Origin of the sequence: Staphylococcus sp. CWZ226, from assembly GCF_018986355.1 — a bacterium.
In the GTDB taxonomy this organism is placed as follows: domain Bacteria; phylum Bacillota; class Bacilli; order Staphylococcales; family Staphylococcaceae; genus Staphylococcus; species Staphylococcus simulans.
The window spans coordinates 173,015-230,685 of record NZ_JAHMSB010000002.1; the positions used below are offsets into that span (position 1 = coordinate 173,015).

Annotated in this window: 63 protein-coding genes and 1 pseudogene (1 of these 64 cut by a window edge); 41 read left to right on the forward strand and 23 right to left on the reverse strand. The window is 36.5% G+C overall.

The window, feature by feature from the left end; all coding sequences use genetic code 11:
- Positions 1-226 precede the first annotated feature (226 nt).
- Complete coding sequence (locus KRR19_RS02480) at positions 227-1,618, forward strand: amino acid permease (protein ID WP_057509923.1); 1,392 nt, start codon at positions 227-229, stop codon at positions 1,616-1,618.
- Positions 1,619-1,663: 45 nt separating this feature from the next.
- On the opposite strand, the gene KRR19_RS02485 is transcribed toward KRR19_RS02480, so the two are convergent.
- Both KRR19_RS02485 and KRR19_RS02490 read right to left on the reverse strand, forming a co-directional pair.
- A complete protein-coding gene (locus KRR19_RS02485; protein ID WP_002479651.1) occupies positions 1,664-2,536 on the reverse strand; it encodes a MurR/RpiR family transcriptional regulator in 873 nt (290 codons plus the stop codon).
- Between the two features lie 298 nt (positions 2,537-2,834).
- Positions 2,835-3,179 (reverse strand): hypothetical protein, encoded by a 345-nt coding sequence (locus KRR19_RS02490; protein WP_002479650.1) that lies wholly within the window; start codon positions 3,177-3,179, stop codon positions 2,835-2,837.
- Between the two features lie 100 nt (positions 3,180-3,279).
- Between KRR19_RS02490 and KRR19_RS02495 the strand changes: the two genes are divergently transcribed.
- Positions 3,280-3,996 (forward strand): CPBP family intramembrane glutamic endopeptidase, encoded by a 717-nt coding sequence (locus tag KRR19_RS02495; protein ID WP_002479649.1) that lies wholly within the window; start codon positions 3,280-3,282, stop codon positions 3,994-3,996.
- Positions 3,997-4,023: 27 nt separating this feature from the next.
- On the opposite strand, the pseudogene KRR19_RS02500 reads toward KRR19_RS02495, so the two are convergent.
- Positions 4,024-4,710, reverse strand: a pseudogene (locus tag KRR19_RS02500) (helix-turn-helix transcriptional regulator).
- A gap of 400 nt (positions 4,711-5,110) precedes the next feature.
- Here KRR19_RS02500 and KRR19_RS02505 point away from each other — a divergent pair.
- The 8 genes from KRR19_RS02505 (at position 5,111) to KRR19_RS02540 (ending at position 13,753) form a co-directional block, all read left to right on the forward strand.
- A complete protein-coding gene (locus tag KRR19_RS02505) occupies positions 5,111-5,920 on the forward strand; it encodes an inositol monophosphatase family protein (protein ID WP_156666515.1) in 810 nt (269 codons plus the stop codon).
- A 64-nt stretch (positions 5,921-5,984) separates the two neighbouring features.
- Positions 5,985-6,941, forward strand: a complete 957-nt coding sequence (locus KRR19_RS02510; protein ID WP_207021221.1) for an LCP family glycopolymer transferase — start codon at positions 5,985-5,987, stop codon at positions 6,939-6,941.
- A gap of 117 nt (positions 6,942-7,058) precedes the next feature.
- Positions 7,059-7,361, forward strand: a complete 303-nt coding sequence (locus tag KRR19_RS02515) for a hypothetical protein (protein WP_070863866.1) — start codon at positions 7,059-7,061, stop codon at positions 7,359-7,361.
- A 561-nt stretch (positions 7,362-7,922) separates the two neighbouring features.
- On the forward strand, positions 7,923-10,880 hold the full coding sequence (gene fdhF, locus KRR19_RS02520; protein WP_002479644.1) for a formate dehydrogenase subunit alpha: 2,958 nt from the start codon (positions 7,923-7,925) through the stop codon (positions 10,878-10,880).
- Complete coding sequence (locus KRR19_RS02525; protein WP_002479643.1) at positions 10,873-11,343, forward strand: helical membrane plugin domain-containing protein; 471 nt, start codon at positions 10,873-10,875, stop codon at positions 11,341-11,343. The genes fdhF and KRR19_RS02525 overlap by 8 nt, the downstream gene beginning before the upstream one ends.
- A gap of 124 nt (positions 11,344-11,467) precedes the next feature.
- On the forward strand, positions 11,468-11,719 hold the full coding sequence (locus KRR19_RS02530; protein ID WP_037556062.1) for a hypothetical protein: 252 nt from the start codon (positions 11,468-11,470) through the stop codon (positions 11,717-11,719).
- Between the two features lie 25 nt (positions 11,720-11,744).
- The gene (locus KRR19_RS02535; protein ID WP_216733417.1) at positions 11,745-12,521 is read left to right on the forward strand and encodes an N-acetylglucosaminidase; all 777 of its coding nucleotides are present in this window, start codon (positions 11,745-11,747) and stop codon (positions 12,519-12,521) included.
- A gap of 107 nt (positions 12,522-12,628) precedes the next feature.
- Positions 12,629-13,753: an FAD-dependent monooxygenase gene (locus tag KRR19_RS02540; RefSeq protein WP_156666517.1), complete on the forward strand. Its 1,125-nt coding sequence runs from the start codon at positions 12,629-12,631 to the stop codon at positions 13,751-13,753.
- Between the two features lie 93 nt (positions 13,754-13,846).
- On the opposite strand, the gene KRR19_RS02545 is transcribed toward KRR19_RS02540, so the two are convergent.
- The 4 genes from KRR19_RS02545 to KRR19_RS02560 form a co-directional block, all read right to left on the reverse strand.
- Entirely contained in the window at positions 13,847-14,815 is a 969-nt protein-coding gene (locus KRR19_RS02545; protein ID WP_002479640.1) for a 2-hydroxyacid dehydrogenase family protein, read from the reverse strand.
- Between the two features lie 87 nt (positions 14,816-14,902).
- A complete protein-coding gene (locus tag KRR19_RS02550; RefSeq protein WP_002479639.1) occupies positions 14,903-15,217 on the reverse strand; it encodes a DMT family transporter in 315 nt (104 codons plus the stop codon).
- Complete coding sequence (locus tag KRR19_RS02555) at positions 15,217-15,549, reverse strand: DMT family transporter (protein WP_002479638.1); 333 nt, start codon at positions 15,547-15,549, stop codon at positions 15,217-15,219. Before KRR19_RS02555 ends, KRR19_RS02550 begins: the two co-directional genes overlap by 1 nt.
- 121 nt (positions 15,550-15,670) lie before the next feature.
- Positions 15,671-16,051, reverse strand: a complete 381-nt coding sequence (locus KRR19_RS02560; protein ID WP_023015020.1) for a DUF4870 domain-containing protein — start codon at positions 16,049-16,051, stop codon at positions 15,671-15,673.
- 431 nt (positions 16,052-16,482) lie between these two features.
- Here KRR19_RS02560 and KRR19_RS02565 point away from each other — a divergent pair, with 431 nt between their 5' ends.
- The 3 genes from KRR19_RS02565 (at position 16,483) to KRR19_RS02575 (ending at position 19,730) form a co-directional block, all read left to right on the forward strand.
- A complete protein-coding gene (locus KRR19_RS02565; protein WP_002479636.1) occupies positions 16,483-17,553 on the forward strand; it encodes an NAD/NADP-dependent octopine/nopaline dehydrogenase family protein in 1,071 nt (356 codons plus the stop codon).
- Between the two features lie 24 nt (positions 17,554-17,577).
- On the forward strand, positions 17,578-18,996 hold the full coding sequence (gene nhaC / locus KRR19_RS02570; RefSeq protein ID WP_156666518.1) for a Na+/H+ antiporter NhaC: 1,419 nt from the start codon (positions 17,578-17,580) through the stop codon (positions 18,994-18,996).
- A 395-nt stretch (positions 18,997-19,391) separates the two neighbouring features.
- Positions 19,392-19,730, forward strand: coding sequence for a hypothetical protein (locus KRR19_RS02575; protein ID WP_234016222.1), 339 nt, complete (start codon positions 19,392-19,394; stop codon positions 19,728-19,730).
- A gap of 170 nt (positions 19,731-19,900) precedes the next feature.
- Here the strand turns inward: KRR19_RS02575 and KRR19_RS02580 are convergent, their stop codons facing one another.
- Entirely contained in the window at positions 19,901-20,635 is a 735-nt protein-coding gene (locus KRR19_RS02580) for a CHAP domain-containing protein (RefSeq protein WP_023015016.1), read from the reverse strand.
- A gap of 572 nt (positions 20,636-21,207) precedes the next feature.
- Between KRR19_RS02580 and KRR19_RS02585 the strand changes: the two genes are divergently transcribed.
- Both KRR19_RS02585 and KRR19_RS02590 read left to right on the forward strand, forming a co-directional pair.
- Positions 21,208-22,260 carry an LLM class flavin-dependent oxidoreductase gene (locus tag KRR19_RS02585; protein ID WP_156666519.1) on the forward strand — a complete coding sequence of 351 codons (1,053 nt, stop codon included), beginning with the start codon at positions 21,208-21,210 and terminating at the stop codon, positions 22,258-22,260.
- Positions 22,261-22,273: 13 nt separating this feature from the next.
- A complete protein-coding gene (locus KRR19_RS02590; RefSeq protein ID WP_023015013.1) occupies positions 22,274-22,630 on the forward strand; it encodes a DoxX family protein in 357 nt (118 codons plus the stop codon).
- A gap of 60 nt (positions 22,631-22,690) precedes the next feature.
- Here the strand turns inward: KRR19_RS02590 and KRR19_RS02595 are convergent, their stop codons facing one another.
- On the reverse strand, positions 22,691-24,952 hold the full coding sequence (locus KRR19_RS02595; RefSeq protein WP_060803648.1) for an ATP-binding cassette domain-containing protein: 2,262 nt from the start codon (positions 24,950-24,952) through the stop codon (positions 22,691-22,693).
- A gap of 334 nt (positions 24,953-25,286) precedes the next feature.
- Here KRR19_RS02595 and KRR19_RS02600 point away from each other — a divergent pair, with 334 nt between their 5' ends.
- On the forward strand, positions 25,287-25,643 hold the full coding sequence (locus tag KRR19_RS02600; RefSeq protein ID WP_002479629.1) for a transcriptional regulator, SarA/Rot family: 357 nt from the start codon (positions 25,287-25,289) through the stop codon (positions 25,641-25,643).
- A gap of 93 nt (positions 25,644-25,736) precedes the next feature.
- On the opposite strand, the gene KRR19_RS02605 is transcribed toward KRR19_RS02600, so the two are convergent.
- Positions 25,737-26,162, reverse strand: coding sequence for a very short patch repair endonuclease (locus KRR19_RS02605; protein ID WP_156666520.1), 426 nt, complete (start codon positions 26,160-26,162; stop codon positions 25,737-25,739).
- Positions 26,163-26,340: 178 nt separating this feature from the next.
- Between KRR19_RS02605 and KRR19_RS02610 the strand changes: the two genes are divergently transcribed.
- On the forward strand, positions 26,341-26,817 hold the full coding sequence (locus KRR19_RS02610; RefSeq protein ID WP_216733419.1) for a TspO/MBR family protein: 477 nt from the start codon (positions 26,341-26,343) through the stop codon (positions 26,815-26,817).
- Positions 26,818-26,853: 36 nt separating this feature from the next.
- Entirely contained in the window at positions 26,854-27,714 is an 861-nt protein-coding gene (locus KRR19_RS02615; protein WP_216733420.1) for a patatin-like phospholipase family protein, read from the forward strand.
- Positions 27,715-27,803: 89 nt separating this feature from the next.
- On the opposite strand, the gene KRR19_RS02620 is transcribed toward KRR19_RS02615, so the two are convergent.
- From KRR19_RS02620 to KRR19_RS02650, 7 genes are read right to left on the reverse strand one after another with little or no spacing between them, the layout of a single operon-like run.
- A complete protein-coding gene (locus KRR19_RS02620) occupies positions 27,804-28,643 on the reverse strand; it encodes an urease accessory protein UreD (RefSeq protein ID WP_105978578.1) in 840 nt (279 codons plus the stop codon).
- Positions 28,643-29,257 (reverse strand): urease accessory protein UreG, encoded by a 615-nt coding sequence (gene ureG / locus KRR19_RS02625; protein WP_002479624.1) that lies wholly within the window; start codon positions 29,255-29,257, stop codon positions 28,643-28,645. The genes KRR19_RS02620 and ureG overlap by 1 nt, the downstream gene beginning before the upstream one ends.
- A gap of 12 nt (positions 29,258-29,269) precedes the next feature.
- A complete protein-coding gene (locus KRR19_RS02630) occupies positions 29,270-29,959 on the reverse strand; it encodes an urease accessory protein UreF (RefSeq protein WP_002479623.1) in 690 nt (229 codons plus the stop codon).
- The gene (gene ureE / locus KRR19_RS02635) at positions 29,952-30,404 is read right to left on the reverse strand and encodes an urease accessory protein UreE (RefSeq protein ID WP_060803651.1); all 453 of its coding nucleotides are present in this window, start codon (positions 30,402-30,404) and stop codon (positions 29,952-29,954) included. The genes KRR19_RS02630 and ureE overlap by 8 nt, the downstream gene beginning before the upstream one ends.
- A gap of 13 nt (positions 30,405-30,417) precedes the next feature.
- Complete coding sequence (ureC, locus tag KRR19_RS02640) at positions 30,418-32,133, reverse strand: urease subunit alpha (RefSeq protein WP_216733421.1); 1,716 nt, start codon at positions 32,131-32,133, stop codon at positions 30,418-30,420.
- Positions 32,130-32,543 (reverse strand): urease subunit beta, encoded by a 414-nt coding sequence (locus KRR19_RS02645; protein ID WP_057509904.1) that lies wholly within the window; start codon positions 32,541-32,543, stop codon positions 32,130-32,132. Before KRR19_RS02645 ends, ureC begins: the two co-directional genes overlap by 4 nt.
- Positions 32,544-32,559: 16 nt before the next feature.
- Entirely contained in the window at positions 32,560-32,862 is a 303-nt protein-coding gene (locus KRR19_RS02650) for an urease subunit gamma (protein WP_002479619.1), read from the reverse strand.
- 296 nt (positions 32,863-33,158) lie between these two features.
- On the opposite strand from KRR19_RS02650, the gene yut reads away from it, so the two are divergent.
- Positions 33,159-34,088, forward strand: coding sequence for an urea transporter (gene yut, locus KRR19_RS02655; RefSeq protein ID WP_002479618.1), 930 nt, complete (start codon positions 33,159-33,161; stop codon positions 34,086-34,088).
- A gap of 55 nt (positions 34,089-34,143) precedes the next feature.
- Here yut and KRR19_RS02660 read toward each other — a convergent pair whose 3' ends face one another.
- Together KRR19_RS02660 and KRR19_RS02665 are read right to left on the reverse strand one after the other, a co-directional pair.
- Positions 34,144-35,070 (reverse strand): iron-hydroxamate ABC transporter substrate-binding protein, encoded by a 927-nt coding sequence (locus tag KRR19_RS02660; RefSeq protein ID WP_002479617.1) that lies wholly within the window; start codon positions 35,068-35,070, stop codon positions 34,144-34,146.
- A 164-nt stretch (positions 35,071-35,234) separates the two neighbouring features.
- Complete coding sequence (locus KRR19_RS02665; protein ID WP_216733422.1) at positions 35,235-36,380, reverse strand: acyl-CoA dehydrogenase family protein; 1,146 nt, start codon at positions 36,378-36,380, stop codon at positions 35,235-35,237.
- A 200-nt stretch (positions 36,381-36,580) separates the two neighbouring features.
- Here KRR19_RS02665 and KRR19_RS02670 point away from each other — a divergent pair, with 200 nt between their 5' ends.
- The 3 genes from KRR19_RS02670 to KRR19_RS02680 all read left to right on the forward strand — a co-directional run bounded on the left by KRR19_RS02670 (position 36,581) and on the right by KRR19_RS02680 (position 38,951).
- Positions 36,581-37,525, forward strand: coding sequence for a nucleoside hydrolase (locus KRR19_RS02670; protein WP_002479615.1), 945 nt, complete (start codon positions 36,581-36,583; stop codon positions 37,523-37,525).
- A gap of 96 nt (positions 37,526-37,621) precedes the next feature.
- A complete protein-coding gene (locus tag KRR19_RS02675) occupies positions 37,622-38,173 on the forward strand; it encodes a biotin transporter BioY (RefSeq protein WP_002479614.1) in 552 nt (183 codons plus the stop codon).
- A 22-nt stretch (positions 38,174-38,195) separates the two neighbouring features.
- Positions 38,196-38,951 (forward strand): GNAT family N-acetyltransferase, encoded by a 756-nt coding sequence (locus KRR19_RS02680; RefSeq protein WP_216733423.1) that lies wholly within the window; start codon positions 38,196-38,198, stop codon positions 38,949-38,951.
- 27 nt (positions 38,952-38,978) lie between these two features.
- Here the strand turns inward: KRR19_RS02680 and fdhD are convergent, their stop codons facing one another.
- Positions 38,979-39,788 carry a formate dehydrogenase accessory sulfurtransferase FdhD gene (gene fdhD / locus KRR19_RS02685; RefSeq protein ID WP_023014998.1) on the reverse strand — a complete coding sequence of 270 codons (810 nt, stop codon included), beginning with the start codon at positions 39,786-39,788 and terminating at the stop codon, positions 38,979-38,981.
- Positions 39,789-39,935: 147 nt separating this feature from the next.
- Here fdhD and KRR19_RS02690 point away from each other — a divergent pair, with 147 nt between their 5' ends.
- The 9 genes from KRR19_RS02690 (at position 39,936) to KRR19_RS02730 (ending at position 48,580) form a co-directional block, all read left to right on the forward strand.
- Positions 39,936-40,937, forward strand: coding sequence for a LacI family DNA-binding transcriptional regulator (locus KRR19_RS02690; protein WP_216733424.1), 1,002 nt, complete (start codon positions 39,936-39,938; stop codon positions 40,935-40,937).
- An 81-nt stretch (positions 40,938-41,018) separates the two neighbouring features.
- Positions 41,019-42,185, forward strand: a complete 1,167-nt coding sequence (locus KRR19_RS02695; RefSeq protein WP_156666525.1) for a galactokinase — start codon at positions 41,019-41,021, stop codon at positions 42,183-42,185.
- 11 nt (positions 42,186-42,196) lie between these two features.
- Positions 42,197-43,189, forward strand: coding sequence for a UDP-glucose 4-epimerase GalE (galE, locus tag KRR19_RS02700; protein WP_156666526.1), 993 nt, complete (start codon positions 42,197-42,199; stop codon positions 43,187-43,189).
- A gap of 16 nt (positions 43,190-43,205) precedes the next feature.
- Complete coding sequence (galT, locus tag KRR19_RS02705; protein ID WP_156666527.1) at positions 43,206-44,699, forward strand: UDP-glucose--hexose-1-phosphate uridylyltransferase; 1,494 nt, start codon at positions 43,206-43,208, stop codon at positions 44,697-44,699.
- Between the two features lie 140 nt (positions 44,700-44,839).
- Positions 44,840-45,604: a molybdate ABC transporter substrate-binding protein gene (modA, locus tag KRR19_RS02710; protein WP_216733425.1), complete on the forward strand. Its 765-nt coding sequence runs from the start codon at positions 44,840-44,842 to the stop codon at positions 45,602-45,604.
- Positions 45,605-45,615: 11 nt separating this feature from the next.
- Positions 45,616-46,287: a molybdate ABC transporter permease subunit gene (modB, locus tag KRR19_RS02715; RefSeq protein WP_111440573.1), complete on the forward strand. Its 672-nt coding sequence runs from the start codon at positions 45,616-45,618 to the stop codon at positions 46,285-46,287.
- Between the two features lies 1 nt (position 46,288).
- Complete coding sequence (locus KRR19_RS02720; protein WP_060803661.1) at positions 46,289-46,909, forward strand: ATP-binding cassette domain-containing protein; 621 nt, start codon at positions 46,289-46,291, stop codon at positions 46,907-46,909.
- A 134-nt stretch (positions 46,910-47,043) separates the two neighbouring features.
- Positions 47,044-48,045, forward strand: a complete 1,002-nt coding sequence (locus tag KRR19_RS02725; protein WP_002479604.1) for a ThiF family adenylyltransferase — start codon at positions 47,044-47,046, stop codon at positions 48,043-48,045.
- Positions 48,046-48,070: 25 nt separating this feature from the next.
- Positions 48,071-48,580, forward strand: coding sequence for a MogA/MoaB family molybdenum cofactor biosynthesis protein (locus tag KRR19_RS02730; RefSeq protein ID WP_216733426.1), 510 nt, complete (start codon positions 48,071-48,073; stop codon positions 48,578-48,580).
- Between the two features lie 299 nt (positions 48,581-48,879).
- Here the strand turns inward: KRR19_RS02730 and moaC are convergent, their stop codons facing one another.
- Complete coding sequence (moaC, locus tag KRR19_RS02735; RefSeq protein WP_002479601.1) at positions 48,880-49,359, reverse strand: cyclic pyranopterin monophosphate synthase MoaC; 480 nt, start codon at positions 49,357-49,359, stop codon at positions 48,880-48,882.
- A 63-nt stretch (positions 49,360-49,422) separates the two neighbouring features.
- Here moaC and KRR19_RS02740 point away from each other — a divergent pair, with 63 nt between their 5' ends.
- From KRR19_RS02740 to moaA, 6 genes are read left to right on the forward strand one after another with little or no spacing between them, the layout of a single operon-like run.
- Positions 49,423-50,682 carry a molybdopterin molybdotransferase MoeA gene (locus KRR19_RS02740; protein WP_156666528.1) on the forward strand — a complete coding sequence of 420 codons (1,260 nt, stop codon included), beginning with the start codon at positions 49,423-49,425 and terminating at the stop codon, positions 50,680-50,682.
- Positions 50,679-51,161 (forward strand): molybdopterin-guanine dinucleotide biosynthesis protein B, encoded by a 483-nt coding sequence (gene mobB / locus KRR19_RS02745; protein ID WP_002479599.1) that lies wholly within the window; start codon positions 50,679-50,681, stop codon positions 51,159-51,161. Before KRR19_RS02740 ends, mobB begins: the two co-directional genes overlap by 4 nt.
- On the forward strand, positions 51,158-51,613 hold the full coding sequence (locus KRR19_RS02750) for a molybdenum cofactor biosynthesis protein MoaE (protein ID WP_002479598.1): 456 nt from the start codon (positions 51,158-51,160) through the stop codon (positions 51,611-51,613). The genes mobB and KRR19_RS02750 overlap by 4 nt, the downstream gene beginning before the upstream one ends.
- A complete protein-coding gene (gene moaD / locus KRR19_RS02755) occupies positions 51,610-51,843 on the forward strand; it encodes a molybdopterin converting factor subunit 1 (RefSeq protein WP_002479597.1) in 234 nt (77 codons plus the stop codon). Before KRR19_RS02750 ends, moaD begins: the two co-directional genes overlap by 4 nt.
- A gap of 4 nt (positions 51,844-51,847) precedes the next feature.
- On the forward strand, positions 51,848-52,450 hold the full coding sequence (gene mobA / locus KRR19_RS02760) for a molybdenum cofactor guanylyltransferase MobA (RefSeq protein ID WP_156666529.1): 603 nt from the start codon (positions 51,848-51,850) through the stop codon (positions 52,448-52,450).
- Between the two features lie 45 nt (positions 52,451-52,495).
- Positions 52,496-53,518 (forward strand): GTP 3',8-cyclase MoaA, encoded by a 1,023-nt coding sequence (moaA, locus tag KRR19_RS02765; RefSeq protein ID WP_023014989.1) that lies wholly within the window; start codon positions 52,496-52,498, stop codon positions 53,516-53,518.
- 71 nt (positions 53,519-53,589) lie between these two features.
- Here the strand turns inward: moaA and KRR19_RS02770 are convergent, their stop codons facing one another.
- Entirely contained in the window at positions 53,590-53,934 is a 345-nt protein-coding gene (locus tag KRR19_RS02770) for a transcriptional regulator, SarA/Rot family (RefSeq protein ID WP_002479594.1), read from the reverse strand.
- 305 nt (positions 53,935-54,239) lie between these two features.
- Between KRR19_RS02770 and KRR19_RS02775 the strand changes: the two genes are divergently transcribed.
- The 4 genes from KRR19_RS02775 to KRR19_RS02790 are packed head-to-tail and all read left to right on the forward strand — an operon-like array spanning position 54,240 to position 57,527.
- Complete coding sequence (locus KRR19_RS02775; protein WP_216733427.1) at positions 54,240-55,097, forward strand: ABC transporter ATP-binding protein; 858 nt, start codon at positions 54,240-54,242, stop codon at positions 55,095-55,097.
- A complete protein-coding gene (locus KRR19_RS02780; protein ID WP_105978587.1) occupies positions 55,094-55,825 on the forward strand; it encodes an ABC transporter permease in 732 nt (243 codons plus the stop codon). The genes KRR19_RS02775 and KRR19_RS02780 overlap by 4 nt, the downstream gene beginning before the upstream one ends.
- Complete coding sequence (locus tag KRR19_RS02785) at positions 55,825-56,925, forward strand: sensor histidine kinase (RefSeq protein WP_216733428.1); 1,101 nt, start codon at positions 55,825-55,827, stop codon at positions 56,923-56,925. The genes KRR19_RS02780 and KRR19_RS02785 overlap by 1 nt, the downstream gene beginning before the upstream one ends.
- Positions 56,922-57,527 (forward strand): response regulator transcription factor, encoded by a 606-nt coding sequence (locus tag KRR19_RS02790; RefSeq protein ID WP_105966500.1) that lies wholly within the window; start codon positions 56,922-56,924, stop codon positions 57,525-57,527. Before KRR19_RS02785 ends, KRR19_RS02790 begins: the two co-directional genes overlap by 4 nt.
- Positions 57,528-57,562: 35 nt before the next feature.
- On the opposite strand, the gene KRR19_RS02795 is transcribed toward KRR19_RS02790, so the two are convergent.
- Positions 57,563-57,671 carry the 3' portion of an MFS transporter gene (locus tag KRR19_RS02795; RefSeq protein WP_052032787.1) on the reverse strand. Its footprint extends 1,040 nt past the window's final position, so only the last 109 of its 1,149 coding nucleotides appear in the window; the start codon falls outside the window, past its right edge; it ends in the stop codon at positions 57,563-57,565.

Below are 57,671 nucleotides of genomic sequence, written 5' to 3' on the forward strand. Positions count from 1 at the left end.
TACATAAAAGTGTAATTTTTATGTTTTCATCTAGAAATTTTATAGTATAATAGCCTCAATGGGCTTGAAAAGTTACAAATCGATAGCAAAAAGAAACATTGTTAAATTTTTCGCAATCTTTTAAATTTTAGTAAATTGGGACGCTGAAATAGAAAGAGAGAATGGGGCAGCTATCGATAACTTGTAATAGGGCCTGGAAATCATGAAAGAGAAGGGGTATTTTCTAATGGAAGAAACTCAATTACACAGGGGATTAAGTTCTAGACAGATTCAAATGATCGCACTCGGTGGTACCATCGGCGTTGGTTTATTTATGGGTGCGACAAGTACAATTAAATGGACAGGACCATCTGTTATTTTTGCTTATTTAATTGTTGGACTATTTTTATTTTTAGTAATGCGTGCAATGGGAGAAATGGTTTACTTACATCCTACTACAGGTTCATTTGCGAACTTCGCAAGTGACTATATTCATCCAGTAGCAGGATATTTAACAGCCTGGAGTAACATATTCCAGTGGGTTGTAGTTGGTATGAGTGAAGTTATCGCAGTCGGAGAATACATGAGATATTGGTTCCCAGAACTTCCGGATTGGATTCCTGGTGTTATCGTTATTGTATTATTAGCTTCAGCGAACTTAGTATCAGTTAAAGCGTTCGGTGAATTTGAATTCTGGTTCGCGATGATCAAGATTGTCACTATTGTTTTAATGATTATTGCTGGTTTCGGATTGATTTTCTTCGGACTTGGTAACGGCGGAAATGCCATCGGTTTATCTAACTTATGGTCACACGGCGGTTTCCTTCCTAACGGTTGGCTTGGCTTCTTCTTTGCTTTATCAATCGTTGTAGGTTCTTATCAAGGTGTAGAATTAATCGGTATCACAGCAGGGGAAACTAAAAATCCTCAAAAGAATATTAAAAAAGCAGTTAACGGTGTTATCTGGCGTATTTTAATCTTCTATATCGGAGCTATCTTCGTTATTGTAACTGTTTATCCATGGGATCAACTTGGTACAATCGGTAGTCCATTCGTAGCAACATTCGCGAAAGTCGGTATTACAATTGCAGCTGGTTTAATCAACTTCGTAGTATTAACAGCCGCAATGTCAGGATGTAACTCAGGTATCTTCAGTGCGAGCCGTATGATTTATACATTGGCACAACACAAACAATTACCTAGATTCTTCTTGAAAGTAATGAAAAATGGTGTACCTGTGTACACAGTACTTGCGATTTCAATCGGTATCTTTATCGGTGTTATCTTAAACGTTATCTTACCTTTATTCATTAAAGGTGCAGACAGTATTTTCGTATATGTTTATAGTGCATCAATCTTACCTGGTATGATTCCTTGGTTTATGATTTTAATCAGTCATATCCGCTTCAGACGCCTTCATCCTGAAGAAGTCCAAGGTCATCCATTCAAAATGCCAGGCGGAGCACCAGCAAGCTTTGCGACTATTATTTTCTTAATTATCGTATTAATCGGTATGTTGCTTAATAAAGAAACAGTTGTATCAGTTGTTATCGGATTCTTATTCTTAGGTTTCATGACAGCGTTCTACTTCATCAGAGGATACGACAAATTACCTTATAAAGATCAACATTTAGAATAATATAAGACAAATGAAAAAGAGTTGGGCGTTATGCTCAACTCTTTTTTAATGTTCAAATTTAATTTTAGAAAGATGTTTCTTATAGTTGTTTAAAGCCATTTTAGATTGCGTAATTGTATCTAACGCATTTGAAAAGTCCATAGACAAATAACGGTAATACAGCACATTGATAGTAAAGAGCTGGGCTGTCAGAGAAGTAGTAGCCGCCATACGAAACTCATTTTCTTCTGATTCGCTGTAAATCAAATCAATATCACTATAGCGTGTCATCGGATTATGATGTGTACCCATTAAGGTAATCAGGCACAAATGATAATCCGACGCAACACGTGCAATGGCTTCGAGTTCATTGTGTTCACCGCTATTAGAAATTAAGAATAATGTATCACGAGCATCATGGGTTGCAATTAAACTGATTAACGCGTGTACACTTTCAACGCATTGCGCATTTAAACCAACCTTAGATAGTTTCTGTGTTAAATCTAATGCTGAAACAAAGGAAGCGCCAAAGCCAAATAAGAAGATGGTACGTGAACGTTTCAACCTGATACAGACTTGTTCAATCTTCTGTTCATCAACTTCATCTGAAACTCTACATAATGTTTGAGTACTGCGTGACAACATTTTGCGTTTAATAGAATCAATCGATTCATTCGGTTGTAATTCAATAGGTTGGGGTTTTGTACGTTTGGAAAGGTATTTTGATACTTCTGTTTTTAATTCTTGAAAGCCGCCATCTGTTACTTTGTAACCGAAGCGGACGACCGAAGAAGGACTGGTATTGGTGCTGTTCGCTAAATCTAAAGTTGTCATATCAATGACTTTTTGTGGCCGTTTTAAAATAAAGTCTGCGATTTTTTTCTCGCTTTTAGTTAAAACATTATATTTTGTTTCTAGTTTAAATAGTATGTTTGTCATCATAATCACCTGCTCTATGAAAAAACAAAGCTGCTTTTTCATTTGTTTTGTAAATCATAGATAGCAGTAAACAGAACCCTTAGTTGCTACAGTTTACTTTGATTATTGTTTGTACGCCTATTAAAGCACGACTCAGACAAACCGACAGTCTCCCAATTATCAGTTTATCTTTATAATGGTTTCTAGTGTACTATAGGATGACAGCTAACACAATTGAGAATTTTAAAAACAACACTCACTAGTATTATCATACCTAACTGATAAAGATTTAAACGATTAACGTTAAAATATTAAAAAATTAGTCAATAATTGAGTGTGAGGTTAAAAGAAAAAGCAAGTGATGAATGGGTTTTTGCCACGTTTTGATCATCACATTTGTATTGCCAGTGTTAAGGATTACTAACGGCTGCAAGATTAATTTGGCTAATAAGTCACAGTAGCGTTGTGTAATAAAAGAAGGGTGTGTTTCAACTAAGCTTTGTGCTTTATGATAATATGCTTGTAGATATGTTGTAATATCATTTGCAGTCTGTTCAGCAGGTTTCTGTTGATTTAAAGTTATATAGTGATGATAGGTGTCGCTTAAAGTAATCAAATGAATCAGTTGTGCGTAAATATCTGTTTCAATGGTTTGTTTTGTCATTACTAATCATTCCTTAAAAGATAAATTTAATTTGTGATTTGAAAGCCGATAACTTAAGATAAATGCATGAGAAGTTAAATTTTGTATAGAGGAGCATCTTATGGAGTTAAAAAATAATAAGCCAGCATGGAGAGATTTAACGTTAATTCCGATTGGTTTTGTTTTAATCTTTCTATTTACTTTTTTAGAAACGTTAATAGCAGCCAATTTTAATGTACCGATGACCGTTGAAACATTAATTCCAATTTCAGCTATAGGTCAAATCAATACATATATCGCACTTTTAATTATTTACTATTATTTTCACTATAGTGAAATGCCTATGAAATTGTCGTCTGGATGGCATTATGTTAAGAAACATTGGTTGTTCTTGTTAATTATGCTGCTGATCGCAATGGGAGGAGAAACACTCTACAATTATTTGGTTTCGTTCTTGCCTGAAAATTTACAGTATACAGAAACACAAAATGAACAGGAATTAGAATTATTGTTCAGAAATCCGGCATTTTTACCTTTCACATTTATTTTTGTAGTAATTATAGGTCCTGTTGTTGAAGAATTATTCTTCCGTACCATTTTGATTGGAGAGTTAGGGAAGAAGTTGAATTATATTGTCATGGCGATTATTTCGGTTATCGGCTTTGCGTTGATTCATGTTACAGGAGCCGAATCTCCATTTGAAATCGGGTCCTATTTAATTATGGCAATTGTTATTGTTTATGTATATTTCAAATCAGGTAAAAATACTGCAGCTACTATCGCAATTCACATCGCGAATAATTTTGTTTCTTTTATCATCACAATTTTATATCTATAATAAAAAAATCCAACTGAGGTGTATCCCTTAGTTGGATTTTAAAAATTGTTGATAATTATAGATAGTAATATCGTGAGTCTTTAATGTTTTATGGAATGAATAAGAGATGTCTTAAATCGCTTGAATCGGTATTTCTTTTGTATGTCCATGACCAATATCGAAAATAACGACACGCCATTCAGCTTTGCGACATATCAATCCGATAAAGATGACATTTTCAGTATAGGTCTCACTTTCCAAATCATATTCGACTAACATCACATTACGCTCTGCGCAATAAATTAATAAGTCTGAAAAGATTTGCGGTATTGTCTCGTTTGGATTAGATTCAAATTTAATGTAGCGATCCATGCGTTTTAACAAACGTCTGATATGTGTTGCTGGCTGATTGAGACATTTCTTGATAATTTGTGCAATTTCTTTTTTATAAGGTAAACGAGAATAAGATTGACTCTCGTTTAATGTCATAAATAAAGCTAGCATTTGTGCTTCGTTTAATTCGAGTTGAATCGGTGCAGGATGGCTTTGAATCTGGTATCCGCCGAGCATGCCTTGTTTTGCGATAATTTGGACACCTTGTTTTTCAAGATCTTGGATATCTCTTAATATCGTACGCTTTGAAACTTTAAGTGTTTTCGCAAGTTGTGCTGCAGTGAGTTGATGGTTGGTTTCAATTGCCTGAACAAGTTTATTTTGACGTTCTATTTTATTCAATTAAGCCACCTCCGATATATTACATATTACAATCATTATATCATATCTCTTAAAATTTGATGTTTTTAGGTAATGTACTTGTAGAAAAAATTAAAAAAAGTCGAAAAAATTTCAAGTAAACGCTTACATTTTGTAAAATTATGTGCTAAACTATCATTAGTAACTAGGAGATAGCACTTAGTGAACAAAGGGGTAATGATAAATCATGTCGTGTGATTTATTAGAACGTGCGAATCACTAGTTAATTAACATCTTCAATATTATTACTTACTTTCCTTTCTATGCCGACTAGTTAAGCTAGTCGGTTTTTTTTATTGATTATAAAGTCGTTAACAGTTCATTTGTGTTCCATGCTAGAATGAAAACATACATAAGAAAAATAAAGGATGAGGTGTGTAATTTGAATCGTAATCAACTGCTTCAATTAGACCAAGCAATCAGACACTGGTTGAAAGGGTTGGATGATATTATTCCTAAACTGATTGCGGATATGCATACAGAAACAAAAGCAAATCAGTTTGATTTAGTAACCAATGTAGATCAAATGATTCAAGATCAATTTGACGCGTTTTTAAAAGAACATTACCCAAGTCATGAACTTTTCGCTGAAGAAAAAAACAATGACCTAGTAGATGCGAAACATGGCGATGTTTGGATAATGGATCCGATTGACGGTACTGCGAATTTAGTAAAACAAAAAACAGATTATTGTATTATCTTAAGCTATTTCTCTGAAGGTCAACCGATGCTTGCTTACATTTATGATTATCCGCACCATACACTTTATAAAGCAATCAGAGATGAAGGTGCATTTGAAAATGAAGTACGTATGCCTAAGGTTCCTTCTTTAGATATCAGTGAAATAATTCTGTCGTATAATCCATATGTTTTAAATGATCATACACAAGCAGATTTAAAAGCAGCAGCATTCAGTTATCGATTAATCGGGGCTTGCGGATTAGATTCTTTACGCGTGATGAAAGGTCAATTCGGAGCACACATTAATACAAATGCGAAACCGTGGGATATTTCTGCACAGTTTTTATTTGCGAAAGAACTTGATTTGAAAATGACGAATCTTGATAATGAACCAATTGATTTTGCGGTTGGCGGACCGTTTATTATTAGTAATAAAGGGTGTCATGAAGCGGTTCTAGAAATATTAAATCAAAAAGGCGGTTATCAAGTTAATAAAGTTACTAAGACTTAAGCACCATGTTAGATAAAATCAACTATAATATAATAGATTGAAATGAAAGATGAGGAGTGGTTGGGTGAAGAGAACAGATAAACCTGGTCGTAGAATGGGACTTGTACCAAAAATATTATTATGGGCATTTGGAATTTTAGTAATACTTGCGCTTGTTGCAGCAATCTACTTAGCAATTAAGATTTTTGCGGTTGGCGGAAAGATTCATAACCCTCTAGACAGAGACAAATCAGAATTACGAAAAGAAAAAGTAGATTTAAACAAAGGTGATCCATTCACAATTGCTTTATTTGGTGTGGATAGTAATGAAAAACGTCAAAGTGAAGGGGACGGACAACGTTCTGACTCAATCATGGTGTTATCTATTAATCCAGATAAAAAGACAACTGAAATTGTCAGTATCCCACGTGATACTCAAGCTGAAATTGTCGGACATGATTCAGTAGAGAAAATCAATCATGCTTATGCGTATGGTGGTCCGGATATGGCTGTGAAATCACTTGAGAAATTGCTGGATGTACCGATTGATCATTATGCGACAGTTGATATGGATGGCATCAAAGGTATGGTTGATGAAATCGGCGGTGTAGATGTTATCAGTAATGCGACATTTAGTTATAGTGGTTATAGCTTTGTGAAAGGCGAAAAAACACATTTAGATGGTGACAAAGCTTTAGCGTTTATCCGTTCGCGTAAAGAAGAAGGTGCAGGCGGTGACTTCGGTCGTCAAGAGCGCCAACAATTAGTGTTACGTGGTATTGCGAATGAATTAACAAGTGTGAAGTCACTAACGAACTTTAATGGTGTGACGGATCAAATCAAAGAGAATGTTACAACTGACCTATCTCTAGGTGAATTAAATACAGTCCGTTCTAAATATCAAAAAGCAAATGAAAATATGAACCGTTTAGAACTACAAGGCGGTGGAGGTATTCAAAGTGATGGCGTTTATTACTTTGTACCTGATGAAAGTTCATTGAATAACGTTTCAAATGCGCTAAGACAAAATTTAGAATTATAAATGAAATGCCGAGGCAGGGTTAATCTTTGTCTTGGTATTATTTTACCCTAAAATTTAAAATTGTATATAAATAAAATACATGTTTTGGGGTAATGATAAACAGAGGGGGAATTTTTTATGACAAATAATAATAAAAATCAAAATAAAGTAGATGAAAAAGAAGTACAAGATGTATCTGAAATGGTTGATGAAGGCGGCTTAGGTGCAGATAATTATTATGGCATCAATGAATTCCAACCGAATGGCAACACTGTAGAAGTTGGAATTGATCAATTCAAATTGAAAGTCAGCGAATATAATGATGCTGATTTAGTCAATTCATTAATTGCACATGCAGATGCAAACCATAATGAAGAAAAATTTGATGAAGCTATCAATATTATTAAACAAGAAGTATTAGGTAGATTACACGATAAGTAAGCAAAATACCGGCATGTGATATGTCGGTATTTTTTAAAAGAAAGTTTAAACTAATTCGTCTATGAAATAGAGTAATACATTATGTTAAATCCTTTAAATCGGCACCAAAAAAAGAGATTCATGAATAAAAAGTTTAATATGTCAACTTTAGAGAGAATATATAAGTATGGGACTTAACATTTAACTTTAAAAGTAATAGAATTAGTAATAAGACTATTTTTTATTGCGTGGGGCAAAAAAAGACTAGTCTTCAATATTTACGGAATATATAAAATAAATAGAGGTTTAGGAAATGAGTTGAATCTTTAGAGGCTGAATGTTTCTAAAGGAAGTGAGATGCAACCGCAAACTTCGTTGCATTGTTCATCTAAAGATTGCTTAATTTCAATAGATATTAATGTTGATACATACATTCGTATCTGTGACGTAAGCGTGACATCGGGGATTTCATGCGACTCTTATACTGTTCTTTTGACCCTCATCAATCAGAATGCAGTATACCTGTCGGTATGTCATCAGCTTAAACACATTTGCAAGACCTCAGAATATAGGGGTGATTACATGCAAGAACATCTTGTCCTTACATTAGACGGGAAAGACTATCTTGTGGAACCAGGTACGAATCTTCTCCAGTTTATTAAATCTAGAGATACATTTGTGCCGTCAATCTGTTATAACGAATCATTAGGGCCGATTGAAACTTGTGATACATGTGCAGTAGAAATCGACGGAAAGATTGCACGTGCATGCGGCACAACAATTGATCGACCAATGGTCGTTAATACGACAAACAGCGATGTTAAAGCATCTCAAAAAGAAGCTTTAGATCGTATTTTAGAAAAGCACATTCTGTATTGTACAGTATGTGACTACAACAACGGTGATTGTGAAATCCATAATACAATGGATGAATTCGGTGTTCAGGAACAATCATATGAATATAAAGACAAAGGTTACGAGAAAGACTTCGGTCCTTTCTATCGTTATGACCCAAGTCAATGTATTCTTTGCGGTCGTTGTGTAGAAGTTTGTCAAGACGTTCAAGTCAATGAAACATTATCAATCGACTGGGAACGTGAACAACCACGTGTTATCTGGGATAACGACGTATCAATCAACGAATCATCATGTGTATCTTGCGGACAATGTGCGACTGTATGTCCATGTAACGCAATGATGGAAAACCACATGGTGGGTGAAGCAGGTTACATGACTGATACTGAACCAGGTACATTAGCAGACATGATTGACTTAACTAAGAAAGCAGAACCAGGTTATGGTCCATTATTCGCAATTTCAGATTCAGAATCTGCATTACGCGAAGAACGTATTGAGAAAACGAAAACAGTATGTACATACTGTGGTGTGGGATGCTCATTTGATGTATGGACGAAAGACCGTGAAATTCTTAAAGTTCAACCGCAACATGATTCACCAGCTAACCGTATTTCGTCTTGTGTGAAAGGTAAATTCGGTTGGGACTTCGTCAACTCTGAAGAACGTTTAACGAAACCTTTAGTACGTAAAGGTGACGAATTCGTTGAAGTAGAGTGGGAAGAAGCATTGAACGTAATTAGCGAAAACTTCTTACGTATCAAAGAAGCTAAAGGTTCAGATGCATTATCATTCATCGCATCATCTAAAGGTACAATTGAAGAATCTTACTTGATGCAAAAATTAGCACGTCAAATGGGTACAAATAACGTCGATAACTGTTCACGTTATTGTCAAGCACCCGCAACGAAAGGTTTATTCAGAACTGTAGGTCACGGTGGTGACTCAGGTTCAGCGGATGATTTAATGAAAGCAGGTATGGTGGTATTAGTAGGTACAAACACTGCTGAAGCTCACCCAGTTATTGCTTCTAAAATCAAACGTGGACATAAATTATTCGGTAACAAACTTCATGTATTCGACATTCGTCGTCATGAAATGGCTGAACGTGCAGACAAATTCTATCAACCAAAACCAGGTACTGACTTGGCATGGTTAGCTGCAGTTACTAAATACATTATCGATAACGACCTTCACGATAAAGCATTTATCGATGAGTGGGTAGATCACTTCGATGAGTACTACAAATCATTAGCACCATTCACATTAGAATTTGCGGAAGAAACAACAGGCATTCCTAAAGATGACTTGATTCACTTCGCACATGAAATGGTTGATTCTAATGGCGTATGTATCGCTTGGGCGATGGGTGTTACTCAACAAGACATCGGTAGTGATACAAGTACTGCAATCTCTAACTTGTTATTAGTAACAGGTAACTATAGAAGAGAAGGTACAGGTGCTTATCCATTACGTGGTCACAACAACGTACAAGGTTGTAGTGATGGCGGTAGTATGCCGGATAAATTCCCTGGTTACCAAGATGTAACTGACGATGAAGTACGTGCGAAATTCGAAAAAGCATGGGGTATGGAACTACCAGCTATTGCTGGACGTGATAACCATCAAATGATGGAAGGTATCCATAACGATGAAATCGACGCAATGTACATTTATGGTGAAGACACTGGTATCGTAGATGCGAACATCAACTTTGTACAAGCAGCGCTTGAAAAAGTCGACTTCTTAGTCGTTCAAGATGCATTCTTGACACAAACAGCACGTTTCGCAAACGTTGTTTTACCAGCTAGTCCTTCACTTGAAAAAGAAGGTACTTTCGCAAATACAGAACGTCGTATCCAACGTTTATATCAAGCAATGAAACCATTAGGCGACTCAAAACCTGACTGGGAAATCATTCAATTGATCGCAAACAAAGTTGGATTAGACTGGAACTACTCACATCCAAGTGAAATCATGGATGAAATGGCAAGCTTAACACCATTATTCGCTGGTGTAAGATATGACCGTTTAGAAGGTTACAATTCATTACAATGGCCTGTACATGAAGATGGAACAGATGAACCTACTTTATACTTAGACGGGTTCAACTTCCCTAATAAACGTGCCAAATTATATCCATTAACATTCGACAATTTCTTCAAAGAAGATGAAGAATATGATATCCATGTTAACAATGGTCGTATCCTAGAACACTTCCATGAAGGTAATATGACTTACCAAGTGCCTGGTATCAAATACAAAGTGCCGAATGTTTACGTTGAAATCTCACCAGAACTTGCGGAAGACCGCGGTATTCATGAAGGTGCAGATGTTAGATTAGTTTCTTCAACAGGTCAAGTTGAATTAGTTGTTCACATTACTGACCGTGTTAAAGGTAAAGAAATCTATATTCCGATGAATAATAACGCTGACGAAGATGGTACTGCAGGTGCAGTCAATATGCTGACAAACAGTGATGTTGACAAAGACACAGATACACCATCTTACAAACGTACATCAGCACGTATGGAAGTCATTACACGTAGAGGTAAGTCACCACTTAACCCTTCTAACTTCCGTGTGAATACAGAACGTAACCCGCAATACAGTGTTCAAGTTCAGAAAAAATGGGCACGTCCAGACTACGTGTTCCCAGGAAATCAGGTGAGACACGATGGCTGAAAACATTAGAAAAATCAAACGTATGGAAATTTCACATGAAGAGCAAAAAGCGAAAGATCTTGCAGAAGTAACTGATGCTATTTCAGAAAACAAAGATGTTATCATCAAAGCAATCCGTTTAATGCGTGTCTTAGATGATGCGAAAATCTTAGATGCTGGTATCGGCGCAGTTGAAAAACGTGGCTTCATTACAAACAAGATCACAAAAGAGTTGAATAAAGAGCAATATACTGGCTTATTAAACAACTTAGCACCACTTGTATTCATGCTTGGTAAAGTGGATGTAGCAGGTACAGAAGAAATGTTGCTTAAGTTGAACAAAGGACTTAAAAATGCGAATGCTGCAAGTCCAAATCAACGTACAACAATTTCTAGCTTAGTCGGCTTATTGAAAGACGATGAAGCAAACAGAAGTATTACGTATTTCGTAAACTTATTAAAAGGAATGTCACGCGAAGATTAAGCGTCATTCTATAAGAGCTGTTCTTTTTAGAACGGCTCTTTTTTTACATACAGAATCTATCTGCCGACGCTGTCAGAAATATGATAAACTTTAATAGAATTTAGATGTAGATGATAGAAAGAAGGTGTTGACGATTAACCCGAACATATTAAAAGCTTTAGCACTGATTTCAAATTTATTTGTCGTGCTTGGTTTTATTTTTTTGATTATGATGAAAGCCGTGCTTGCGATTACCATGTTTGCGATCGGTTTAATTATCAGTTTAATGATGTTTAATGTTTTATTCCGTGACAGAACAGGAATGAAGATAATTATCAATCTCTCTTTTACAATTGTGATGATTGTGATCATTGCAGCATACTTTATGTTGAAATAGAAAAAATACATGAGGAGTTCGCATAATGAATCGTAAAGTAAAAACGCGTATTTTCAGGCTGTTTGTCGGCTTAATTCTTTTAACTTTTATTATTCTATTTATCATTAATGAAACGAATTGGTTCAGCAATGATAAGAATTATACATTTGATGAAGCTGTTCAACTTCAAACTTCAAAAGGTGTATTGAATACGAAAGAAGACAATGGTCAATTTGTGAATGCATCTAAAGCAGATGTTGAACAAGCTATGGCAATTAAAAGACAGAATCATAATATCAGTTATATGGATATTTCAGAGCCTATCTCAATGGATGAAAAAGAAGTGAATCAATTATTAAAAGGCAAAGGCGTGCTTGAAAATAAAGGGGACGCATTTTTAAAGGCACAAGATAAATATGATGTGAATGTTATTTATCTCGTCAGTCATGCATTAGTGGAAACAGGACATGGTCGTTCTGAGTTATCGAAAGGCATTAAGTTTAAAGGAAAAACATATTATAATTTTTATGGCATCGGTGCGTTTGATGAAGACGCAATGAAGCATGGCCATAGTTATGCGAAAAAGCAGAAGTGGACGTCACCAGAACGTGCAATTATGGGCGGTGCACGTTTTGTACGAGAAGACTTCTTCGATAAAGGACAAATTTCACTTTATCAAATGCGTTGGAATCCTAGCAATCCTGGTCAGCATCAATATGCGAGTGACATCGGTTGGGATCAAAATATTGCAGGTATGATGGATACGTATTATCAAAAATATGGTATTAAAAAAGATGATATTCGTAAAAACTTCTATGAATAACCAAAGAGGGCAGCAGCCCTCTTTTTTAAGCTATCCAGCTAGATACATAGGAAATAGGGAATATGATAGAATAAATAGGAAGTGTTAAAAAGAGGTGGATTATTGAGATGAAAATAGCAATTGTCGGCGGCGGCATTGGCGGACTCACCGCAGCTGCCTTATTACATGAACAAGATCACGAAATACATGTATTTGAACAACAAGATGAAATCAAAGAAATCGGTGCAGGTATCGGCATCGGTGGTAATGTATTAGACAAACTCGGCAATCATGATATGGCAAAAGGAATTAAAAATGCAGGACAAGTCATCAAAGAAATGGAAATTTTAGATGACAAAGGACATGTATTAAATAAAGCAGTGATGAAAAAAGGAACAGTTAATTTAACACTGCCAAGACAAGCTTTATTAGATGTTATCGCATCTTATGTTCCAAAAGAATTAATCCATACAGGAACTAAAATCGTGAAACTCGTACAAAACAGTTCGAAAGTTACTTTAACAACTGCACAAGGTGATACACATTACTTTGATTTATGTATCGGTGCAGATGGCGTACATTCAATTATTCGTGGACAAGTAAACCCTAAAGCCACTGTTAACTACCAAGGTTATACATGCTTCAGAGGAATGGTCGACGATGTAACTTTGAATGATCCGCATACAGCGAAAGAGTTTTGGGGTGCTAAAGGTCGTGTAGGGATTGTGCCGATGTTAAATAACCAAGCGTATTGGTTTATTGCGGTTAATGCGAAAGAAAACGATCCTAAATTTAAAGAATTCACGAAACCTTATATTCAAGCATATTACAATAACTATCCAAATGAGGTCAGACGTATTCTAGACCAACAAAGTGAAACGGGTATTTTACACCATAATATTTACGATTTAACATCGCTTCAATCCTTCGTCTATGGTCGCACATTATTACTAGGTGATGCAGCTCATGCGACAACACCGAATATGGGACAAGGTGCAGGACAAGCGATGGAAGATGCGATTGTGTTAGCAAATTGCTTAAATACTTATGATTTCAGAGAAGCTTTAGCACGTTATGATGCGTTACGTGTGAAACATACTGCAAAAGTGATTAAACGTTCTCGCAGTATTGGTAAAAAAGCACAATATCAAAATGGCTTGATGATTGGCTTGCGCAACTTTGTGTTGAAACGCACACCGTCTAAATTGATTTCAAATCAAGCGAAATTCTTATACAAAACGAAATCTGTATAAACAACCAACATTGTTTAAAACGATAAATAAAGAAATAAAAAAATGAGGTCTGGGATATTTTCCCAGGCCTCATTTTACTTAAGTGTAAATATCTTATTTAACGTTATTTACAACATATTGTGGTGCTTTGTTGTCTTTTAAGACATCTACTGTGTTGTTTGCGACAATTTCAGCCATGCCGTCACGTGCTTCAAATGTAGCGTTACCGATATGCGGTGTAATCACGACATTATCTAGTGATTTCAAATCTTCAGTGATTTTCGGTTCGAATTCATAAACGTCTAACGCTGCACCTTCGATGACTTTGTCTTTCAATGCATCAGCAAGTGCTTGTTCGTTTACAATCGGACCACGCGCAGCATTAACTAAATAAGCTGTCGGTTTCATTTGTTTGAATTGTTCTGTATCGAACAAGTGGTGCAATTCTGGTTTGTAAGCAGCGTTGATTGTGATAAAGTCTGATTCTTTTAATAATGTGTCAAAATCAACGTATTTCGCACCTAATTCTTTTTCTTTATCTTCTTTACGATGTGGACCTGTATAAAGGATATCCATATCGAATGCTTTCGCACGTTTAGCAACTGCATAACCGATATTTCCTAAACCGAAGATACCGATAGTTTTACCTGATACTTCACGTCCTCTGAAGAATAATGGTGCCCAACCATCGAATCCTTTCGTACGTGATAACTGATCACCTTCAGCAATACGACGTGCCACTGCAAGAACTAACGCAAATGTTAATTCTGCTGTTGAGCGTGTTGAAACGCCAGGTGTGTTTGTCACATAGATGCCTTTAGATTCAGCATATTCAATATCTACATTATTAAAGCCGGCACCGTAGTTTGCGATCACTTTTAAGTTTTCGCCTGCTGCGATGACGTCTTTATCTACGTTTGTAGATAAAATACTGATTAATGCATCCGCATCTTTCACGCCATTTTTTAATGTTTCTTGATCCACAACTCCTGGACCATCGTACATATCGACTTCGATATTATTCTTTTCTAGAATATCAAGTCCTACTTGTGGGATAGGGCCTGCAATATAGACCTTAGCCATACAAAACACTCCCTTTCTTAGTTTATATATCAATTATATTAAAAGGAAGAAGGAGAAACAATGAATACACCGTAAGCGTATGCATGACTATGAAATGAGTTTTAACCCAACAGAAGAAACGACAATTAAGCCGATACAAAGAATACGCCAGATATTTTTGGATTCATTATAAAATATCATACTGATAATTGCACCGCCGCCAGTTCCAATACCTGTCCAAATCGCATAAGCAGTACCCATCGGGATGGAATTCATAGCGAGTGATAAAATACTGAAACTGAAGATAAAGGCGATACCTAATAACACAATATAAAATTTCTTGCCTGTTCGATTTAATTCATTTAAAAGAATCACGCCAAGAATTTCGAAACAGCCTGCGATAAATAAATATAACCATGCCATCAGTGTGAGCCCTCGCTTTCTGTTTCATCTGTTGATAGTTTTAGTCCAAGAATACCAATCAATAATAAGATGATGAAAAAGAGTTTGGTAAAGCTGAAGGGGTCGCCATAGACCACCATATCTAAAATAATGGTACCCACTGTACCGATACCTACGAAAATCGCATAAGCCGTTCCCACAGGCAATGATTTACAAGCATTGATTACTAATGCGAAACTGATCGCAATCATAATTAAAGTCAGTCCCCAACTGAGCACTGAATCTGCATTTTTAATACAATTGACCCAAATAATTTCTACTAAGCCAGCTAAAATGACTTTAAACCAGCGCATACACACGCCTCCTTCTTCTTAATTCAGCACTGTCTATTTTCTCAAATTACACACAGAGAAACAATGAATGTGTTTATGAAAAAAGCATCAAAAAAACACACAACGCTGTGGTTGTGTGTGATTAGTTGAAGAAGCGGATAGATAGCGGGATTAGGTATTCCTCGCCATTATATGCTTTGACAGCCGCTATGACTGAGAATACAATGCTCAATATACCGAGAACCGGTAATATTATCATACCAATTAATACGATGCATAAAACTAATGCTACAATCGTCCATATCGTATAAGAAATAACGAAATTAAAATAGTTTTTAGCGGTCTTATTTACAAAATAAGATTCACTGCCTTTGGTTAACCAAATAATTAAGGGTCCGATAATAGTTGTAAAAAAGCTGAGTATATAAATTAAACACGCGAATAAACGTGCATCTTCTGTTGGAAATTGTTGATAGACTTCAGTGTGCTCGGTGACTTGTTCAGGTGAATGTTCCTTAGTCATAGCGCTCCTCCGATATTTAAGATTACTTTAAATATAGCAATAATTGAGTTTAAATGAAACACAATCGGAAAATCTTCAATATTTTTTACCATTTTGGACACCTAACAATAACAATAAATAAAGAGAAGTAGGGTATGAAATATATAGACGTTATTGTTAATAAGTAGCTAACAAATTTTTATTTTATTATTTGTCTAATCATGTTACGATAACTATAATACACTATTTGATGGTCGCAGAAAGCTGTAACTGTGCGTGTTTTAGCATACACAAGTCTCACAAGTTTTCTGTTTTATTTTTCTTTAAGACGGTTAAATAGAATAAATAATATTTTCACACTTCGAGAGACCGTACATCACTTTATTTCTAGCAATAAAGCTATTGTACGGTCTCTCATAATCATGACTAAACAAAGAAAGAAGGTATGAAGCATGAAAATAGCAATTATTGGTTCAGGTAACGGTGCAGTCACAGCAGCCGTTGATATGACAAGCAAGGGCCACGATGTCAAATTGTATTGCCGTAACGCTTCTATCGAAAAGTTCGATAAAGCGATTGAACAAGGCGGTTTCCACTTCAATAATGAAGGTGAAGAAAGCTTTGTGAAATTTACACAAGTCAGCGATGACATTGAAGAGGTTATACAAGATGCAGAAATTATTCAAATGATTATTCCATCAACATTTATTGAATATTATGCACGTATTATGGCGCCGTTCGTTAAGGATGACCAAATTATATTCTTCAACATGGCAGCTGCTATGGGTTCAGCACGATTCCTTAACATATTAGAAGATGAATATATCGATGTATGCCCACGTTTTTGTGAAGCAAACACATTAACGTATGGTACGCGTGTTGACTTTGAAGAGGGTATTGTTGATCTATCTTTAAATGTACGTAAAGTCTATTTCACTTCTTATATTCAAGAACATTTAAGTGAAGACTTTGAAATTGTTGAAAAGATTTATCCTCAAATTATTAAAGAAGAAAACTTATGGAAAACAAACTTAGAAAATGGTAACCCAGAAGTGCACCCAGGACCAACTTTATTAAACGTTGGACGTATTGATTACTCTGGAGACTTCTCATTATATAAAGAAGGGATTACTAAACATACGGTTCGTTTACTGCATGCGGTAGAGCTTGAGCGTCTGTCACTTGGCCGTCGTTTAGGATTCGAACTGCAAACAGCAAAAGAAGCACGTATTCAACGTGGTTATTTAGAAAGAGATCGTGAAGATGAACCGTTAAATCGTCTGTTTAACGAAAGTCCTGTTTTCTCACAAATTCCAGGTCCAAATCACGTGAAGAATCGTTATTTAACTGAAGATATTGCATTCGGTTTAGTCTTATGGTCTAGCTTAGGGCGTGAAATTGGGGTAGAAACGCCGAATATTGATGCGATTATCGTCATAGCTTCTACAATTTTAGAACGTGATTTCTTTGAAGAGGGTCTGACAATCGACGAGTTAGGCAGAGATAAAGTTGGATTAGATTAACAATTAAATAAAGGGGGACATATTATGAAGAGAATGCCGACATTACTTGAATCCATTTCAACCATCGTTGTAATGATGTTATTAGTTATTGTTGGATTTGTGGTATTTGGAATTCCAGTACAACCATTATTAATTCTTTCAGCGGCTTATGCGTCAGTAATTGCCTGGCGTGTAGGCTTACGTTGGAAAGATTTAGAAGAGGGGATTACACAGCGGCTGAGTACAGCGATGCCTACGATTTATATTATTTTATGCGTAGGGATTGTAGTTGGGACATGGATGTATTCTGGAACCGTACCTGCTCTGATTTATTATGGATTAAAATTGTTGAATCCAAGTTATTTCTTGGTCTCTGCGTTTTTAATTTCAGCGATAACGTCTATGGCCACTGGAACCGCTTGGGGTTCTGCATCAACAGCAGGCATCGCATTAATTGCGATTGCACATCAATTACATATTGATGCGGGTATGGCTGCAGGTGCAATTATTGCAGGTGCAGTTTTCGGTGATAAGTTATCACCACTCTCTGATACAACAAACTTAGCGGCAATGGTCACGAACGTGAACATTTTTGCCCATATTAAAGCGATGTTATGGACGACGATTCCTGCGTCGATTATCGGTATGATAGTTTGGTTCTTTGCGGGATTAAATCATAAATCGAGTGCGGATAAAAGCCAAATCAATGCATTATTACGTCAACTTGAAAATGTATATCATATTAATTTCAGTGTATGGATTCCAGCGATTGTTATCATCGCATGTTTATTATTCCGCTTCTCAACCGTACCGGCTATGTTAGTTTCATGTGTGGCAGCGATCTTTGTCGGAGCACTGAATCATGGCTTTAATTTTACTGATGGTTTTAAAGCGGCCTTTGACGGTTTTAAACCAGATATGATTGTCCATCAAGTCAATTTAAATGATAAAGCGACGACTTTGCTTGAGCAAGGCGGCATGATGAGTATGACACAAGTCATTGTGACAATCTTCTGCGGCTATGCGTTTGCGGGTATTGTCGAAAAATCAGGTTGTTTAACAGTGATGTTGAACACAATTAAAGATAAAGTCACTTCACCAGGTACATTAATTTTAGTTACAGTAATATCTGGTTTGATTATGGTATTAGCAGCAGGAGTAGCATCTGTTGTGATTATCGTAGTAGGTATGTTGTTATATGATATGTATGATGAGATGAAGCTGTCTCGTACAAACTTATCACGTACACTTGAAGACTCAGGTACGATGATTATTCCATTGATCCCTTGGGGCACATCAGGAATTTATTATACGCAACAATTAGGTGTAAACGTCTATTCTTACTTTATTTGGACGGTACCTTGTTATTTATGTGTGATTTTCGCTATATTCTACGCCTTTACTGGCTGGTCAGTGAAAAAGGTGAAATCACTAGACACAACACATTATACGCAGCACGGTTAAAGATGAACTGTCTCGCTTTTTAAAGTGAGGCAGTTTTTCTTTGACTTTTTACAATTTTTCGGATTTTACACATTAAACGCGTGAATCCAGGGTATAACATACTAATGGTGGAACAATTATAGTTATCTAAGAAGGATTAATTGCAATTCCAATCATTTAAAAAATTAATATTTATTAGGTTTAGTTGTGTACTAAAACGGTTATTAAATATATATGAATGAGGTGATTCCATGCTATATGTAGTAATACTTGTAGCGATATTACTATTGTGTCTAGGAATTCATCGATACTTCAATTTAGATAATTTAACTGTAAAATATTCTTCTATTATCTATTTAGTAATCAGCTTTATATTGTATTTTGTAGCGATTTTGCAATATAGAGTTGATTCTTCTATGTCGGAATTTTTAGCACATGAAATGTTAATGACGTCTATCTTCGGGCTATTAATATTTTGGACATTATCCCAAACTAACAAAACAAAAGATACTGTTGTTTATACAGTAATGATATTAATCTTATCTCTTATTGAGGTTATGACTACGAGTCCTCAGCTTGGGATTAATGCCACAGTAGAAATGTTTGTGGTACGTATTGTCCTAACAGCCGGTATGGCCATAGGTTTAGGAGGCTATGTTCTTTATAGACAACTTAAACGACCCGTATCAGAAAGCTTCCCATTATTATATGTGTTAGCTTTCGCATTCTGGATTATGATCGCATATTGGTTATAACGTAGTAAATAGATAGAAAAGCCGGCAGGCTTAGGTGTAAATTCCTAAGTCGCCGGCTTCTTTGTTATGCGTATAAGTTAGCGGCAGGATAAGCAATAGAAATAAAAAAAGGGCATAAAAAAACCAACTGATTGTAGCTGATCAGTTGGTTTATATCGTAAATTTATTAATTAGTGGATGTAGTTGTATCCGCCTGCTTGGCTAGCTGAGATTGTACGTGTAGTTACAACGCCAGGACCTTGACCGTAGTTCATTTCTGAAACGTTTACTGAACCGTCGCTGTTTACACTTTCAACGTATGCAACGTGACCGAAAGCACCTTGGCTAGTTTGTAAGATTGCGCCAGCTGATGGGTTGTTGTTTACAGTGTAACCTGAAGCTGCTGCTGCGTTAGCCCAGTTGTTAGCGTTGCCCCAAGTTGAACCGATTTTACCGCCAACTTTGTCGAATACGTAGTAAGTACATTGACCTACAGTGTATAAGTTAGCACCTGATGATGAACGGTTAGCGAATGTGTTAGTGCTTGTTTTTGGTGCTGAAGTAGTTGTTACTTTAACGTTGTTGTCTGATGTTGAGTATGAAGCACCTAAACCGCCAGTACGTGGAGCAGTTGCTTGTGTATTGTAGCTAGTGTAGTTTGTATAGTTATTGTTAGCTGTGTTGTTGTTATTGTATTGAGCGTAAGTGCCATAGTAGTTATTGAATTGATTAGATTTGTTCCAGTTACCTTCCCAAGTGTAGTGGTAGTTACCATCTTGATCAATTGTATATGAGTAGCTGTAAGAATAAGGATCGTTTGAGTTGTATCCGTTATTTTGTGCAGCGTCTGCATCGTGATTAGATAAAGTTAAAGCAGCGATTCCTAAACCTGCTGTAGCGATTGTAGTAGTAGCGATTTTATTCATGATAAAATATCCTCCTAAAGATAATAAGCTAAATTATTTTTTAAGTCTCGTGACTGGATTAACATTTACTAAATTTCATAATTTGTTTTATTTGTTTCGTTCTCTTAACGACAAGACTTACTCTACCAAAAAAAATTGCACTTGTGTGGTTTGTTATCGTTTTGTAATTTAGTTCTAATAATTATGTATTTGGATGTAATAAGCATGAAAGTAGGACTATAGTCTTAGAATGTTGATGTTATCGCATTTTTAACATTTTTAATTATTTGTAAAGGATTTTCATATTACAGTCTTGTAATATAACAGAAAACTTTGAAACATAATTTCTAATGAATAAATGTTGTTTTGTAGTTAATATGACGGAGATTTATTTTTAAAATTCTGTCGAATAGATAGTCATCTAATTAAACATAATAGGTGGATGTTAACTATTAACTTAATGTAAAGTTAGGCTTTTCTTCATTAAATGGAAGTTTTTATCTCTTTGTTCAGCTCGAGTTGAAAGTATTGACTTAAGGAAAGAACAGATGTATTATTTAAGTATAAAAATTATACCTAAAGAGGTGAAAAAAGTGAAACTCGAAATTGGAATGACATCCTTTGCAGACAACACTGATATTTATACAGAAAACGGCATTCAAGAAAAATTAACAGCAGCAGAACGTATTAGAAACATCGTAGAAGAAATCCAACTTGCTGATGAAGTAGGGCTGGATGTATATGGATTAGGTGAACATCATCGTTCAGATTATGCAGTTTCAGATCCTGTGACTGTACTTGCGGCAGCAGCGACAACAACGAAACGTATTAAACTTTCATCGGCAGTAACGGTTTTATCATCAGATGATCCAGTACGTGTCTATGAACGTTTTGCGACATTGGATGCAGTATCTAACGGACGTGCTGAAATTATGGTAGGGCGCGGTTCGTTTATCGAATCTTTCCCATTATTCGGTTACAACCTTGATGATTACGATCAATTGTTTATTGAAAAGTTGGAATTATTGAAACGTATCAATCAACATGAGATTGTTAAATGGGAAGGCGGTTTGCGTCCAGCAATTAACAACTTAGGTGTATATCCTAGAGCAGTGCAAAAGGAAATTCCAATTTGGCTCGCAACAGGAGGCACACCAGAGTCTTCTATGAGAGCTGCAGAGTTCGGTTTACCGATTACCTACGCGATTATCGGTGGTAATCCTAGACGTTTCAAACGTAATATTGCAGTGTATCGTGCAGTTGCTGAAAACAGAGGTTATCGCGCAGAAGATATGCCGGTTGCAGTACATTCTTGGGGTTATATCGCAGAGACTGATGAAGCGGCACAACGTGAGTTTTACGCGCCGACTAAAGTCACACATGATATCATCGCCAGAGAACGTAATTGGCCGCCATACGATCAAGCGCATTTCCAACGTGAAATCAGCGATGAAGGCGCAATGTTTGTAGGAAGTCCAGAAACAGTCGCAAAGAAAATGATTAAAGTAATCGAAGAATTGAACTTGAATCGTTTCATGATTCACCTGCCAGTAGGGTCTATGCCACATGACCGTGTAATGCATGCAATTAAATTATACGGAGAAAGGGTAAAACCTATTGTAGAGGAATATTTTAATAATAAATAAAGGAGATTGTATTATGTTATTACGTTATTTAAACAATATTAAAATCGCTAAGGAATTATTACAGGCTTCAGAGCCAAAATTAAAAGGTGACGCAGGTATGAAAGATACTTTCGCAAATGTGTTCGGCCTTGATTCTAAATGGGTAACAGTTGCAGGTACTTTAGAAGCAGCAAGTGGTTTAATCTATTTACTAAGCTTCGGCAACAAAAAAATGACAAATGTTGCTTCATTATTAGCAGTAGGTGTATTAGGTGTTGCAGCTTACAAACACTACGAAGCAGGTCATGGTAAAGAAGGCGCTAAACACGCAACTGACTTATTGAAATTAGCTGCATTATCTTCAGCTGATACAATTTGCAGTAAAAAATAATAAATAATCAGTGTATATATGAATAAGGCTCAATCACAAAACTGTGGTTGAGCCTTTTTATTATGCTTGAGTATAACGTTTTAAATGTTTGGCAGTTAAGGTATCTGTTTGTAGGAAGTCTTTAGGCAAGCCGCTGAATAAGATTTGTCCTCCTTCTAAACCTGGACCTGGTCCGACATCAATGAGCCAATCCGCTTCACACATCATGGATAAGTTATGTTCAATCAGAATCACTGTATTCCCAGCTTCAATTAAATCATTGAAGCGATTCAATAGTAGAGGAATGTCTTCTTCATGTAAACCTGTTGTCGGCTCATCAAAGATATAAACATAATCAGTTGTCGGTTCGACTAAATGCTGACTTAATTTAACGCGCTGAATCTCACCGCCAGATAAGGTGTCTAGCGGTTGACCGAGTGCCATATAATTTAATCCAGTTTGGCTTAATGACTCTAATGCATCTTCAATTTCTTGATGCCCTTTAAAGAATTCTAAACCTTCATCTACAGTTAAGTTTAAAACATCCGCAATATTATAACCGTTAACTGTTGCTTCTAATACTTCAGGTTTATAGCGTTTACCATGACACACTTCACAAGTCTGAGAAAAATCAGCCATAAAGGCTAGTTCAGTTTTAATATAACCTTTACCGCCGCAATTGGGGCATGCACCTTTAGAATTATAGCTGAACATCGCTTTGCTTAATCCGGTTTGTTGGCTGAAGAATTTTCGTACTTGATCAAAGACACCTAAATAAGTCAGTAGATTAGAACGGCTTGAACCTTGAACTGCTTTTTGATCAACAAAGATAGTGTGTTCATTATCTTCAAATCCTTTTTTGACCAAAGTACTCTTACCAGAACCTGCGACACCTGTCATAACCGTCATGACTTGTTTAGGTAAATCAACCGTGACATCTTTTAAATTATTTTCTGTAATTGGTCCGAGATGGAAATATCCTGCAGGTTGACGCACGTCATTTTTAAGGTGATGTGGTTTTCTTAACGCATGACCTGTCGCTGTATCAGATTCTAATAATGCTGGATAATCTCCTTCAAATGTAATTTCTCCACCATTCTTACCAGAACCTGGTCCCATATCAATGACATAATCCGCTTCTTTAATAACATCAGGATCATGTTCAACAATTAAAACAGTATTGCCTTTTTCTTTAAGTGATTGTAAAATAATATTGATTTTTTGTATATCTTCAGGATGCAAACCAACACTGGGTTCATCAATAATATAAACTAAATCAGATAAAGGACTATTCAAATGACGGATTAATTTAAGACGTTGTGCTTCTCCACCAGAAAGTGTTGTTGTGACACGGTCGAGTGTTAGATAGCTTAATCCTATGAAATCTAGAGCTTCAAGTTGTTTTCGAAGCGGCGCAATAATAAATTCTGCAGTTGGTTGATTCAATTGATCTAAAAAAGCCAAGTTCTCTTTAATTGTCATTTTAGTAAAATCAGAAATATTATAGCCATTGATTTTACAACTTAATACCTTTTGATTTAGTCTTTGTCCTTCACAAACAGGACATGTTTTAGTGGTAACGACGTGTTTTAAATGGCGTGCATAACGTTTTTTCGCAAAAGTTTTATCGCCTAAAAAGATACGGCTGAAACGCGGAATCAATCCCACATATTTCGCAGTTTTTCTCCATTCTTTCGGTGGATTTTTAAGCTTTGTCGGCTGTTGATATAAAAATAAATCAAGTTCTTCTTTGGTAAAGTCTTTTAACTTTTTGTCATTATCAAACAAACCGCTGTCGCGATATGCTTTTCCTCTTTCTTTATCCGGACCGAAAGAAGGGAAGTCGATGGCACCTTCATTTAATGACTTATCCCAATCTAACAATTCATCTAAATTAATTGATTCAATGTAACCTAAACCTTCACATTCTTTGCACATGCCTGATGGGCTGTTGAATGAAAAAACATCAGAATAGCCTACAAAAGGTGTGCCGATACGTGACCATAATAAACGCACAGATGCGTATATGTCTGAAATTGTGCCGACTGTTGAGCGAGAGTTGCCGTTATAACGTTGTTGGCTGATTGTCATCGCAACAGGCAGATGGTCTATGTGATCGACGCTAGGTCTAGGTTGTTGATTAAGATGAAACTGTATGTAACTTGAATAAGTTTCGTTTAAAAGGTGCTCTGATTCAGCAGCGAGTGTATTAAAAACGAGTGAAGACTTTCCTGAACCAGAACGGCCTGTAAATACAGTTATGAAATGTTTAGGAATGTCTACATCGATGGATTTTAAATTATTCTGTGTCGCACCTTTGACACGGATATAATCTTGTTTCATCCTTTCATCCTCCTTGTTTGTATATGTGATACACATTCATTATGACATTGATTAATTGTATTCCCCAATATTCATTTATTACTACTTTTATTGCTTTTGATTTTTTGAATAGACAGTCATCCTATTAACCCAATTAACCTTAGTGAAAACTTTACATTCGTGATGACTGATTTCAACATTATGACGTTTACTATTTTGATTATTTTAGGAACAAAAATAGATTGTTATTTAATGAGAGTTGTAATAAAATTAGTTTATGTAGGGGCTTGCTTGAAATTATCAGAACAATTCACTAAACATCTTCGAAAAACATCAAGAAGGAGTGAATTTCACTATGAACAATAAAAACATAATTAATGATTTATCAAAATTCGTCACTGTAGCACAAAAAGTAAGAGAGGTCAGTGCTACAATAAAAAGTGAGTTTCAAATCACTTTTGAAGAACTCTTTATTTTAAACTACATTCACAGCAGTGAAAAAGAACGTACAGAGTTCAATGTAAAAGAAATCATTCAACTTTCCAACTTAAAACCATATTTTATTTCTAAAGCGATTCAAAAGCTTAAAGAGCGTAAACTCTTAACTAAAAAAAGAAATAAACATGATGAAAGAACCGTGATTTTAGTAGTTGATCCAGAGCAAAGAAAGGAAATCGAGGCTCTTTGTAAAGCGGTCAGCAAAGTATTTTAATCATAGGAGAAGTTGGGGAATTTAAGATTATTTCAACAGGCACAAAAAATTAGTAATAAAAAAGTGAGTTATTCATTGAGATAGCTCACTTTTTTATTTTTGTTTATTTTGTTCAATCGCATCTAACACTTGTTGGACACAAGCATCCATGTCCTTAAACACTTCATGTTTCTCCCAAAAACGTAAGACAGTATAACCCATTTCTTCTAATTTCTGATTCACTTCTTGATCTCTTTCCATATTGCGTTCTAATTTCGGTATCCAATATGAACGGTTCGTGTGGATTCTTTTTTGTTTAACATTTTCCCAATCATAACCATGCCAGAATTCCCCATCTACAAATACCATTACGTTATATTTAGTGATAGCGATATCTGGGGTGCCGGGTAGTTTCTTATAATTCTTAAAATAACGGAAACCTTGGTGCCATAAAGCTTTAGCAAGTTGTGTTTCAGCTTTGCCGCCTGTGCCTTTGATTTTAGACATCATCTTAGAACGATACGCTTTAGATTCTGTCATATAAATTCACCTCATACATATAAGACGTTCTATATTGATATTCCCGAAAAAGCCTGTTGTTATGCAGCATCACGCAGATAATAACATAAACATACAACGATGATATTTAATGCTTTTTCTAAAGGGTAGATACATAAAGTAAAGAAAATAATTATATGAAACAGAAGGAAGGGATAGTTTGAAACAACCATTCAAAGTTCTGAGAGATATTGTACATTTAATAACGCCGACAGTAGGGGGCACTTTGGTAGCAAAATATGTGACAAGCAATGCACGTCAAGTTTATCAAAAAGAAAAGAACCCGCCGCTTTCACCGCCAGGTATTACGTATCCCATTGTCTGGTCAGGTTTGTATCTTGCGATGGGCGTCGCATATATGATTGCACGTAACGCAAGTAAAGATAAATCTGTACCGATTTTACACTATACACAACTTGGTTTGAATTTCTTATGGTCTGTATTGTATTTCAAATATAAACTACGTGGAGCAGCAATGATTGAAAGTTATGCTTTATTCGCATCTGTTGTCGTCACGGCAGTCAATTTCTATAAAGCAGATAAACGCAGCGGCTTGTTAATGGTGCCTTATGCATTATGGTGTGCATTTGCGAGCTATCTTGCGACAGGAAGCTGGATTTTAAACAAAGATCAATAATTCATGTCATAATAAAAGTTGAAGGAAGTGAATCATATGGCAACAACATCAGTAATTTTAGGTGCCGGCGGTCAATTCGGCATGGCATGGGAAATCGGTTATTTAAGAGGTTTAGCTGAGAAAGGTTTAGACTTGAGAGATGCCGATGAATTTGTCGGAACATCTGCGGGTGCACAAGTGGGCACAGTTTTCGCATCAGAAGCAGACTGGGAAACAATATGGGAAGAACAACTAAACTATCAAAGAGAAGCTGAAAATCCATTAACGGATGATGATTTAGCAGATATCTTTGCGCAATTTGATCAATTAGAGAAAAATGCGCGTACTGTAGAAGAATGGATTGATGGTATGAGTCGGATGGCTATGCATCCTAAAGTAGATTTGCCTGAAACAGAACGACTCAATATGATCAGAAACAGCTTAGGCAATGCAGTTTCGGGCTGGACACCTAAAATCAAAATTGTAGTGACAGAAGTAGAAACAAATCAACGTCGTGTATTTGATGAAAACTCTGATGTACCGTTAGTTAAAGCTATTGCGGCGAGTGGCGCATTCCAAGGGGCTTATCCGACGATTCAACTGCATGATAAACACTATTATGATGGCGGTTCTTATTCTATGGATAATCCAGATGTCAGTGAAGCGGATAAAGTTGTGGTATTAGCTGCGAATTTACCAGTGAAAACACCTTATGCATTATCTGATTTAGTGGACCATATGCAAGAACGAGGTCAAAGTGTGTATACAGTCAAACCAGATAGCACTGTAATGAGTATTCTGGAAAAATATGATTATAATACAATGAATGGTGCATTGCGTAAGGAAGTAGCTGAAGCTGCACGCCAACAAGGGTATGAAGAAGCACAAGCGCTTAAAGCATTTTGGAACAAACAGTAACTTATAAAATTATGTATGTAAAAAGGACGGTTATCAAAGAATGAATAACCGTCCTTTAGTTTGCAATCAGGTGTATAACTTGATTGCTTTTAATATTTTCTTAAGAAATCTACATCTCTGTCATAATGTTTTCTGACAAGTTGTTGTTGCACGTCATTTAGAATATCTAAAATTAAATCAGTTTGATGTGCAAGAATACGGATACTGATACCATGTGTTGCAAGTTCAGTAATACCGATTCTGCAGTCTTCTTGTTTCGCATAAGGTGCCATAATCTCATAAAGTTCTTCAACTGTTTCTTTATTCGCATCTGGATGAATGAAATAACAAGACCCTAGATGAGAATATCCTTCCATATAACCTAAAGCATCAACACGATTTTTATTTGGATTCAACAACAAGTTATCGTAGACGACTAATTCACCGTCAACGAAAATTTCATTAAGCAGGTGAAGATAGTCATACGTAAAGTGCGCTTCATCTGGAGAATAACCAGGCGTTAAGATATCGGTATAAAACATTGCGCCGGTTTTAGCCAGATGATACTGATTATGCTGATAAAACTTTGCATCTTTATAAGCTATAATCGGATCGCCTACATATTCCATATAAGCGTTATCTTCAATCGTGAACGTTTGGTACTGTTCAACATGATCTTTCAATGTTTTGTAGATTTTTGTTGCACCTTGCGATGTGAGTGTCGTTGCCGCATTTTCTTTCACTTTAACATTTAAGCGATAACGGTCTCCATCTAAATAGCCGCCGCCGACATTAACAATATAGAATGTCGGGATATTTGAGCCATTTAAATAAATAGGGCGAATCACTTTTAATGCTTGTTCAAAAAAGATATCGCGTGCTACAGAACGTTCACCGTCATTAAAAACGGTGATATCTAACTGTCCTGTCCATTGCTTTTCTTCAGACATTACTCTAGTCCTTTAAGCAGCACATCACGTTCAATCCAGTTAATCACATTGTCTAAACCTTCTTCTGTTTTAAGGTTTGTGAATGTGAATGGACGATCACCACGGAAAGTACGTGTATCTTCAGCCATTTGGTCTAAAGATGCGCCGACATAAGGCGCTAAATCTGTTTTGTTGATGATGAAGAAATCAGATTTAATCATACCTTGTCCGCCTTTACGTGGGATTTTTTCACCTTGTGCAACGTCGATAATATAAATTGAGAAATCTACAAGTTCTGGACTGAATGTCGCAGCTAAGTTGTCGCCGCCTGATTCTACGAAAATCAATTCAATATCTTCATGACGTTCAACTAATTCATCAATTGCCGCAAAGTTCATTGAAGCATCTTCACGAATTGCTGTATGAGGGCAACCGCCAGTTTCAACTCCGATGATACGATCTGCAGGAAGTACGCCAGAATTTACTAAGATTTTTTCGTCTTCTTTTGTATAAATATCATTTGTAATAACACCGATGCTTAATTCTTTAGAAAGATGTTTTACTACTTTTTCTACAAGTTCGGTTTTACCTGCGCCTACAGGGCCGCCGACTCCGATTTTAATAGGTTGAGTCATAAGTCTTGCCTCCTAAGAAATAAAGATTCGTACATTCACTTTTTCATGTTCCATTTGATTGATTTCAAGTCCTGGTGCAGTGATGCCGAATTCAGATGCTTTAAGCTCAAAAATATGGTCGCGTGTTTGTTTCATAAAAGGAATCATCTGCGTCACAATACGTTGACCTGCAGTTTGTCCTAATGGAATGGCTCTGACCGCATTTTGAGTTAAAGATGAAACGTTTTGATATAAATAATAATCGATAATCATTTCAATATCGACACCGAGATAATGACCAAGCATTGTAAAGCAGATTGCTGGATGCAATTTCGCTTGTTTTGCTTGATATTGTTCGTGATACCAATGAATCCATTCACTATCGTAAAGTTCATCAGCTAGTTTCACCATACGTGTTCCCATTTGTTTGGTACCGACACGTGTTTCTCTCGGCATATTTTGAACAAATAATAAACGATCTAATTCTAATACTCTTTTTTCATCATTCTGATTCAGTGCTTCGTAAACGAAGCGCATCGCTAATCCATCCGCATATGTGAGTTGTTCACTTAAAAACAGTTTCAGCCATTCTTGGAAGGACTGTTCATCATGAACAGTCCCTCTTTGGATATAAGTTTCTAATCCGAATGAATGGCTGAAAGCACCTGTAGGGAATTGCGAATCGCAAAATTGAAACAAGCGTAAAGACGCATGATCAATCATGTGAATGTCCTATATGACGGAAGGCTTTGTTTACTTTGCGATCCTCACGTGAGTGGGGGATGCCTAATGATTTTAATAAATCTTCAACTAAATAATCGTATTGTACCAACATTTCATTTTCTGTGAATTGTGCAGGTAAATGACGGTTACCAAGCTGATGGGCAATATCTCCCATTTCTTGCAGTGAACGTGGTTTGATAACCAAAATATCTTCAGAATTGACATCAACCACGATACGGTTGTTGTCATCTTCATATAAGATATCGCCATACTGCAAGTCTACAGGGTTTTTTAAGCGGATTCCGATTTCATTACCGTGGTCAGTTTTGACACGTTGGATGCGTTTAACTAAATCAGAGTTTTCTAGATACACTTTTTCAGTGTGCTTTTGTTTTTCTTCAGGTGATAAATTGGCGATATTGCCAAGAATTTCTTCTACTATCATGAAAGCTTGCCTCCTAGAATAAGAAGTAACGTTGTGTTAATGGCAACTCTTTAGCAGGTTCGCTTGTGATTTTTTCGCCATCTACAAACACTTCATACGTTTGTGGATCTACGTCTAATTTTGGTGTTGCTGTATTGTTTTTCATATCTGTTTTACGTAGGTTACGGATATTTTTAACTGGACGGATTAAACGATGCAAGTTCAATTGACGTTGAATATCGTTCATATAAGCAATGTTTGATACGAATGTCATGTTTGTACCTGTCATGTTACCGCCAAGTTGACCGTACATTTTACGGAATTTAAGAGGTTCTGAGATTGGGATAGAACCATTTGCATCACCGTTGATTGCTGTACTGATCATTCCGCCTTTTAAGACAACATCAGGTTTTACCCCAAAGAATGCAGGCTCCCAAATTACAATATCCGCAAGTTTGCCAGGTTCAATTGAACCGACATATTCAGAGATACCGTGTGTAATCGCAGGGTTGATTGTGTATTTTGCGATATAACGTTTGATACGGTTGTTGTCATTGTATTCTGAGTCGCCATCTAAATAACCGCGTTGTTCTTTCATACGGTGTGCGACTTGCCATGTACGTGTGATAACTTCACCGACACGACCCATTGCTTGTGAGTCAGAGCTGACCATACTGAACACACCCATATCTTGTAATACGTCTTCCGCTGCAATTGTTTCTTTACGGATACGTGAATCAGCGAATGCTACGTCTTCAGGAATAGAAGCGTTCAAGTGGTGTGTAATCATAACCATATCTAAGTGCTCATCAATTGTATTTGTTGTGTAAGGTAGTGTTGGGTTAGTAGATGATGGAAGGACATTAGGATAGCTTGCTGATTTGATTAAGTCAGGCGCATGTCCGCCACCAGCACCTTCAGTGTGGTACATATGAATGACACGGTCTTTGATTGCTTTCATCGTATCTTCCATGAAGCCCGCTTCATTCAACGTATCTGCGTGTAATGCGATTTGAACATCATAATCATCAGCTACATCTAATGCATGACTTAGCGCAGATGGTGTTGCTCCCCAGTCCTCATGGACTTTCAAGCCGATTGCGCCAGCGTGGATTTGTTCAATTAATGCTGTGTGGTTATGTGCTTGTCCTTTACCAGTGAAACCAACGTTGACAGGTAGAGCCTCAGCTGCTTCTAACATACGGTGCATATGCCATGGACCCGGAGCAACCGTAGTGGCTTTAGAACCTTCAGAAGCACCAGTACCGCCGCCGATATGTGTTGTAACACCACTTTCAAGCGCAACCCATGATTGTTCAGGGTTAATAAAGTGTACGTGTGTATCAATACCGCCAGCTGTTACGATCTTACCTTCAGCTGAAATGATATCAGTGTTTGCACCGATAATGATATTAACGTTGTCCATAATATCAGGGTTACCAGCTTTACCATATCTCATGATATAGCCGTTTTTAATTCCGATATCTGCTTTGTATACTTTATCGTAATCAATAATAACTGCGTTTGTAATAACAGTATCTGCAACATTACGGTCATCACGTGTTGCGTTAGGGTTTTGAGCCATACCGTCACGCACAGATTTACCGCCGCCGAAAGTAGCTTCATCCCCATATGACGCATAGTCTTTTTCTACTCGTGCAAACAAGTTTGTATCAGCTAATCGAATAGAATCACCGACAGTCGGACCATATAAACTTGTATATTGAGATTGTGTCATTTTAAAGCTCATCGATCATACCCACTTTCTTTATTCGCATTTTTCATTCCTTCGTCGTCTTTAATACCAGCGTTCGGATGATTATCGTCTACACGGAAGACACGATCTTCATCAATCGGTCCATTAACCATTCCTCGGAATCCGTAAATACGACGATTACCGTTATATTCCACAAGTTGTACTTTCTTTTCATCCCCAGGTTCAAAGCGTACAGCTGCGCCAGCTGGAATATCTAAATGTTTACCATATGCTTTCTCTCTATCAAATTTTAAGCCATCATTTACTTCAAAAAAATGATAATGAGAACCGACTTGAATAGGGCGGTCTCCTATATTTTTAACAACGATTACTGTTTCAGTAGAATCAGTACCTTTATTTATTTCTATTTCAGTACGTTTTACTATAATTTCACCAGGTCTCATAATATATAATCCCCCTTTAAACAATCGGATGATGTATCGTAATTAATTTTGTGCCGTCAGGGAATGTAGCTTCAACTTCGATGTCTGTGATCATATCTGCTACACCTTCCATTACATCATCCTTATTTAAAATTTGTCTGCCGTAACTCATAAGGTCGGCAACGCTCTTACCATCTCTTGCACCTTCTAACATTTCGTAACTGATGATAGCTACCGCTTCAGGATAGTTTAATTTTAAACCGCGTTTTTGACGTCTGCGTGCAACGTCATTCGCAATAACCAACATCAATTTATCTTGTTCACGTTGAGTAAAATGCAAAGTAATCCCTTCTTTCATATATGTTAAATAATACTAATCCATTGTAAGACTCGACTTATCGATATACAAGAAATATATATTTGTGGTGCCAAATATAATTGCAAATTAACAAGTTAAGGCTTGAATGTACACTTTAATTAACCCAAGGGAGTTTTACCTTTTTTGGTACATTTTCAAACAAACGTTGTATTTTAATCTTAAAAAATTATAAATAGAGAGCAATAGGTTTTATTCGAAATCCTATTTTGTTAAAATTATAACTGTTTATAAATTTTGAGAAATCAGGTGAAGGATCGATGCGTCAATTAGTCGACGTTGTATTAAAGAATATTTCACAAGTATTATTGTTAAATAATGCTTGGACAGGGCTATTCATTTTAGCAGGTTTATTTGTAGCAAATTGGAAAGTAGGGCTAGCAGCATTGCTTTCTAGTTTGATTGCTTATGTATTAGCACCTTATACAAATTATTCCAAAGAAGAAATCAAAGAGGGGCTGGCTGGTTTTAATCCAGTGCTGACAGGTGTGGCTTTAACCATATTCTTAGTGCCAGACATTAAAGGTATTGGTATGACAGCACTTGCGGTTGTATTGACATTACCGCTTGGTGCCGCATTTCGTCATTTATTATCGCGTTTTGACTTGCCGATGTTGACCATGCCGTATGTGTTTATCAGTTGGATGTTTTTATTTATGTCCTTCCAATTCGAACACGTCAATGCTGGAGTTAATATTTTACCTTCTACGGTACGTGAGATTACATTTTCACATCACGCGATTAACGGTGTGATGACTTTCTTAGATGGCTTTAGTGAAATTTTCTTGGTGAAAAGTACAGTAGGGGGCTTATTAATACTGATTGGTATCTTTATTGCTTCTAAACGTGCAGGCATCTTCTCAGTCGTCGCAAATATTATCGGTGTTTTTGTGGTAATGTTATTTGGGGCGAACCATGATGATATAAATACAGGATTATATGGCTATAATGTTATCTTAGTAATATTGGCTTTAGGTGTTACCTTTAAAGAAACTTCAGTATTTAACAAATATTTAAGTATGTTATTTGGTATTTTTATCACAGTGGTTGTACATGCTGGTTTAGTGACTTGGTTAAAACCATTCGGCTTGCCAGTATTCACATTACCGTTCATCGTCGCAACATGGTTGATGTTGATGGCAGGTAAACCAAATGTGATGCCTGTTGAAAGCGAAACTGAAAATAAATAATATATAAAGAAAACGGCTTACACAACCTGTTTACTGTGTAAGCCGTTTTTTCATATTATTTAGATGCTGCTTGTTCGAGTTTTTCTTTTAAATCTTTACGCATGAATTCTAATGTGTAAGGGTCGTTGAACCAGTATGTTTTCGCATCTACTTTGATGACATGTCCTTCTTTAACTGCTGGAAGGTTTTTCCAAAGGTTTGTTTGAGTATAAGATGGTTCAGCTTTGCCGGCACGTGTTGATACAATATAGTCGCCTGCATATTCAGGGATTTTCTCTTGTTTTATTTCTGCCCAACCATCTTTTTTAACTAGTTCTTTTTGTTTTTCTGGCATTTGTAAGCCGAATGCTTGATAAATCACTTCACCGCCACGACCCCAGTTTGGACCGTAAGTATAAAGTTTTTTATCGAATTCATCTAATAATGAGATTGTTGAATCTTTACCGATTTTATCTTGAATCTCTTTACCATCTTTTTTAGTTTCTTTTTTCCAATCCTCTGTCCATTTTTTAGCTTCGTCTTCTTTACCTAACAATTTACCTAGTTCAATTTGTTGATCTAAGTACTTATGTTTTGCGTAGTCGAAAACTACAGTAGGAGCTGCTTTTTGATATTTCTTGATGTTTTTATCTGTTGAATAAACAATGATTAAATCTGGTTTTTGTTTGATTACTTTTTCAACATCTTCGCTGCCAGTGGCGCCGATTTTTTCAACACCTTTGAATTTTTCTTTTAAGATAGGGCTGTCATCGACTTGGCTGTTGACTGCTACAACGTTACCGCCTAATTTTTTTACACCGCCAGCGTATGTAGGTGCAACAACCGCAATACGTTTAGGTTCTTTCGGAATATCTACTTTCTTACCGTTATCCATTGTATATGAACGTGTTTCTTTTTTTGAATCTTTTTGATCACTGGATTGTTTACCGCATGCTGCAAGCACAAGGACTAACACAATCAGTGGGATGAGTAATTTTTTCATCTTTATATCTTCCTCCTAATTGAAAACGATTATCGTTTAGCGTTATTCAAAATTATAAAGGGTATTCGCAGAAAGCACAATATAAATTTCTAAATAAATCAACATTTATTATTTGTTTAAAATGAAAAACACTATGTTCGACTATTGAACATAGTGTTAAGTCACTAGAATAAGTTGAGTTCTGATTTGGCAATATTTGTGTAAGCCGCATCTTCCATTGGCGGATTATGCAGACCAGCACGCATGTCACGATAATAGCGTTGAAGCGGGCGATCCATTTCTAAACTTTTCGCACCGACAATGCGCATTGCTAAATCGATGACTTTCAAACCTTGATTCATTACTAAAATTTTACTTGCGGAAGTTTCATTCCAAACAGGTGCATCAGGGGCTTCATGATACGTACGGGCTGTAGACCATAAAAAGGCACGTGCTGAAAGTAATAACGACTCCATTTCACCGATTGATTGTTGGACAGTCGGAAGATGTCCGATAGGGTAATCAATACTATTTGGCTGATGTGTTTTGGCGAAGTCTTTCGCATAATCTGCCGCAGCTTGTGCAATACCTAAATACACACTTGGGATATGCAGAATCCAACCGTTCGGTCCTTTTGAACCGCCCGCAACTTCTACAAAGTTTTCTTGTGGTATATGCACATCTTCTAATACCAGGTCATGGCTTTCAGTCGCACGCATGCCGACCACATTCCAAGTTTCAGCAACAGACACTCCAGGCGTTTCTTTTTCAACTAAGAAGAAACCGAATTGGTTTGTGGCTTCATTGTAGCCGCTGACTAAGAAATGGGTTAAAGCTGGCAACATTGAAGTAAAAGTTTTAACGCCGTTTAAAACATATTCTGAACCTGAGCGTTTAGCGTGTGTTGAAGGTTTGCCGCCACGTGTCGGACTTCCAGTATCCGCTTCACTCACCGCTCTATTAATCAACGCACCTTCTTGAATAGCTTGTGCTAATTGATCGAGTAGGTGAGGCTCCCATTTTTGTTCTTCAAATATTTGTCCTGCAGTACTTAAATGCCAACCGATAGATAAAGCTGTGGCACCATCAATAGAACCTAAATAACTTTGGATGATAACCATATCTTCAATTGTCGCACCTTCACCGCCATAAGCTTTCGGCAAGGTTAATAAGGTATAACCTTCTTTAACGAGCCAATCAATATTCTCGTGAGGGAAGCGGCTATGCGCATCATTGTATGCTGCATGTGCTTGAAATTCGTCTTTGACTGATTGTAATTTTGTTAACCATTTACGTTGAATCTCTGTATGAATTAATCCTGATTCTAACAATGTCATTCCTCCTGACGTTTGTTGCCTTGTTAAGTTTAGTGTATCACTCGGAATAGAGAGTTGGTAGTTTTTAGCGGTCTGCATTTGTTTTACGAGAAAAGCTAGACATCATACAATTAAATTTCTGGTTAAATGCTTACTTTACATTTGTTGTGAATTTCAATTTAATAAGTAATATACATAAATTTTGGAGGTAGAACATGAAACAAATATATTTCAACCACGATGGCGGTGTAGATGATTTAGTGTCTCTCTTTTTATTACTACAGATGGAAGATGTTGAATTAATCGGTGTCAGCGCAATTGGTGCTGACAGTTATGTAGAACCCGCAGTGAGTGCGTCTATTAAAATCATTAACCGCTTTTCAGATAGAGATTTAAAAGTTGCCGCATCATCACAAAGAGGGAAGAATCCATTTCCTAAAGAATGGCGTATGCATGCCTTTTTTGTAGATGCATTACCAGTATTGAATGAATCACGTACTGAACAACGAGCATCGCAATCAGAACTTGAAGCATATGAAGATATAATAGAAAAATTAGAAGCGAGTAAGAAACCAGTAACCTTGTTATTTACTGGACCTTTAACAGACTTAGCTAAAGCATTAGAGGTTGCTCCGCATATCACAGAAAAAATTGAACGCTTAGTATGGATGGGGGGAACATTCTTAACGAAAGGTAATGTTGAAGAACCTGAACATGATGGAACTGCAGAATGGAATGCCTTTTGGGATCCAGAAGCAGTCGCAACGGTTTTTGATACAGATATTGCGATTGATATGGTTGCGTTAGAAAGTACAAATAAAGTGCCGTTAACAATTGATGTCAGACAAATGTGGGCAGATCAACGTGATATTTTAGGTGTAGATTTCTTAGGTGTTTGTTATGCTGCAGTTCCGCCATTAACGCATTTTGTGACGAACTCTACGTATTTCTTATGGGATGTCTTAACAACAGCTTCTGTTGGAAAACCTGAGTTAGTACATGTTGAAGAAGTACAAACAGAAGTGATTACAAAAGGACCGAGTCAAGGACGAACTAAACGTGTTCAAGAGGGCGGCCGTACAATCAGATTAGTCGATGATGTGCACAGAGATGCATTCTTTGACTACATGACAAACCTTGCCGCAAAGGTTCGTGTCTAGACGTGTAAAATTATACAAATAAATGTTAACTTATCGTAAATTAAAGTTAACATATGTGATATAATCTTCCATGTAAGATTTTGAGGAGGTTATATTATGACAACAAAACATATCACATTTACTGCGATTATGACAGCTATTATCGCATTGCTTGGTCTGATTCCACCTATTCCGCTTCCATTCATGCCAGTACCGATTGTCTTGCAGAATGTCGGTATTTTTCTAGCAGGTATTCTTTTAGGCAAAAAGTATGGTACATTAAGCGTAATTGTATTTTTAATTTTAGCAGCGTGCGGTTTACCTGTACTATCAGGCGGTCGTGGCGGTATAGGAGTTTTTGCTGGTCCATCAGCAGGTTTCTTATTCTTATATCCAGTCGTCGCTTTCTTAATTGGGTATGCGCGCGATAAATCTATAGAACGAATCAATTTCGGTCGTTTATTTTTACCTACATTAATTGCGGGTGTCTTATTATTAGACATTGTCGGCACATTAATTATGGGCGTGATTACTCATATGCCATTATCAAAAGCATTCTTTTTATCATTTGTCTTTATGCCGGGGGATATTATTAAAGCGATTATCGCATGCTTAATCGGTGCAGCATTATTGAATCACACACGCTTTAAACAATTGATTCGTTTCTGAGGTAGCAGAAAGAGGGATAAAGATGGGGCCGCTATCCATGCGATTAATTGATCAACCTGGAACGATTGCTTATGAAGATGAACAAAAGACGATTTATTTAACACCACAAGAACCTTTAACGTATTATACGAATAAATGGGTATATCATGACATGCCGACGTTTGAAACTTGGTTAGAAGGTGTCAAAACACAAACACACGCACATCTCAAACAAGAGAGCCGCCATTTGGCATTTACTTTTCCAGAAAACACACCTTTAGATTCCACGTTTCGTACATATTTTGAACGAGAAAATTTTGATGTTGTGTTGTTAGAAATGTATGCGATCGAAGCACATGAGCTTGCAGGTGACATTCCAGATGGTTTAGATATCCGTTTTGTCGATATTTATCATTTGGATGATTATTTGAAAATCTGTCGTTATTTTTCACTGGATTACGGTAAAGACTACGCAGACGAAGTGGTTAAAACTTTAAGACAACAATTTGAAGGCGCAACGAATGTGAAGCGGGTGATTGCTTATAAAGATAATCAACCAGTCGGCACATTAGATATGATTGAATCAGAAGAAACGATTGAAATCGATAGTTTCGGTGTGATCAAAGAAATGCGTGGACAAGGAATCGGACGTGCTATGCAGGGATATGTCGCAAATTATGCCAAGCATAAACCTTTGATTTTAATCGCAGACGGTGAAGATACTGCTAAGGAAATGTATATTAAACAAGGCTATACCTTCATCAGTTATTGTTATAGTGTGATAAAAGAGAATATATAAGCAAACAAAAAAGCTGTGTTTCACAAGTTAATCTTGTGAGGACACAGCTTTTATTCGTTCTGGGTGACTATAAATATTGAAGTTGCCATCTCTGATAAATCCAATGGCTGTTATGTTTAAGTCATTCGCAAGCGTCACAGCTAACGTAGTCGGTGCGGATTTAGAAAGAATAACACCAACTCCGATTTTAGCCGCTTTAATCAGAATTTCTGATGAAATACGACCGCTGAAAATTAAGACTTTGTCTCGAACAGGAATATGACGTTCAATACAGAAACCATATAACTTATCGAGTGCGTTATGTCGACCGATATCTTGACGGTGTTCAAAGAAAGCATCACCGTCGCTGATGGCCGCGTTATGCAAGCCGCCTGTACGTTTGAACAGTTTACTTGCAGTTTGTAGTCTCGTCATCATATTGATGACCTGTTGAGGTGTGAGTGTGATATTCGACAATGACGTCTTAGCCACCGCCGCATCATTTTGGAAATAAAACTCACGACTTTTACCGCAACATGAAGCAATCATGCGCTTGGTTGAATACTCGAAACGATCCCCTAAGTCTTTCGTTAATTCAACATGTGCAAACCCCTTGCTGTCATCTATTTGAATCGATTTCAATTCACTGCGTTTTAAAATTGCACCTTCAGACGCTAAAAAGCCCAGCACCAATTCTTCCATGTGGTCTGGACTGCAGATGACGGTTGCAAATTCTTCGCCATTAACCATGACAGTTAATGGAAATTCTGTAACATAACTATCAGTTGTTTCAAATAATTCTCCATCTTCAAAGCGGACAATTGTCTGATTCGTTAAAACATCTTTATCTTTATTCATATGCATGACTCCTTAATTTAACAATATACTACATCACTTCAATTTACAAAAAAGATTTGCATGAAATGTTTCATTATTTAAAATGAAAAGTTGTACAAGTAAACAGAGCATAGTAAACTTAAAGTAAACAAAAGAGAGGTGTCAATTATGGCAAGTATTAGAGATATCGCAAAACAAGCGGGTGTCAGTCCAGGTACAGTGTCGCGTGTACTTAATGAAGATCCGACATTGTCTGTAGCCGACAGTACAAGAACTCGTATTTTAAATACCGCAAAAGAACTTGAATATCACAAAGCAGAACGTGTAAATCGCCAAGTTCAAATCATTACTTATGCGTCTCGTAGACGAGAAATGGCTGACCCGTTTCATCGTGAATTGCGTTTAGCAATAGAGTCTGAAATTAAGAAATTAAATTTAACATTAAAGAAGACACTTAGAATTGAAACAGGATTTAAAAAACAAGATTTACAAGATGTGAAAAAAGCAGGTGCAGTGTTAGTCATCGGTAATTTCTCATTGGATGCTTTAAAAGAAATTTATCGCCATAACCCTAATATTGTAGTGATTAATAATAAGCAAGTTCCTGATTATATCGATGCAGTGTACTCTGATCTAGAACAAGCCATGTATCAGCTGCTGAATCAAATCAGGGACATTTATCATGATGCACATATCGCTTACTATGGAGGCATACGCGAAGAACGTAATTTAGATGGGAAAGAAGCGTATGAAAATGATGCAAGATATCACGCATATCTTTCTTGGTGTCAACAACATGATGAGATACCGAATGGCAATTTAATCGGTTGGGAACGAGAAGATGGTTTTGAAGCGATAACAGAAGCAGACACTATCCCAGATGTGTTGATAGCGGGTAATGATATGGTCGCAATTGGTCTAATTCAAGGCCTCCAACAAAGAGGTGTCACAATCCCTAAAGATGCTGGAGTTATCGGATTTAATGACTTAGATGTAAATCAATATGTAACACCATCATTGACGAGTGTGCGTATTGATATCGAGCAGTTTGGTAAAAGTGCTGTCTTAATGGCAAAAGAACGTATTCAAAAAACACGTCAGTCTGCCATGCATATTGTGATACAAACGAAACAAATAGAGCGACAATCTTTTTCTTTTAAGAACCAATGAAAGTGTTGACAAAACATATAGTAAACAAATAAACTTTAATTGTGTTTACTAATAAATTTACCTTGTGAGAGGAGTTATATTATGTTGGCATCTATGCAAACGCAATTTGAAAAGCATTTTGAAACAAAGCCAGATGTTGCCGCATTCGCACCAGGACGTATTAATTTGATCGGAGAGCATACAGATTATAATGGCGGTTATGTATTCCCAGCTGCTATTGAATTAGGCACATACGGTTTAGCACGTAAACGTGAAGATCGTACGATTCGTTTTTACTCTTTGAACTTTGAAGAAAAAGGTATTATTTCATTTTCATTAGATGATTTAGATTACAATGCTGACCATAGTTGGGCGAACTATCCAAAAGGCATGGTTAAGTTTTTAATTGAAGCGGGTTATAAAATTGACTCAGGATTTGATGTCATCGTTGAAGGTAACATTCCAAACGGTGCAAGCTTATCTTCTTCAGCTTCTATTGAAATGCTGACAGGTTGGTTAATGAAGCAACTCTTTAACTTAGATGTAGAGCGCTTAGAATTAATTCAACTTGGACGTAAAGTAGAAAATAAATTTATCGGTGTCAATTCAGGTATTATGGACCAGTTCATTGTGGGTATGGGTCAAAAGGATCAAGCGATTTTATTAGATACGCATACGTTAGAGTATCATTATGTTCCAACTGAATTCGGAGATTACACGATTTCTATTATGAATACGAATAAGCGTCGTGAATTAGCAGAATCTAAATATAATGAACGGTTAGAAGAATGTCAGAAAGCATTAGCGTTACTTCAACAAGAATTGGATATTGAAGCGTTAGGACATTTAGACGTTGAAACGTTCGAAAAATATGCGCATTTAATTGAAGATGAAACGATACGTTGTCGTGCACGTCACGCAGTTACTGAAAACGCACGTGTTAAAGAAGCGTATGATGCTTTAGCGCAATCAGACTTTGAACGCTTTGGTGAATTATTAAACCAAAGCCATGCTTCATTGAAGGATGATTATGAAGTGACGGGCACAGAGCTAGATACTTTAGCAGAATCTGCACAAAATGTTGATGGAGTCCTTGGTGCACGTATGACAGGTGCAGGATTCGCAGGATGTGCGATTGCTTTAGTTCATCAATCAAAAGTTAAAGATTTAGAAGATGAAGTCTCTCGTATTTATACAGACAAGATTGGTTATGCGCCATCGTTTTACCATGTCAATATCGGTGACGGCGTGAAAACAATCGAACTTTAAGGAGGAAAATCATGTCAGTTTTAGTATTAGGCGGTGCTGGTTATATCGGCAGCCATGCAGCGCATCAATTGATAGATGCTGGTTATGATGTCGCGGTGGTGGATAATTTAGGAACAGGTCATAGAGGTGCCGTGCCTAAAGCAGCACGTTTTTATGAAGGAGATATCCGTGACAGCGAATTCTTAAATCAAGTGTTCGCAACGGAAAATGTTGAAGGTGTCTTCCATTTTTGTGCTTATTCATTAGTTGGAGAATCGGTAGAGAAACCTTTAGATTATTTCAATAATAACGTCTATGGTATGCAAGTGTTGCTTGAAGTGATGAAAGCACATGATGTGAATGATATTGTCTTTTCTTCAACAGCAGCAGTTTATGGTGAACCAGATGTTGTCCCGATTACAGAGGATGCGAAAAAAGCACCGACCAACCCTTATGGCGAAAGTAAATTGATGATGGAAAAAGTGATGCATTGGTGCCATAACGCATATGGTATGAACTATGCAGCATTACGTTACTTCAACGTCGCAGGTGCACGTGAAGACGGTACGATTGGTGAAGATCATAATCCGGAAACACATTTAATTCCCATTGTATTAGAAGCAGCGTTAGGACAACGAGATGCGATTACGATATTCGGTGTAGATTATGATACAGAAGATGGTTCATGTGTCAGAGATTATTTACATGTCACAGATTTAATTGAAGCGCATATTTTAGCGTATCGTTACTTAAAAGATGGCGGTGAGAGCGGCGCATTCAACTTAGGCAGCAGTCAAGGTTACTCTGTTATTGAAATTGTGGAAGCAGCACGCCAAGCGACTGGTGAAAAGATTAAATCAGAAATCGGCAAACGTCGTGCAGGTGATCCAAGTAAATTAATCGCTTCAAGTGATAAAGCACGTAACGTGTTAGGCTGGGAGCCGAAACATGATGATATTCATGAAATTATTGAAACTGCTTGGCATTGGCACCGCGCACATCCGAATGGCTACGAAGATAAATAAAAAGGGAGGCCGTATCATGAAGCTGAATCAACAGCTGATACAACGCTTTATTTCATATGCAGTAGAATATGGGGACTTTGAAAAGGAAGATGCTTTCTATATTCAAAACCTAGTGCTAGAGATTACACAAGCAGAAGATATCGAACATGAGGAGAGAGATATCTCAGAACTTGATACACCGAATGCGATTGCACAACACTGGATTAATCGAATGATTGAACATCACTTAATAGAAGATGCGGTATATCAAAAAGAAATGGTTGAAACGAAACTATTAGATTTAATCACACCGAAACCTTCAACTATTAATCGCAACTTTAGACAGTTGTATCAAGACAGCCCGGAGAAAGCGACGCAATATTTATATGATATTTGTATGCGCAACCACTATATTAAGGCAGATGCCATCGCACAAAATATTCATTTCTATACACCAACGAACTATGGTGACTTAGAAATTACAATTAATATGTCTAAACCTGAAAAAGATGCGAAAGAAATTGCGGCAGCAAGAGAAGCAAAACAAACAAGTTATCCTTTATGTGCGTTATGTATGGAAAATGAAGGTTACCAAGGTTCTGTAACCCAAGCAGCACGTCGTAATCACCGAATTGCGCGTATTAAGTTAGATGGAGAAGACTGGGGATTCCAATTTTCACCATACGCTTATTTCCCAGAACATAGTATCGTATTATCTGCACAACATGTGCCAATGAAGATCGGACGACAAACTTTTGTGAATCTATTAGACTTTGTGAAGCAATTTCCGCACTATTTTGCGGGATCTAATGCGGACTTGCCGATTGTAGGCGGTTCAATCTTGTCTCACAATCATTACCAAACAGGGCGCCACACTTTCCCGATGGATAATGCGACAGAAATAGAACGTTTTACTATTGATGATTATCCTGAAGTAGAAGCGGTGTTGTTAGATTGGCCGATGAGTGTAATCCGTTTAAAAGGTAATAATCAAGCACAACTCATTGATGCGGCAGAACATATTTTCAATCAATGGAATGCGTACAGTGATGAAAGTGTTCAAGTCAAAGCACAAAGTGAGGCGGGCGAACGTCATCATACCATCACACCGATTGCACGTTACCGTCAAGAAACAGGTCGTTTTGAATTAGATTTAGTACTAAGAGACAATCAAACATCAGAAGATTATCCAGATGGTATTTTCCATCCGCACCAAGATGTACAACACATTAAAAAAGAAAACATCGGTTTAATCGAAGTGATGGGAACTGCGATTTTACCAGCACGTTTAAAACATGAGCTTAAACAAGTCGAACAATATGTTTTAGGTGAAACTGATATAGATTTAGGTGTGCATCAAGATTTCGCAGATGAACTAAAAGAGAAACATCAATTTACACCTGAAAATGCTGAAGGTATTGTTTTAGATGCTGTAGGTCAGAAATTCAAACGTGTTTTAGAAGATGCAGGTGTGTTTAAACGTGATACTGAAGGCTTAGAAGCCTTTAAACGTTTTGTTCAAACTTTATAATTATAATCAAAAGGTCAATGTCATATTGGCCTTTTTTCTTGTGCGAATACAAAAGATAATGGTTAAATTCAAATTGGAATTTATGGACCGAAAGCGTATAATCGAGAGTGAATTAATCATTTTTAGGAGGCTTCTTCAAGATGAAGTTGAAATACTTTGCGGTTATACTGTTGAGCGTCTGCTTAGTTGTTGTTGGATGTTCAAATGATAAAAAAGAAACAAACAGTAATCAAAAAGAAAATACTTTACATGTCGCAGCTGCCGCAAGTTTAACGGATGTGACGAAAGATTTAGAAACAGCATTTAAGAAAAAACATTCAGATGTTGATATTACATTTAACTACGGCGGATCAGGATCGTTAAGACAACAAATTGAAAAAGGTGCACCTGTTGATGTGTTTATGTCAGCCAACACAAAAGATGTCCAAGCGTTAAAAGATAAGAAGAAAGCTGATAACACTTATGATTATGCGCGAAATCAACTTGTATTAATTGGTGAACAAGGCACTGATTTAAAATCAGTCAAAGATTTAAAAGATGGACAAAAACTTGCGATAGGCGAAGTGAACTCTGTACCTGCAGGTAAATACGCAGAAGGTTACTTAAAAGACAATGGATTATACAGCAGCGTTAAAGATCATCTTGTCTTTGCGAAAGATGTCCGTCAAGACTTGAATTATGTGGAAAAAGGGAACGCGCAACTCGGTTTTGTTTATAAAACGGATTTATATAAAAACAAAACTAAAAATGATAAAGTAAAAGAAATCGAATCGGTGAAATTAAAACAACCGATTGTTTATGAAGCCGGAACAACATCTGATAATAAGACAGCGAAAGCTTGGATTGAGTTCTTAAAATCAGATGAAGCGAAACAAATCTTAAAAGATTATCAATTTGAAGCGTAGGAGGAGTGGAAATGCCTGATTTAACGCCATTTTGGATATCAATTGAAGTGGCTGTAATCAGCACGATTATTGTAACAGCACTTGGGATTTTAATTTCAAGACTGTTATATCGACGTCGTGGACGTATTGTGACACTTCTTGAGAGTATTATTATCCTGCCGATTGTGTTACCTCCGACAGTCATGGGGTTCTTATTATTAATTGTTTTCTCACCACGAAGCCCTGTAGGCGCATTTATGACAAATGTTTTACATATGCCTGTCATATTCACAATCACTGGTGCAATTATTGCCTCTGTGATTGTCAGTTTTCCATTAATGTATCAACATACGATTCAAGGTTTTAGAGGTATTAATCATAAAATGTTGAATACAGCACGAACAATGGGTGCAAGTGAAAATAAAATTTTCTTCAGACTGATTTTACCGCTATCTAAGCGTGCTATTTTATCTGGTGTGATGATGGCATTTGCGCGTGCAATCGGTGAGTTCGGAGCAACCTTAATGGTAGCGGGTTATATTCCAAATAAAACCAATACGTTGCCTTTAGAGATTTATTTCTTAGTTGAACAAGGCAAAGAGAACCAAGCTTGGCTATGGGTATTAGTATTAGTCGCATTTGCGATTACTGTTATTGGTACGATTAACTTAATGAACAAAGATCGTTATTTGGAGGTGGATTAAGATGTTGACCATCCAAATTACACATCAATTAAAAGGACAGTTACTGAAGTTAGATATTCAAGATACAGTACCTAAAATTTATGCGATACGAGGACCTTCAGGAGTGGGGAAAACGACTGTTTTGAATATGATCGCAGGCTTAAGGGCTGCAGATAACGCTTATATCAAAGTCAACGAACGTGTGTTAACGGATACGCAATCATCTGTGAATGTTAAAATTCAAGAGCGTCATTTAGGTTATTTATTTCAGGACTATCAATTGTTTCCGAATATGACAGTTTTTCAAAATATCACGTTTATGGCGCAACCTTCTGAACATATTACAGCGTTGATGCATCAATTAAACATCAGTTATTTACAAAAACAATATCCAGCTAGATTATCAGGCGGGGAAGCACAACGCGTCGCATTAGCACGTGCATTAAGCACACGTCCTGATTTACTTTTATTAGATGAACCATTTTCTAGTTTGGATGATGCGACGAAAGAAGAAAGTATGCGTTTAGTGAAACGACTCTTTGATGAATGGCAAATCCCGATTATTTTTGTGACACATTCTAATTACGAAGCAGAACAATTGGCGGATGAAATTATAACGTTAAGTTCTGTACCAGCTGAATAATAAAAAGTTTCAATCCGGTCTGTCTTCTATTGGCATGACCGGATTTTAGGTGACATACTACAATTCGAACGATTGTAACACGTCTCTATTCGTCTTATAATAAAGACAATGCACTTTAAGAAAGGAATCGAAAGATGTCAGAACGTTATTCCAGACAAATTTTGTTTAAACATATAGGCAGAGAAGGCCAAGAGAAAATTGCGCAAAAACATGCGCTGATAATCGGCATGGGTGCATTAGGAACACACATTGCGGACGGTTTAGTCAGAGCGGGCATCAAACAGTTAACGATTGTTGATCGTGACTACATCGAGTTCAGCAACTTACAACGTCAAATGTTGTTTACAGAACAAGATGCGACAGACGCGATGCCGAAAGTGATTGCGGCGAAAGAAAAGCTGCAGGAAATCCGAAGTGATGTCATCATTGAGGCGCATATCGCTCAAGTCAATCCCCAGTTTCTAGAAACGCATGGAACTGAGGTAGATTTAATTTTAGATGCGACAGATAATTTCGATACACGTTTATTAGTGAATGATTTTGCGTATAAATATAATATACCTTGGATATATGGCGGGGTTGTACAAAGTACATATATCGAAGCAGCTTTCATTCCTGGACAAACTCCGTGTTTCAACTGTCTGATGCCGCAATTACCAGTCATTAACATGACGTGTGATACAGTAGGGGTAATTCAACCAGCGGTAACCATGACCACGAGTTTACAAACACGTGATGCATTGAAAATCCTGACTGAAACACCTTTTACGCCTAAATTAACTTATGGTGATATTTGGGAAGGGACACACTATACATTCGGATTCAGTCGTATGTTTAAAGCTGATTGTCATACGTGTAGTGAACATGCGACCTATCCGCATTTAAATCATACTGATTTACAGTTTGCGACATTATGCGGAAGAGATACAGTTCAATACAATAATGAGGATATTACCCAGGAAATGTTGAAGGAATATCTTGAAACGCATCATATTAAGTATCATGCGAACCCTTATATGATTCGCTTCGAATTCAACAATCATCGAATCGTCAGCTTCTCAGGCGGACGCATGTTGATACATGGCATGACAAAACCTGAAGAAGCGATTAAATTAATGAACCAATTACTCGGTTGAGTAAATCACATAGGAGGCCTAATGAATGAAAAATGAACACGTGAATGTCAAATTAGATAGAATCATCAACGCAGCAGTCTTAACTGTGTCTGATACAAGAACAAAAGAAACAGATAAAGGTGGTAATTTAGCTAAAGAATTATTATCAGAGATTAATGTGGAAATTACAGATGATCATTACACAATCGTCAAAGATGATAAACAAGCGATTACTGAACAAGTACAACAATGGTTGAATGAAGATGTGGATGTCATTATTACAACGGGCGGTACAGGTATCGCACAACGTGATGTGACGATTGAAGCAGTAACTCCTTTATTAACAAAAGAAATTGAAGGTTTCGGAGAGTTATTCAGATATTTAAGTTATGCTGAAGATGTGGGAACACGTGCTTTATTATCACGTGCTGTCGGCGGTACAGTAGGTGAACAATTGATTTTCTCATTGCCAGGTTCATCTGGTGCGGTAAGATTAGCGATTGAAAAATTAATTAAACCTGAATTGAATCATCTCATTCATGAATTAACAAAATAAAAGGCAAGAAGAAGCGGTTAGATTTTACTCAGGTAGAAGACTAACCGCTTCTTCACTGTACTGTTTGATTGAATAAGGGAAAACACTGAAGCCAATCACTGATTTCATAAGATTTCATCAGTTTTTTCATCCATTCAGCCTATTTAACTTAAAGAATTCGCATTATATAATAGGAGTAACATGAAAAAAACGGAACGATTGTACGTTGTGACAGTAAAATCACAACGTCAATGGTTCCGTAGTGCTGTTGTGAAGTTCATGTTTACGTATAAAAAGGGTAAAGCATGAACAACAATAGTTTATGATCTGCGGTAATCCCCGGATTTTCCGCCAGATTTTGAGATAAGGTAAGTTTCGCCGATGACCATCCCTTTATCAAGTGCTTTGGTCATATCGTAAACGGTTAAAGCCGTTGCTGAAGCGGCTGTGAGAGCTTCCATTTCTACACCGGTTTTACCTGATGTAGAGACTGTAGCTTCAATATTAAGTGTATATGACGATGTTGTATCCCATTCAAAGGCAATATCGATACCAGTCAGTGAGAGCGGATGACACATAGGAATAATCGTAGAGGTATTCTTAGCTGCCATGATTCCCGCGATTTGGGCAGTATTCAGCACATTACCTTTCTTATTTGTATGTTCTACAATTTGCTTGTAAATCGCTTCGTTAACAGTAATGCTTGAATGTGCTGTCGCAACACGTTTTGTGATGTCTTTATCAGAAACGTCGACCATTTTCGCATTACCTTGAGCGTTGATATGAGTAAATTCAGACATGTTATTCCTCCTCGCTTAGACATTATAGCATGAAATAAAATAGATGTTAGGAGCAGATAGTTTATGCCAGTTGAAAAAAGAAATCCAATTGCGGTAAAAGAAGCAATCAAACGTGTGGTAGCACAAGAATTTCGTACAGAAACACAACAAGTGCCTTTAAATGACAGTTTAGGATATATACTGTCTGAAGATATCGTGGCAACGTATGAAATCCCACGTTTTAATAAATCACCTTATGACGGCTTTGCGTTAAGAAGTGAAGATACAAAAGGTGCAAGCGGTGACAACCGTATTGAATTTGAAGTCATTGATCACATCGGTGCAGGCAGTGTGTCAGATAAAACAGTCGGACCGAACCAAGCTGTCCGTATTATGACAGGGGCAGAAATTCCAGCAGGTGCAGATGCAGTTGTGATGTTAGAACAAACACGTGAAGGTGAACATTCATTTACGATTCGTACAACCTTCGAACATAATGAAAATGTTTCATTAAAAGGTGAGGAAACAGAAGTCGGAGATGTCGTATTAAAAGAAGGCCAACGTATTAATGCTGGGGCTATCGCAGTACTTGCGACCTTCGGTTATACAGAAGTGCCTGTACGTCGCTTACCCTCTGCAGCTATTATTGCGACAGGCAGTGAGTTATTAGATGTCGGTGATGAATTAGAACCAGGTAAAATCCGTAATTCTAATGGACCGATGATTCAAGGCTTACTAAATCAATTCGGCTTAGACTGTGAAGTTTATAAAATTCAAGAAGATGATTTCGACAGCAGTTTAGCAGTCGTTAAAGAAGCACTTGCTTCTCATGATATGGTCATCACAACAGGCGGTGTATCTGTTGGTGACTTCGACTATTTACCAGCTATCTACAAAGAAATCGGTGCAGAAGTATTATTCAATAAAGTACAAATGCGTCCAGGCAGTGTCACAACAGTTGCTGTCGCAAATAACCAATATTTATTTGGTTTATCAGGGAATCCATCTGCGTGCTATACAGGATTTGAATTGTTCGTAAAACCAGCAGTCTTAAATATGATGGGTGCGATTGAACGTTTCCCTCAAGTTGTAAAAGCCACATTGATGGAAGACTTCAAAAAAGCCAATCCATTCACACGTTTCATTCGTGCAAAAGCTACATTAAATGGTTTACAAACAACAGTAGTACCTTCTGGTTTCAACAAATCAGGTGCGGTTGTCGCGATTGCACACAGTAATGCGATGATTATGTTGCCGAGCGGTACACGCGGCTTTGAAAAAGGCTACACAGTGGATGTCATTCTGACTGAAACAGATACCTTTGAAGAGGAATTAGCACTATGATTTTACAAATTGTGGGATATAAAAATTCTGGCAAAACAACCTTGATGGCAGAAACAGTTAAGTTTCTGAAAGCGCAAGGTTATCGTGTAGTGACGATTAAACATCATGGACATGGTAGTGAAGATATTACCTTACAAGCAGCAGAAGTCGATCATATGAAACATTTTGAAGCAGGGGCAGACCAAAGCATTGTGCAAGGTCATGCGTTAAGAGAAACAGTCACACGTACAACAGAACAAACTTTATCCCACATTATTGAATCAGCGGTCACGATTGATTATGATGTGTTACTAGTTGAAGGTTTTAAACAAGCGGATTATGATAAAGTGATTATTTATAGAGATGAAGCGGAATTAGTTTCTTTATCTGAGCTGAGTCATGTACAATATAAGTTACCGTTTCAAAAAAATACAGAGTTAAGTCATTTTAAAAAGTGGTTATTAACTTTTATCGATAGAAAAAAGGATGAGTCAAAATGAAACAATTTGAAGTTGTGACTGAGCCGATTCAAACAGAACCTTATCGAGACTTTACACTGACACCGCATCAGGGTGCAGTAGTGGTCTTTACAGGTCATGTCAGAGAATGGACAAAAGGCATTCGTACAGAACATCTTGAGTACGAAGCTTATGTGCCAATGGCTGAAAAAAAATTAGCTCAAATCGGCGATGAAATCAACGAACAATGGCCTGGCACGATTGTCAGCATTGTTCACCGTATCGGACCATTGCATATTTCCGATATTGCGGTATTAATCGCAGTTTCTTCACCACATAGAAAAGATGCCTATGCGGCAAATGAATATGCGATTGATCGTATTAAAGAAGTAGTGCCGATTTGGAAGAAAGAAATATGGGAAGATGGCGCACAATGGATCGGTCATCAACGTGGTTACCATGAAGATGCCATTGAAAGGGGGCAAACAGAATGAAAGTCCTTTATTTTGCGGAGATTAAAGAAATCTTACAAAAAGGTACAGAAGAATTTGAACTAGAGAATGAAATGACAGTAGAGGCGTTTAAAAAATATTTATTTGAAACGTATCCAGAAATCAGCGGCAAACAATTCCAAATCGCCTTGAATGAAGAATTTGTGCCAAATGATGAAATGATTCAACCTTCTGATGTCGTTGCGTTGATTCCACCGGTAAGCGGAGGTTAAGAAAGTGAAAGCAATTATTTTAGCAGGCGGACGTTCAGAACGTTTCGGTTCGCCTAAGGCATTTGCGAGGCTCAATGGTAAAATGTTTTATCAACATATTATCGAAGCCTTGAATGAAGCCAATATGTTTAATGAGATTATCATTAGTTCTAGTGCGGAATTGGCTGATCAATTTGAAGATGTCAAAGTGGTCGTAGATGATGAAGAACATCAAGCGAAAGGACCGCTTTCAGGCATCTACTCAGTAATGAAGCAAGATTTTGAAGCAGAACTATTCTTTGTGATTTCAGTAGATACACCGTTAATCACAGAAAAAGCTGTCAGCACGTTATATCAATTTATGGTTGAACATGTCATTGAAGATCAGTTAGATATTGCGGGGTATGAAGAAGAGGGGTATCCGATTCCTACTATCGCATTTTATAGTCCGACGTGTTTGCCAGTCATTGCACGTGCACTAGAATCCGATGATTACAGTATGAAACATGTTTATAACCAAGTCGCTTCTGATTGGCTGGATGTTCATGAGGTTGATACAAGACCTGATTGGTACCAAAATATTAACTACCAAGATGATTTAGCCAGAGTCAGAAATCAATCGCTTTGATGAGATGTATCAAGCGATAAGAGAGAAAGAAAAGGGGGTCAAAAGATGGTAAAACAAATAACAGATAAATTAGGTCGCCCGATTCGTGACTTAAGATTATCCGTGACAGATCGCTGTAATTTCCGCTGTGATTATTGTATGCCTAAAGAAATTTTCGGCGATGACTTTGTCTTTTTACCCAAAGATGAATTATTGACTTTTAGTGAAATGGAAAGAATTGCTCGCGTATATACTCGCCTAGGTGTGAAGAAGATTCGTATCACTGGCGGGGAACCTTTAATGCGTAGAGATTTATATAAATTAATTGCCGCTCTTAATGAAATCGACGGTGTAGAAGATATTGGTCTGACTACCAATGGTCTATTGTTGAAAAAACATGGACAAAAACTCTATGATGCCGGATTAAGACGTATCAATGTCAGCTTAGATGCTATTGATAACGAATTATTCCAATCTATCAATAACCGTAATATCAAAGCAGATACCATCCTAGAACAAATTGATTATGCAGTATCAATCGGTTTTAAAGTGAAAGTGAACGTTGTTGTGCAAAAAGGTATCAATGATGACCAAATCATCCCAATGATTCAGTACTTCAAAGACAAAAATATTGTTGTAAGATTTATTGAGTTTATGGATGTCGGCAATGACAATGGTTGGGACTTCAGTAAAGTTGTCACAAAAGATGAAATGCTTGCGATGGTCGAGGATGAATTTGATATTGAAGCTGTTGAACCGAAATATTATGGTGAAGTCGCAAAATATTATCGTCATAAAGATAACGGAGCACAGTTCGGTTTAATTACGAGTGTTTCTCAGTCATTCTGTTCAACATGTACGAGAGCACGCTTATCTTCTGATGGTAAATTCTATGGTTGCTTATTCAGCACAGTCGATGGATTTAACGTCAAAGAATTTATGCGTTCTGGTAAAACGGACGATGAATTACAAGCGAAATTCGAAGAGTTATGGCATATTCGTGATGACAGATATTCAGATGAACGAACTGAACAAACGGTCGCAAATCGCAGACGTAAGAAAATTAATATGAACTATATCGGCGGTTAAGTCGAATGAAATATATAATAAAAAGCACGTCTTTCTGATTTTTTTCGGAAAGGCGTGCTTTTTCATAATGATTACTTTGCGAAGGTTTCAAATTCTTTGATGACAGATGCGACGAATTCACGTTGTGTCTTATCTAATAAATAAAAGACTTGGCGTTCATCAGTTTCTGAACGCTCTTTTGCGATCAGTTCTCTTTTATAAAGTTTTCTTATTAATACATCAATTTTACTCGTATTCCATTTCATGTCGTAATGGAGGGTATCCCTCAATACTTTACCTGTAATTTTGTCAGTACCATTGAAGCGGTATAAAATAATGAACTCCTCCATGGTAAGATGATGTTCTGCTTTTAGCCAATATTTAATCTGGCTAAGTTTACATTCTGTCTCAATTAAATGATCAATTGTCTTTGACATTGATATTCCTCCTCTTGCCCTTTCATAGTTGTATTCCCCCAGGAATAATAATTGTTTTACTTATTATATTATATAACGAATTTCAATATAAATCTATTCTCTTTAATTTACTATAATAGTAAAAAAAGTGCGTTATCACGGAAATTATGAACCGAAATTGAATATGTTGAAAGAAAAGTTGATTCAAGTGCTAAAAGTATAAAACAAGAAAATGACAAATGTCATAGAGAATTTATGACAAACGTTACTATGTTTACAATTTTTAAAAATATATCATTAAATCAAGGAAATAAAGAGGTGATTAAATGATAAAAGTAAACGGTGTAACTAAATCATTCCACAATACTAAAGCAATAGATCATGTTTCATTTGGAATAAAAGAAGGAGAATGTATCGCTTTAATAGGCGTAAATGGAGCAGGTAAGTCCACATTGATTGATTTGATTTTAGGTAATTTAGTTCCAGATGAAGGGCGTATTGAAAGGGATTCTGCTATACAAAATAATATCGGCGTATTATTTCAAAAATCAATCTTTAATGAATGGGTCAAAGTAAAAGAACTCTATGCATTTTATTCATCGGTTTATAAAAATGCGTTAGATTACAACAAGTTTAAAACATTGACCCAGTTTACTGATAAACAATTAAATCAATACGCGACTAAATTATCTGGAGGTCAACAACGTTTATTAGATTTTATATTGATGTTAACAGGACAACCTTTATTAATATTTTTAGACGAGCCGACGTCTGCAATGGATGCTAAAACGAGACGTTATTTCTGGAACATCATAAATGATTTGAAGGCTCGAGGTATTACCATATTATATACGACGCATTATATTGAAGAAGTAGAGAAGGTTGCGGATCGCGTTATCGTATTGAAACAAGGAAAGATAATGAATGATAGTTCACCTTCACAATTAAAACACCTTGATAAAACATCAACGATATATCTACCTGAACAATTTGAGTCAATCATTCAAAATCAAACTCAATTAAGTTATCAAAAGGATCAAAGTGAACTTCAAATCAAAACAGATGCGGTTCAAAAAGTTTTACAACAATTGATTGAAATAGATATAGATTTAAATAAGTTAGAAATCAAGAAAAGTTCATTAGAAGATTATGTATTTGAAAGTGAAGGGGAGATTCTATCATGATTTTTAAATATTTGAAATTAGATTGGACAATCACTTTGCGACAAAAAATATATCTTATTCTTTCAGTAGGGATGCCGTTAGTATTTTTCTTGATTTTCACTTCATTAACTAAAGTACCACAATCAGAAGCCAATCAAATTTATAAAGAAAGTTTGATGAGTATGACGGTCTTTAGTTTAACTAGTTATTGTTTGTTGACCTTCCCTGTTGAATTAGTACAGGATAAACAAAACGGATGGCAGAAAAAACTTTTTGCGACACCGATGACACCCATTAAATATTATGTAGCTAAAGTATTCAAAATCATGAGTCTTTTTTTATTTTCAATTATTCTGATGTTTAGTGTTGGAGGAATGATTAGACACATTCATATGTCTCTTTATGAATGGTTAGTATCAGGATTATTATTATGGATTGGATCCAGTTTATTTTTGTCCATAGGGTTATTACTGGCACAACATAAAGATGTGAAGCAAGCAAGTAGTATAGGTAATTTATTGTATATTGTTTTAGCGATTGTGGGTGGATTATGGTTTCCTATTAGCTTGTTTCCTCAATGGCTAGCTTCTATCTCTCGATATATGCCGACCTACCGATTAAAACAGCTAGGATTAGATTTTATTCAGCATCAAACGATTAATATAGCGGCACTTGGTTTTCTTTTGGGGTATTGTATACTATTTATAATCATTGCTTTAGTTATTCAAAAGAAATCGGACGTGATGTAATGTCTTTTTTGCTTAGAAAAATAAAAGGAAACCCAATGGGCGTTGCGAGTTTTATTTACTTGTTGTTTCCAATTATCGCTTTATTTTATCAAGACATCAAAGGACCTAAAGTAATTGCTGTTATAGTGATTGCTGTATTCATAATTAATTATGGTATTTTAATTTTATCTGATGTTTATCAGTTTAAAGTGAAGCGGTTGATTGTATGGATGATTTATTTGATCGGCACACTTTATTTTTGTTGGGCAATGGGCAGCACATTTATCATGTTTTTCTTTTTTGGTTCTTATGTGTTGCCATATGTTTATGAAGCGACTGTAAAGTCAGTGGAAAGTATACTATTTTATATTGCTTTACTCATCGCATCTGGTCTTTCACTATACTTACTTCCAAAAGCTTTACCAATAGTTGTCGTACTGATTCTTGTTGTAATCATTTCGTTGTTCATTAACTTTAGATTTATCGAAAATAAAAAAGTAAGGGCGCAAATGAAAGAGAAAAATCGTCACATCAATTTTTTGATTGCTGAACAAGAACGTCAAAGAATCGGCCAAGATTTACATGATACGTTAGGTCATGTATTTGCCAGCTTGAGCATAAAATCTGAGCTTGCTTCTAAATTGATAGATCAAAATCCAGAAAAAGCCAAAGAGGAAATGTTAGCAGTTAATCAACTTTCTAAAGAGGCATTAAATAAAGTCAGAACTATTGTAGAACATCTGAAATTTCAAGATTTTGAAGAAGAAGTGAAGTCTGTAGATCAACTATTAAAACAAGCAGATATTACTTTTGATTTTGAGGGACAATCCACTGCTAGAACATTAAATAAAGGACAACAGTCTATATTAGCTATGCTATTGAGAGAAGCGGTCAATAATATTATTAAACATGCACATGCGACAAAAGTAACTGGTACATTAAAAGAAGCGCAACACATCATTACGTTGATAATTAGTGATAATGGCAAAGGTATCAGTAAACCTGAAGCTACACTGCATAGTATAAGAGAGCGTGCAGCATTATTAGATGGTGAAGTTACAATAAAATCTGAACAAGGTGTTACATTAATGATTCGAATTCCACGAGGTGATAATTTATGATAAATGTTGTTCTAGCTGAAGACCAAGAAATGCTGAGAAAAGCGATGGTTCAACTTATAGAGATGGATGGAAATATAAACATTATTGCTGATACTTCAAGTGGAGCAGAGGCATGGCAAATGATTGAATCCAATCAGCCTGACATCGCAATTCTAGATATTGAAATGCCGGAATTAACAGGTTTAGAAGTATTGAACAAAATAAGAGAAGCAAAGTTAAATACAAAAGTCATTATTGTAACGACGTTCAAAAGACCAGGTTATTTTGAAAGAGCAGTCGCAAATGATGTAGATGCTTATGTATTAAAAGAACGTTCCGTAGAAGAACTGATTCAGACCATGCATAATATTATGGCAGGACAAAAAGAATATAGTGAAACACTGATGACTACATATTTTAATGAGAAAAATCCATTAACGCCTTCAGAACAGTTAATACTGAAAGAAATCGGCAATGGTTATTCAAGTAAAGAAATTGCACAAAAGCTTTTTCTTTCAAACGGGACAGTTCGTAATTATACTTCTGTCATTATTGATAAAATGGAGACAGAAAATCGTTTTGATGCGTGGAAAAAAGCTATTGAAAAAGGATGGATTATATAAAAAAGTGCAGACCGTTTTGATCTGCACTTTTATAATTAAGCACGTTCTAAATATTTTACTTTGCGGCCATGTAGGACATAGTAAAGTCCTGCGGTAATAATAGTTAATATAGCCATGAAGCCATAAAGTTGTGCATAAGTAATA

Excerpts from the sequence above, each read along its gene's own strand:
- fdhD (WP_023014998.1), bottom strand. The coding sequence starts at position 39,788 with ATGAATAAAGATAAAGATGTTTTAACGAATCAGACAATTGTCCGCTTT.
- KRR19_RS02675 (WP_002479614.1), top strand. The coding sequence starts at position 37,622 with ATGACAACAAAACATATCACATTTACTGCGATTATGACAGCTATTATC.
- KRR19_RS02645 (WP_057509904.1), bottom strand. The coding sequence starts at position 32,543 with ATGAGACCTGGTGAAATTATAGTAAAACGTACTGAAATAGAAATAAAT.
- KRR19_RS02630 (WP_002479623.1), bottom strand. The coding sequence starts at position 29,959 with ATGATTGATCATGCGTCTTTACGCTTGTTTCAATTTTGCGATTCGCAA.
- KRR19_RS02770 (WP_002479594.1), bottom strand. The coding sequence starts at position 53,934 with ATGTCAAAGACAATTGATCATTTAATTGAGACAGAATGTAAACTTAGC.
- KRR19_RS02615 (WP_216733420.1), top strand. The coding sequence starts at position 26,854 with ATGGCAACAACATCAGTAATTTTAGGTGCCGGCGGTCAATTCGGCATG.
- KRR19_RS02495 (WP_002479649.1), top strand. The coding sequence starts at position 3,280 with ATGGAGTTAAAAAATAATAAGCCAGCATGGAGAGATTTAACGTTAATT.
- KRR19_RS02750 (WP_002479598.1), top strand. The coding sequence starts at position 51,158 with ATGAAACAATTTGAAGTTGTGACTGAGCCGATTCAAACAGAACCTTAT.
- KRR19_RS02555 (WP_002479638.1), bottom strand. The coding sequence starts at position 15,549 with ATGCGCTGGTTTAAAGTCATTTTAGCTGGCTTAGTAGAAATTATTTGG.
- KRR19_RS02525 (WP_002479643.1), top strand. The coding sequence starts at position 10,873 with ATGGCTGAAAACATTAGAAAAATCAAACGTATGGAAATTTCACATGAA.
- ureC (WP_216733421.1), bottom strand. The coding sequence starts at position 32,133 with ATGAGCTTTAAAATGACACAATCTCAATATACAAGTTTATATGGTCCG.
- KRR19_RS02580 (WP_023015016.1), bottom strand. The coding sequence starts at position 20,635 with ATGAATAAAATCGCTACTACTACAATCGCTACAGCAGGTTTAGGAATC.
- KRR19_RS02740 (WP_156666528.1), top strand. The coding sequence starts at position 49,423 with ATGCCAGTTGAAAAAAGAAATCCAATTGCGGTAAAAGAAGCAATCAAA.
- KRR19_RS02545 (WP_002479640.1), bottom strand. The coding sequence starts at position 14,815 with ATGGCTAAGGTCTATATTGCAGGCCCTATCCCACAAGTAGGACTTGAT.
- mobB (WP_002479599.1), top strand. The coding sequence starts at position 50,679 with ATGATTTTACAAATTGTGGGATATAAAAATTCTGGCAAAACAACCTTG.
- KRR19_RS02730 (WP_216733426.1), top strand. The coding sequence starts at position 48,071 with ATGAAAAATGAACACGTGAATGTCAAATTAGATAGAATCATCAACGCA.
- KRR19_RS02670 (WP_002479615.1), top strand. The coding sequence starts at position 36,581 with ATGAAACAAATATATTTCAACCACGATGGCGGTGTAGATGATTTAGTG.
- KRR19_RS02535 (WP_216733417.1), top strand. The coding sequence starts at position 11,745 with ATGAATCGTAAAGTAAAAACGCGTATTTTCAGGCTGTTTGTCGGCTTA.
- yut (WP_002479618.1), top strand. The coding sequence starts at position 33,159 with ATGCGTCAATTAGTCGACGTTGTATTAAAGAATATTTCACAAGTATTA.
- moaA (WP_023014989.1), top strand. The coding sequence starts at position 52,496 with ATGGTAAAACAAATAACAGATAAATTAGGTCGCCCGATTCGTGACTTA.
- KRR19_RS02605 (WP_156666520.1), bottom strand. The coding sequence starts at position 26,162 with ATGACAGAATCTAAAGCGTATCGTTCTAAGATGATGTCTAAAATCAAA.
- fdhF (WP_002479644.1), top strand. The coding sequence starts at position 7,923 with ATGCAAGAACATCTTGTCCTTACATTAGACGGGAAAGACTATCTTGTG.
- KRR19_RS02485 (WP_002479651.1), bottom strand. The coding sequence starts at position 2,536 with ATGACAAACATACTATTTAAACTAGAAACAAAATATAATGTTTTAACT.
- KRR19_RS02790 (WP_105966500.1), top strand. The coding sequence starts at position 56,922 with ATGATAAATGTTGTTCTAGCTGAAGACCAAGAAATGCTGAGAAAAGCG.
- KRR19_RS02725 (WP_002479604.1), top strand. The coding sequence starts at position 47,044 with ATGTCAGAACGTTATTCCAGACAAATTTTGTTTAAACATATAGGCAGA.
- KRR19_RS02590 (WP_023015013.1), top strand. The coding sequence starts at position 22,274 with ATGTTATTACGTTATTTAAACAATATTAAAATCGCTAAGGAATTATTA.
- KRR19_RS02480 (WP_057509923.1), top strand. The coding sequence starts at position 227 with ATGGAAGAAACTCAATTACACAGGGGATTAAGTTCTAGACAGATTCAA.
- KRR19_RS02560 (WP_023015020.1), bottom strand. The coding sequence starts at position 16,051 with ATGACTAAGGAACATTCACCTGAACAAGTCACCGAGCACACTGAAGTC.
- KRR19_RS02695 (WP_156666525.1), top strand. The coding sequence starts at position 41,019 with ATGTTGGCATCTATGCAAACGCAATTTGAAAAGCATTTTGAAACAAAG.
- KRR19_RS02680 (WP_216733423.1), top strand. The coding sequence starts at position 38,196 with ATGGGGCCGCTATCCATGCGATTAATTGATCAACCTGGAACGATTGCT.
- KRR19_RS02620 (WP_105978578.1), bottom strand. The coding sequence starts at position 28,643 with ATGTCTGAAGAAAAGCAATGGACAGGACAGTTAGATATCACCGTTTTT.
- ureG (WP_002479624.1), bottom strand. The coding sequence starts at position 29,257 with ATGACTCAACCTATTAAAATCGGAGTCGGCGGCCCTGTAGGCGCAGGT.
- KRR19_RS02690 (WP_216733424.1), top strand. The coding sequence starts at position 39,936 with ATGGCAAGTATTAGAGATATCGCAAAACAAGCGGGTGTCAGTCCAGGT.
- KRR19_RS02780 (WP_105978587.1), top strand. The coding sequence starts at position 55,094 with ATGATTTTTAAATATTTGAAATTAGATTGGACAATCACTTTGCGACAA.
- ureE (WP_060803651.1), bottom strand. The coding sequence starts at position 30,404 with ATGATAGTAGAAGAAATTCTTGGCAATATCGCCAATTTATCACCTGAA.
- galE (WP_156666526.1), top strand. The coding sequence starts at position 42,197 with ATGTCAGTTTTAGTATTAGGCGGTGCTGGTTATATCGGCAGCCATGCA.
- nhaC (WP_156666518.1), top strand. The coding sequence starts at position 17,578 with ATGAAGAGAATGCCGACATTACTTGAATCCATTTCAACCATCGTTGTA.
- modA (WP_216733425.1), top strand. The coding sequence starts at position 44,840 with ATGAAGTTGAAATACTTTGCGGTTATACTGTTGAGCGTCTGCTTAGTT.
- moaD (WP_002479597.1), top strand. The coding sequence starts at position 51,610 with ATGAAAGTCCTTTATTTTGCGGAGATTAAAGAAATCTTACAAAAAGGT.
- KRR19_RS02490 (WP_002479650.1), bottom strand. The coding sequence starts at position 3,179 with ATGACAAAACAAACCATTGAAACAGATATTTACGCACAACTGATTCAT.
- KRR19_RS02540 (WP_156666517.1), top strand. The coding sequence starts at position 12,629 with ATGAAAATAGCAATTGTCGGCGGCGGCATTGGCGGACTCACCGCAGCT.
- KRR19_RS02550 (WP_002479639.1), bottom strand. The coding sequence starts at position 15,217 with ATGGCATGGTTATATTTATTTATCGCAGGCTGTTTCGAAATTCTTGGC.
- KRR19_RS02660 (WP_002479617.1), bottom strand. The coding sequence starts at position 35,070 with ATGAAAAAATTACTCATCCCACTGATTGTGTTAGTCCTTGTGCTTGCA.
- KRR19_RS02515 (WP_070863866.1), top strand. The coding sequence starts at position 7,059 with ATGACAAATAATAATAAAAATCAAAATAAAGTAGATGAAAAAGAAGTA.
- galT (WP_156666527.1), top strand. The coding sequence starts at position 43,206 with ATGAAGCTGAATCAACAGCTGATACAACGCTTTATTTCATATGCAGTA.
- KRR19_RS02785 (WP_216733428.1), top strand. The coding sequence starts at position 55,825 with ATGTCTTTTTTGCTTAGAAAAATAAAAGGAAACCCAATGGGCGTTGCG.
- modB (WP_111440573.1), top strand. The coding sequence starts at position 45,616 with ATGCCTGATTTAACGCCATTTTGGATATCAATTGAAGTGGCTGTAATC.
- KRR19_RS02720 (WP_060803661.1), top strand. The coding sequence starts at position 46,289 with ATGTTGACCATCCAAATTACACATCAATTAAAAGGACAGTTACTGAAG.
- KRR19_RS02775 (WP_216733427.1), top strand. The coding sequence starts at position 54,240 with ATGATAAAAGTAAACGGTGTAACTAAATCATTCCACAATACTAAAGCA.
- moaC (WP_002479601.1), bottom strand. The coding sequence starts at position 49,359 with ATGTCTGAATTTACTCATATCAACGCTCAAGGTAATGCGAAAATGGTC.
- KRR19_RS02565 (WP_002479636.1), top strand. The coding sequence starts at position 16,483 with ATGAAAATAGCAATTATTGGTTCAGGTAACGGTGCAGTCACAGCAGCC.
- KRR19_RS02595 (WP_060803648.1), bottom strand. The coding sequence starts at position 24,952 with ATGAAACAAGATTATATCCGTGTCAAAGGTGCGACACAGAATAATTTA.
- KRR19_RS02575 (WP_234016222.1), top strand. The coding sequence starts at position 19,392 with ATGTCGGAATTTTTAGCACATGAAATGTTAATGACGTCTATCTTCGGG.
- KRR19_RS02600 (WP_002479629.1), top strand. The coding sequence starts at position 25,287 with ATGAACAATAAAAACATAATTAATGATTTATCAAAATTCGTCACTGTA.